Annotated in this window: 47 protein-coding genes and 3 tRNA genes; 30 read left to right on the top strand and 20 right to left on the bottom strand. The window is 64.7% G+C overall.

Going from position 1 to position 57671, the window contains the following annotated elements:
* Positions 1-68 precede the first annotated feature (68 nt).
* The 16 genes from asd (at position 69) to H0W40_RS02470 (ending at position 15964) form a co-directional block, all read left to right on the top strand.
* On the top strand, positions 69-1229 hold the full coding sequence (gene asd / locus H0W40_RS02545; protein WP_292442903.1) for an aspartate-semialdehyde dehydrogenase: 1161 nt from the start codon (positions 69-71) through the stop codon (positions 1227-1229).
* Between the two features lie 231 nt (positions 1230-1460).
* On the top strand, positions 1461-4076 hold the full coding sequence (locus H0W40_RS02540) for a FimV/HubP family polar landmark protein (RefSeq protein ID WP_292442882.1): 2616 nt from the start codon (positions 1461-1463) through the stop codon (positions 4074-4076).
* Positions 4077-4122: 46 nt separating this feature from the next.
* A complete protein-coding gene (gene truA / locus H0W40_RS02535; RefSeq protein ID WP_292442880.1) occupies positions 4123-4926 on the top strand; it encodes a tRNA pseudouridine(38-40) synthase TruA in 804 nt (267 codons plus the stop codon).
* Positions 4917-5585, top strand: coding sequence for a phosphoribosylanthranilate isomerase (locus H0W40_RS02530; RefSeq protein ID WP_292442877.1), 669 nt, complete (start codon positions 4917-4919; stop codon positions 5583-5585). Before truA ends, H0W40_RS02530 begins: the two co-directional genes overlap by 10 nt.
* Before the next feature lie 14 nt (positions 5586-5599).
* Complete coding sequence (gene trpB, locus H0W40_RS02525) at positions 5600-6865, top strand: tryptophan synthase subunit beta (protein ID WP_292442875.1); 1266 nt, start codon at positions 5600-5602, stop codon at positions 6863-6865.
* On the top strand, positions 6862-7671 hold the full coding sequence (gene trpA / locus H0W40_RS02520) for a tryptophan synthase subunit alpha (RefSeq protein WP_292442900.1): 810 nt from the start codon (positions 6862-6864) through the stop codon (positions 7669-7671). The genes trpB and trpA overlap by 4 nt, the downstream gene beginning before the upstream one ends.
* A gap of 4 nt (positions 7672-7675) precedes the next feature.
* A complete protein-coding gene (gene accD / locus H0W40_RS02515; RefSeq protein ID WP_292442873.1) occupies positions 7676-8548 on the top strand; it encodes an acetyl-CoA carboxylase, carboxyltransferase subunit beta in 873 nt (290 codons plus the stop codon).
* 103 nt (positions 8549-8651) lie between these two features.
* Positions 8652-9974 (top strand): bifunctional tetrahydrofolate synthase/dihydrofolate synthase, encoded by a 1323-nt coding sequence (gene folC, locus H0W40_RS02510; RefSeq protein ID WP_292442871.1) that lies wholly within the window; start codon positions 8652-8654, stop codon positions 9972-9974.
* 121 nt (positions 9975-10095) lie between these two features.
* Positions 10096-10854 carry an SPOR domain-containing protein gene (locus tag H0W40_RS02505; RefSeq protein ID WP_292442870.1) on the top strand — a complete coding sequence of 253 codons (759 nt, stop codon included), beginning with the start codon at positions 10096-10098 and terminating at the stop codon, positions 10852-10854.
* Positions 10855-10871: 17 nt separating this feature from the next.
* Positions 10872-11360 carry a CvpA family protein gene (locus H0W40_RS02500; protein ID WP_292442869.1) on the top strand — a complete coding sequence of 163 codons (489 nt, stop codon included), beginning with the start codon at positions 10872-10874 and terminating at the stop codon, positions 11358-11360.
* Positions 11361-11384: 24 nt separating this feature from the next.
* Entirely contained in the window at positions 11385-12911 is a 1527-nt protein-coding gene (gene purF / locus H0W40_RS02495; RefSeq protein WP_292442868.1) for an amidophosphoribosyltransferase, read from the top strand.
* A gap of 3 nt (positions 12912-12914) precedes the next feature.
* Complete coding sequence (locus tag H0W40_RS02490; protein ID WP_292442866.1) at positions 12915-14159, top strand: O-succinylhomoserine sulfhydrylase; 1245 nt, start codon at positions 12915-12917, stop codon at positions 14157-14159.
* Positions 14156-15559, top strand: coding sequence for a glutamate--tRNA ligase (gene gltX / locus H0W40_RS02485; RefSeq protein WP_292442864.1), 1404 nt, complete (start codon positions 14156-14158; stop codon positions 15557-15559). The genes H0W40_RS02490 and gltX overlap by 4 nt, the downstream gene beginning before the upstream one ends.
* A gap of 52 nt (positions 15560-15611) precedes the next feature.
* Positions 15612-15687, top strand: a tRNA-Ala gene (locus tag H0W40_RS02480).
* A gap of 32 nt (positions 15688-15719) precedes the next feature.
* Positions 15720-15795 (top strand) — tRNA-Glu (locus H0W40_RS02475).
* 92 nt (positions 15796-15887) lie between these two features.
* A tRNA-Asp gene (locus H0W40_RS02470) sits at positions 15888-15964 on the top strand.
* A 439-nt stretch (positions 15965-16403) separates the two neighbouring features.
* Here H0W40_RS02470 and H0W40_RS02465 read toward each other — a convergent pair.
* The 9 genes from H0W40_RS02465 to H0W40_RS02430 form a co-directional block, all read right to left on the bottom strand.
* On the bottom strand, positions 16404-16610 hold the full coding sequence (locus tag H0W40_RS02465; protein WP_292442862.1) for a hypothetical protein: 207 nt from the start codon (positions 16608-16610) through the stop codon (positions 16404-16406).
* A gap of 24 nt (positions 16611-16634) precedes the next feature.
* On the bottom strand, positions 16635-16790 hold the full coding sequence (locus H0W40_RS02460) for a hypothetical protein (RefSeq protein WP_292442860.1): 156 nt from the start codon (positions 16788-16790) through the stop codon (positions 16635-16637).
* Positions 16791-16872: 82 nt separating this feature from the next.
* Positions 16873-17487: an HNH endonuclease gene (locus H0W40_RS02455; protein ID WP_292442859.1), complete on the bottom strand. Its 615-nt coding sequence runs from the start codon at positions 17485-17487 to the stop codon at positions 16873-16875.
* A 555-nt stretch (positions 17488-18042) separates the two neighbouring features.
* Complete coding sequence (locus tag H0W40_RS02450) at positions 18043-19791, bottom strand: DEAD/DEAH box helicase family protein (RefSeq protein ID WP_292442857.1); 1749 nt, start codon at positions 19789-19791, stop codon at positions 18043-18045.
* Complete coding sequence (locus H0W40_RS02445) at positions 19788-20453, bottom strand: hypothetical protein (RefSeq protein WP_292442855.1); 666 nt, start codon at positions 20451-20453, stop codon at positions 19788-19790. Before H0W40_RS02445 ends, H0W40_RS02450 begins: the two co-directional genes overlap by 4 nt.
* 385 nt (positions 20454-20838) lie before the next feature.
* A complete protein-coding gene (locus H0W40_RS02440; RefSeq protein ID WP_292442854.1) occupies positions 20839-22266 on the bottom strand; it encodes a hypothetical protein in 1428 nt (475 codons plus the stop codon).
* Positions 22267-22446: 180 nt separating this feature from the next.
* Positions 22447-22743, bottom strand: a complete 297-nt coding sequence (locus tag H0W40_RS02435) for a hypothetical protein (protein ID WP_292442852.1) — start codon at positions 22741-22743, stop codon at positions 22447-22449.
* Entirely contained in the window at positions 22740-23363 is a 624-nt protein-coding gene (locus H0W40_RS19975; protein WP_367153717.1) for a hypothetical protein, read from the bottom strand. Before H0W40_RS19975 ends, H0W40_RS02435 begins: the two co-directional genes overlap by 4 nt.
* On the bottom strand, positions 23360-24208 hold the full coding sequence (locus H0W40_RS02430; RefSeq protein WP_292442850.1) for a pentapeptide repeat-containing protein: 849 nt from the start codon (positions 24206-24208) through the stop codon (positions 23360-23362). The genes H0W40_RS19975 and H0W40_RS02430 overlap by 4 nt, the downstream gene beginning before the upstream one ends.
* Positions 24209-24531: 323 nt before the next feature.
* Between H0W40_RS02430 and H0W40_RS02425 the strand changes: the two genes are divergently transcribed.
* From H0W40_RS02425 to H0W40_RS02405, 5 genes are all read left to right on the top strand, one after another.
* The gene (locus H0W40_RS02425; protein ID WP_292442848.1) at positions 24532-25215 is read left to right on the top strand and encodes a recombinase family protein; all 684 of its coding nucleotides are present in this window, start codon (positions 24532-24534) and stop codon (positions 25213-25215) included.
* Between the two features lie 457 nt (positions 25216-25672).
* Positions 25673-27508 carry a class I SAM-dependent DNA methyltransferase gene (locus tag H0W40_RS02420; protein WP_292442846.1) on the top strand — a complete coding sequence of 612 codons (1836 nt, stop codon included), beginning with the start codon at positions 25673-25675 and terminating at the stop codon, positions 27506-27508.
* An 89-nt stretch (positions 27509-27597) separates the two neighbouring features.
* Positions 27598-28851, top strand: coding sequence for a restriction endonuclease subunit S (locus tag H0W40_RS02415; protein ID WP_292442844.1), 1254 nt, complete (start codon positions 27598-27600; stop codon positions 28849-28851).
* Positions 28848-31976: a type I restriction endonuclease gene (locus H0W40_RS02410; RefSeq protein ID WP_292442841.1), complete on the top strand. Its 3129-nt coding sequence runs from the start codon at positions 28848-28850 to the stop codon at positions 31974-31976. Before H0W40_RS02415 ends, H0W40_RS02410 begins: the two co-directional genes overlap by 4 nt.
* 56 nt (positions 31977-32032) lie before the next feature.
* A complete protein-coding gene (locus H0W40_RS02405) occupies positions 32033-32794 on the top strand; it encodes a hypothetical protein (protein ID WP_292442838.1) in 762 nt (253 codons plus the stop codon).
* A gap of 34 nt (positions 32795-32828) precedes the next feature.
* Here the strand turns inward: H0W40_RS02405 and H0W40_RS02400 are convergent, their stop codons facing one another.
* Positions 32829-34064 carry a DUF6538 domain-containing protein gene (locus tag H0W40_RS02400; RefSeq protein WP_292442835.1) on the bottom strand — a complete coding sequence of 412 codons (1236 nt, stop codon included), beginning with the start codon at positions 34062-34064 and terminating at the stop codon, positions 32829-32831.
* A gap of 462 nt (positions 34065-34526) precedes the next feature.
* Between H0W40_RS02400 and H0W40_RS02395 the strand changes: the two genes are divergently transcribed.
* Positions 34527-35273, top strand: coding sequence for a long-chain N-acyl amino acid synthase (locus H0W40_RS02395; protein WP_292442832.1), 747 nt, complete (start codon positions 34527-34529; stop codon positions 35271-35273).
* Between the two features lie 66 nt (positions 35274-35339).
* Here H0W40_RS02395 and H0W40_RS02390 read toward each other — a convergent pair whose 3' ends face one another.
* Positions 35340-36140: a hypothetical protein gene (locus H0W40_RS02390; protein WP_292442829.1), complete on the bottom strand. Its 801-nt coding sequence runs from the start codon at positions 36138-36140 to the stop codon at positions 35340-35342.
* Between the two features lie 575 nt (positions 36141-36715).
* Between H0W40_RS02390 and H0W40_RS02385 the strand changes: the two genes are divergently transcribed.
* The 6 genes from H0W40_RS02385 (at position 36716) to H0W40_RS02360 (ending at position 44871) form a co-directional block, all read left to right on the top strand.
* Positions 36716-37354, top strand: a complete 639-nt coding sequence (locus tag H0W40_RS02385; protein WP_292442826.1) for a M15 family metallopeptidase — start codon at positions 36716-36718, stop codon at positions 37352-37354.
* 27 nt (positions 37355-37381) lie between these two features.
* Positions 37382-37648 (top strand): PAAR domain-containing protein, encoded by a 267-nt coding sequence (locus H0W40_RS02380; protein WP_292442823.1) that lies wholly within the window; start codon positions 37382-37384, stop codon positions 37646-37648.
* Between the two features lie 46 nt (positions 37649-37694).
* A complete protein-coding gene (locus H0W40_RS02375; protein ID WP_292442819.1) occupies positions 37695-39179 on the top strand; it encodes a hypothetical protein in 1485 nt (494 codons plus the stop codon).
* 79 nt (positions 39180-39258) lie between these two features.
* Complete coding sequence (gene tssM / locus H0W40_RS02370; protein WP_292442816.1) at positions 39259-43080, top strand: type VI secretion system membrane subunit TssM; 3822 nt, start codon at positions 39259-39261, stop codon at positions 43078-43080.
* A 16-nt stretch (positions 43081-43096) separates the two neighbouring features.
* Positions 43097-44083: a type VI secretion system-associated protein TagF gene (tagF, locus tag H0W40_RS02365; protein WP_292442813.1), complete on the top strand. Its 987-nt coding sequence runs from the start codon at positions 43097-43099 to the stop codon at positions 44081-44083.
* Positions 44084-44085: 2 nt separating this feature from the next.
* Complete coding sequence (locus H0W40_RS02360) at positions 44086-44871, top strand: OmpA family protein (RefSeq protein WP_292442810.1); 786 nt, start codon at positions 44086-44088, stop codon at positions 44869-44871.
* Positions 44872-44881: 10 nt separating this feature from the next.
* On the opposite strand, the gene tssA is transcribed toward H0W40_RS02360, so the two are convergent.
* The 5 genes from tssA to H0W40_RS02335 form a co-directional block, all read right to left on the bottom strand.
* Positions 44882-45937 carry a type VI secretion system protein TssA gene (gene tssA, locus H0W40_RS02355; RefSeq protein WP_292442807.1) on the bottom strand — a complete coding sequence of 352 codons (1056 nt, stop codon included), beginning with the start codon at positions 45935-45937 and terminating at the stop codon, positions 44882-44884.
* Between the two features lie 103 nt (positions 45938-46040).
* Positions 46041-49139, bottom strand: a complete 3099-nt coding sequence (locus H0W40_RS02350) for an efflux RND transporter permease subunit (protein WP_292442804.1) — start codon at positions 49137-49139, stop codon at positions 46041-46043.
* 26 nt (positions 49140-49165) lie between these two features.
* Positions 49166-50368, bottom strand: a complete 1203-nt coding sequence (locus H0W40_RS02345) for an efflux RND transporter periplasmic adaptor subunit (RefSeq protein ID WP_292442802.1) — start codon at positions 50366-50368, stop codon at positions 49166-49168.
* Positions 50369-50467: 99 nt separating this feature from the next.
* Positions 50468-50947, bottom strand: coding sequence for a ribonuclease HI (rnhA, locus tag H0W40_RS02340; RefSeq protein ID WP_292442800.1), 480 nt, complete (start codon positions 50945-50947; stop codon positions 50468-50470).
* Complete coding sequence (locus H0W40_RS02335; protein WP_292442797.1) at positions 50944-51792, bottom strand: class I SAM-dependent methyltransferase; 849 nt, start codon at positions 51790-51792, stop codon at positions 50944-50946. Before H0W40_RS02335 ends, rnhA begins: the two co-directional genes overlap by 4 nt.
* Here H0W40_RS02335 and gloB point away from each other — a divergent pair.
* The gene (gloB, locus tag H0W40_RS02330; protein ID WP_292442794.1) at positions 51791-52567 is read left to right on the top strand and encodes a hydroxyacylglutathione hydrolase; all 777 of its coding nucleotides are present in this window, start codon (positions 51791-51793) and stop codon (positions 52565-52567) included. The two genes, H0W40_RS02335 and gloB, sit on opposite strands and share 2 nt — an antisense overlap.
* On the top strand, positions 52564-54261 hold the full coding sequence (locus H0W40_RS02325) for a transglycosylase SLT domain-containing protein (protein ID WP_292442791.1): 1698 nt from the start codon (positions 52564-52566) through the stop codon (positions 54259-54261). Before gloB ends, H0W40_RS02325 begins: the two co-directional genes overlap by 4 nt.
* Before the next feature lie 115 nt (positions 54262-54376).
* Here the strand turns inward: H0W40_RS02325 and H0W40_RS02320 are convergent, their stop codons facing one another.
* From H0W40_RS02320 to dnaX, 4 genes are all read right to left on the bottom strand, one after another.
* The gene (locus H0W40_RS02320; RefSeq protein WP_292442788.1) at positions 54377-54775 is read right to left on the bottom strand and encodes an MAPEG family protein; all 399 of its coding nucleotides are present in this window, start codon (positions 54773-54775) and stop codon (positions 54377-54379) included.
* Positions 54776-54800: 25 nt separating this feature from the next.
* Positions 54801-55400, bottom strand: coding sequence for a recombination mediator RecR (gene recR / locus H0W40_RS02315; protein WP_292442785.1), 600 nt, complete (start codon positions 55398-55400; stop codon positions 54801-54803).
* A gap of 106 nt (positions 55401-55506) precedes the next feature.
* Positions 55507-55833, bottom strand: coding sequence for a YbaB/EbfC family nucleoid-associated protein (locus H0W40_RS02310; protein WP_292442782.1), 327 nt, complete (start codon positions 55831-55833; stop codon positions 55507-55509).
* A gap of 18 nt (positions 55834-55851) precedes the next feature.
* A partial coding sequence (dnaX, locus tag H0W40_RS02305) for a DNA polymerase III subunit gamma/tau (protein WP_292442779.1) occupies positions 55852-57671 on the bottom strand: 1820 nt, incomplete at its 5' end.

The raw sequence follows: 57671 nt of genomic DNA, 5'->3' as shown, positions 1-57671 counted from the left end.
GCGCCGCAGCTTCGTGATGCGCGGCGCGACCTCAGAATGACGATTGGCAGACAGAGCAGGTGAACGAGATGGCAACGACGGTGGTGGGTTTGGTGGGTTGGCGCGGCATGGTCGGCTCCGTGCTGCTCGAACGCATGCAGGCCGAGGGCGACTTCGATCTGATCGAGCCGCTGTTCTTCAGCACCAGCAATGCCGGTGGGCAGGCGCCGTCGATGGCGAAGAACGAAACGACGCTGCTCGATGCGTACGATATCGATGCGCTCAGGCGCTGCGATGTCGTGCTCACCGCTCAGGGCGGTGACTACACGGGCGAGGTGTTTCCCAAGCTCCGTGCCGCCGGCTGGAAAGGCCACTGGATCGACGCTGCCTCCACCTTGCGCATGCAGGACGACGCGATGATCGTGCTCGATCCGATCAATCTGCCGGTCATCAGGAACGCGCTGGCCAAGGGCGGGCGCAACTGGATCGGCGGCAATTGCACGGTGAGCTGCATGCTGATGGGCGTGGGCGCCTTGTTCAAGGCCGGTCTGGTCGAGTGGATGAGCTCGATGACCTACCAGGCCGCCTCCGGCGGCGGCGCGCAGCACATGCGCGAGCTGCTCACGCAGTTCGGCACGCTGAACGCTGAAGTGAAGGCGCTGCTCGACGACCCCAGGAGCTCCATCCTCGAGATCGACCGCAAGGTGATCGAGCTTCAGCGCAGCCTTGGGGGCGCGGCGACCGAGCACTTCGGCGTGCCGCTCGCCGGCTCCCTGATTCCCTGGATCGACAAGGATCTGGGGATCGGCAAGGAGTCCGGCGAGCCTGGCTGGGGCATGAGTCGCGAGGAATGGAAAGCCGGCGCTGAAACCAACAAGATTCTGGGCATCGGTCCGGGCTTCGACGAGCCGGCCATCCCGGTCGATGGTTTCTGCGTGAGAGTCGGTGCCATGCGCTGCCACAGTCAGGCGCTCACCTTCAAGCTCAAGAAGGACGTGCCGCTGGCCGATATCGAGGCACTGATCGCCAGCGACAACGACTGGGTCAAGCTCGTGGCGAACAACCGCGAGGCCACGCTCACCGAGCTGACGCCAGTGGCTGTCACCGGCACGCTCACGATCCCGGTCGGTCGGGTCCGCAAGCTGGCGATGGGCCCGGAGTACCTCGGTGCCTACACCATCGGAGATCAACTGCTGTGGGGCGCGGCAGAGCCGCTGCGCCGGATGCTGCGCATCCTGCTCGAGGCCTGACAGCTGCCGCCCAGCCGGTATGACTTCGTTGCAGGTTTGCAACGAAGCCGGTTTGAGCGAGCAGGCCTTCACGTCATCGGAATGTGACGCGACGCATGAGCTTGTCAGCGTATCTGCCTGATGTTATTGTCTTTTCAGTAAAAGTTGCAGTCGAAGCTCCGGCTCGCTTCAACCGCATCACGGGCGCACCGAGCATCGCCCTGACGCTCGAATCTTGCATTGGGGGACGCTTTGAAACAACCAACACCTCGCGCGCGGCGGGCCGTCGGCCGGTGGTCGCTCAACGCGGTTGCCGCAGCGACATTTGCCATCGCGGCCTGCCTGCCCCAGGATGCGGCGGCCCTCGCGATCGGGCGCCTGTCGGTGCAGTCGGCCCTCGGCGAGACTCTGCGGGCTGAGATCGATGTCGGCGCCATCACGCCTGAAGAGGCGTCGAGTCTGCGGGTGCGGATTGCGGCACCGGAGGCCTTCCGCGCCGCGGGCGTCGAGTTCAATCCTGCGCTGAGCAATGCCACCGTGGTGCTGCAGCGCCGGCCGGACGGCAAGCCCTACCTGCGCCTGACCAGCGATAGACCCGTGCAGGAACCCTTTGTCGATGTGATCCTGGAGTTGAACTGGTCCTCGGGCCGTCTCGTGCGCGAGTTCACGATGTTGTTCGATCCGCCGAGCAACCGCGCTGTGGCGACGGCCCCGGTGCCTGCGCCGGCCGTCATTTCGCCTGCCCCCCGGCCGGCCGCGCCGCCACCCAGCGCTGCTGCGGTCCCCCCGACACCGCCTCGCGCTGCTGCGCCGGCGGCCACGCCCGCTGCTGTTGAGGCCCCGTCCGCACCGCCCGCTGCAACGCGCACCGCACGGCCTTCGGTCGATGTGAATGAATATCGGGTGCGGCGAGGCGACACGCTTTACAAGATTGCCAACCGCACGCTGCGCCCCGGCGTTTCGCTCGACCAGATGCTGGTGTCGCTCTATCGCGGCAATTCCGACGCCTTCATCGACGACAACATGAATCTGCTCAAGGCGGGCGCATTGCTCACCGTTCCGACGGCCGAGCAGGCGCAGGCCACGTCGCTGGGAGAGGCGCGCCAGCTCATTCAGGCCCAATCGGCTGATTTCGATGCCTATCGGCAGAAGCTTGCAGGCGGCGTGGCCACAGCGCCGGCCACTGAGAGCGCACGCGCGGCCGCAGGCCGCGTCCAGGCCGAGGTGCAAGACCGCAAGGCCGACAGCGCCGCAACGCCGGACAAGCTCACCCTCACCCAAGGCGCCGTCAAGCCCGGTCAGCCCGCAGCCGAAGATCGGCTCGCCAAGAGCCGCGCAGCGCAGGACGAGGCGACGCGCGTAGCGGAACTGTCGAAGAACGTCGAAGAATTGCAGAAGCTGCGTGGCGCCGCCGCCGGTGGCGGCGCCGCAGCGGCTGCGGCCAGCGCGCCGGCCAAACCGGGCGGCGTGCAGGTGCCGATCGCTGCTCCTGGCATGCCGGTGCCTGCGAGCGCGGCGACTCCTTCGGTATCGAGCGCTGCGGCTTCAGAGACGACGCCTGCTGCGCCGAACGCGGCCGCCTCCATCGCTTCGCCAGCGTCCGACCCGGCCGAAACGATGGCCCCACCCGTCGCCGTCGCACAAGCGCCAGCCGCGGAGCCGGAGACTGCCGTGGCCTCCTCGCAGGCCGAAGCAGCATCCGCAGCGGCCAGTGCGCCGGCTGCGATGCCGGCCCCAGTCGAAGATGGCCCGGGCGTCATGGAGGGGCTGCTCGACAACCCGATGCTGCTGCCCGGTGCCGCCGTGCTGCTGGCCCTGTTGGCCGGGCTCGGCCTGTACCGGCTGCGTCAGGGCAAACGCGACAGCGGCGAGACGTCCTTCCTCGAAAGCCGCCTGCAGCCGGACTCGTTCTTCGGCGCCAGCGGCGGGCAGCGTGTCGACACGCGCGACGCCACCGGCGTGCCGTCGTCGATGAGCTATTCCTTGAGTCAGCTCGACGCGATCGGCGATGTCGATCCCGTCGCCGAGGCCGATGTGTACCTCGCCTACGGTCGCGATCTGCAGGCCGAAGAAATCCTCAAGGAAGCGATGCGCTCGAATCCGGAACGCATGGCGATTCGCCTGAAGCTGCTCGAGGTCTATGCGAAGCGCAGAGACACCAAGGGCTTCGAGCAGTTGGCAACTCAGCTCTATGCAATGACCGGTGGCGAAGGCGAAGACTGGGCGCGTGCGCAGGAGATCGGCCAAGGCATCGACAGCGAGAACCCGATCTATCAGCCGGGCGGTCGTCCGGTCGGTGCCCTGCCGAGCGGCGGCGCAATCGTCGAGCCTTTGGGCGCCAGCACGATGCCGCAATCGGTGCTGCCTTCGCCTTCGCGCTACGAAGCCCAACGCACCAACCTGCCGGAAGACGCCGGCATCGACCTCGATCTTGACGTTTCGGTGCCGGGCCGTTTCGACGATGAGCCGGTGTTTCCGCCCGAACGAACCCAGCCGCTTTCTGCCATGGAGGCGAGTTCGACCGCTCCCGCATCCGACCCGGCCATCGCCGGCAGCGCAAGCGCGAAGGTTGTCGAAGATCTGAACGAATTGGCTTTCGATCTGCCTCCGCTCACGCTCGACATGCCGTCGCAACCCGCGCCGCTCGCGGTCGAGGTTGCCGACGATGATCTGTCCGATGTCGCAACGCTCGACCTGCCTGGCGTGGCGACGCCTGACGATGCCCTGGCTCGCAAGCTCGAACTGGCGGAAGAGTTCCGCCAGATCGGCGACGTCGAAGGTGCACGCGACCTGCTTCAGGAGGTGATCGCGCAAACCGATGGCACGCTGAAAACGCGGGCCGAAGGGATGATGCGCGATCTTGCCTGAGCGGAGCGGTTCGGCGGTGCTGCCGCCAAAACTCGAAGAAGGGGCCATGCAGCGCGTGGCTCTCGGCCTGAGTTACCGGGGCAGCGCCTATCAAGGCTGGCAAAGCCAGCCGGGCGGTGCCACGGTACAAGACCGTGTCGAGGCGGCGCTGGCGAAGTTCGCGGATTTGGAGCTGCGGACCATCTGCGCAGGGCGAACCGACACCGGCGTTCACGCGCTCAATCAGGTGCTGCACTTCGATACCCGGGTCGAGCGCGATCCATCCTCGTGGGTGCGCGGCACGAACCGCTATCTGCCGCGCGACATCGCGGTCCAGTGGTGCCGCAAGGTCGAGGACGGCTTTCATGCGCGATACGTTGCCCGCGGCCGACGCTATGTGTACGTGCTGCTGGAGTCGCCGGTGCGACCAGCGCTGGAGACTGGCCTGGCGGGTTGGGTTTTTCGCCCGCTTGATGGCGACGCCATGCGAAACGCAGCGGCGGTCCTCATCGGCGAACACGATTTCAGCGCTTTTCGTTCGGCCGAGTGCCAGGCCGCGAGCCCCGTCAAGACAATGCGGCGCATCGAGATCCATCGCTGCGGCGCCTACTGGCGCTTCGAGTTCGACGCGAGTGCCTTCTTGCACCACATGGTGCGCAACCTGATGGGCTGTCTGGTCGCCGTGGGGCAGGGCGCTCGCACGCCGCAATGGCTGACCGAGGTGCTGGCCGCGCGCGACCGTCGCCTTGCGGCGCCGACCTTCGCTGCGCAAGGCCTTTATTTCGTGGGCCCGTACTACGATGCCGCACTGGGCCTGCCCGAAAGCACTCCTGCCTTCGACTGGTTGCCTCGCCCTGACGAATGTCGATGAAAACACCGCGCACCCGCATCAAGATCTGCGGGCTCACACGTGAAGCCGATGTCGACGCGGCCGTCGAAGCCGGCGCCGACGCAATCGGTCTGGTCTTCTACGCCGAGAGCCCGAGGTCGCTCGATGCCGAGCGCGCCGTCGCGCTGGCGCGCCGGTTGCCTCCGTTCGTCACGCCGGTGGGGCTTTTCGTCAATGCGACGCGAGCGCAAGTCGAGGCGGCTTGCACCGCGATACCGGCGCTGGTGCTGCAGTTTCACGGCGACGAAAGCCCGGACGATTGCGAGTTCGCGGGCCGGCCTTACCTGCGCGCGGCACGCATGGCGCCGGGTTTCGATTTGTTAGACTTTGCGTCGCAGTTTGCCAATGCCCAGGCGGTGCTGCTCGACGCGCATGTCGAAGGCTATGGGGGCGGTGGAAAGGTCTTCGATTGGTCACTCGTTCCGTCCGGCGTCACCCGTCCGCTCGTTTTGTCTGGTGGGTTGAATGCTGCCAACGTGACCGATGGAGTGCTCGCACTGCGGCCTTGGGCCGTTGACGTGAGCTCCGGCGTCGAGAGCGCAAAAGGCATCAAGGATGCCGAAGCGATCCGCCGGTTTTGCCAGGCTGTGCGAGGCGCCGACGCTCTTTTGTCGGCGCAGGCTGCGGCCGGCTTCCGCTGAACCCTTGATTCCCCATGTTGAACTACCAGCAACCCGATGCGAGCGGCCATTTCGGCCCCTATGGCGGCAGTTTCGTCGCCGAAACCCTGACCCATGCGGTCGAGGAGTTGAAGGAGGCTTACGAACGCTTTCGCGTCGATGCCGACTTCATCGACGAGTTCAGGTACGAACTGGCTCATTTTGTCGGCCGGCCCAGCCCCATCTATCACGCAGCGCGCATGAGCCGGGAGCTCGGCGGGGCGCAGATTCACTTGAAGCGCGAGGATCTCAACCACACCGGCGCGCACAAGATCAACAACACCATCGGTCAGGCGCTGCTCGCAAGGCGCATGGGCAAGCCGCGAGTGATTGCCGAAACCGGCGCCGGCCAGCATGGCGTCGCCACCGCGACGATCTGTGCGCGCTACGGCCTGGAATGCGTGGTCTACATGGGCAGCGAAGACATGCTGCGGCAATCGCCCAACGTCTATCGCATGCACCTGCTAGGTGCGAAGGTGGTGCCGGTCGAAAGCGGCAGCAAGACGCTGAAGGATGCGCTCAACGAGGCGCTGCGCGACTGGGTCACGAATGTGGAGAGCACCTTCTACATCATCGGCACGGTGGCCGGCCCGCACCCGTATCCGGCGATGGTGCGCGACTTCCAGAGCGTGATCGGCGAGGAATGCCTGACTCAGATGCCGGCCATGATCGGCCGTCAGCCCGATGCGGTGATCGCCTGTGTGGGCGGCGGCAGCAATGCGATGGGCATCTTTCACCCTTACATCCGGCATGCCGCAACCCGGCTGATCGGCGTGGAGGCTGCCGGGCGAGGGCTCGATTCGGGCAAGCATGCCGCCTCCCTGCTGCGCGGCTCACCCGGCGTGCTGCACGGCAACCGCACTTATCTGCTGCAGGATGCCAACGGCCAGGTCACCGAGACGCACTCGATCTCGGCCGGGCTCGACTACCCGGGCGTCGGCCCCGAGCATGCGCACCTCAAGGACATCGGCCGCGCCGAGTACGTCGGCATCACCGATGACGAGGCACTGGTGGCGTTTCACCGCCTGTGCCGCACCGAGGGCATCATTCCCGCGCTCGAATCGAGCCACGCGGTGGCCTATGCCATGAAGCTGGCGCCGACGCTTGCGCCAGACCAGCATTTGCTGGTCAACCTTTCAGGCCGCGGCGACAAGGACATCGGCACGGTGGCCGACCTGTCGGGCGCCGATTTCTATTGCCGGCCGTCGTGCCGCGGTCAGACGGTCAAGGGCGCGCAGGCGGTCGTCGAGGTGCAGCGATGAGCCGCATTCAAGCGACTTTCGAGACGCTCAAGGCGCAAGGACGCACTGCGCTCATTCCCTACATCACGGCCGGTGATCCGTACGCTGACGCGACGATCGACATCATGCTAGCCATGGCGCGCTGCGGTGCCGACGTCATCGAACTCGGCGTGCCATTCTCCGATCCGATGGCCGATGGCCCGGTGATTCAGAAGGCTTCCGAACGCGCGCTCGCCAACGGGATCGGCATGCCGCAGGTATTGCAGGCGGTGCGCGGTTTTCGGGATCGCGACGACGGCACGCCCGTCGTGTTGATGGGCTATGCCAACCCTATCGAGCGTTACGGCTTGGACCGCTTCGTGACCGACGCTAAAGCCGCCGGCGTCGACGGCGTGCTGGTAGTGGACTATCCGCCTGAAGAATGCGAAGGTTTCGCCGCGATGCTGCAGGGCGCCGGGCTCGACCCGATCTTCCTGCTCGCTCCGACCTCGACCGAACGGCGCATGAAAGAGGTGGGCCGCATCGCGAGGGGCTATGTCTACTATGTGTCGCTCAAGGGCGTGACCGGCGCCGGCCACCTGGATATCGACGCAGTGGCGCAGATGCTGCCACGCATACGCCAGCACGTAAGCGTGCCGGTTGGGGTGGGCTTCGGCATCCGCGACGCGGCAACTGCCAAGGCGCTGGGTGCGGTGGCCGACGCGGTGGTGATCGGTTCTCGCCTGGTGCAGCTGCTGGAAGTGCAGCCGCGCGAAGCCGTCGCCGCAGCCGCGGGCGGGTTCATCGCCACCATTCGTGCGGCGCTCGACGAACAAACCAAGGAGTGAGCAGATGAGCTGGCTCGAAAAACTGCTGCCGCCGAAGATTCAGCCGACCGATCCGTCCGAGCGCCGCTCGGTGCCGGAAGGTTTGTGGATCAAATGTCCGTCTTGCGAAACGGTGCTCTACAAGACCGACCTCGAGCAGAACTGCAACGTCTGTCCGAAGTGCAACCACCATCACCGCATCGGTGCGCGCCTTCGGCTCGACAGCTTTCTCGACCCCGAAGGCCGCTACGAGATCGCCCAGGAGGTGCTGCCGGTCGATCCGCTGAAATTCAAGGACAGCAAGAAGTACCCCGAACGCCTCAAGCAGGCGATGGAGGCCACGGGCGAGACCGACGCACTGGTGGTAATGGGCGGCGCGGTGCTTAGCATGCCCGTGGTGGTCGCGGCTTTCGAGTTCGAGTTCATGGGCGGCTCGATGGGCTCCGTGGTCGGCGAGCGCTTCGTGCGCGGCGTTGAGACCGCGATCGAGCAGAAGACGCCCTTCATCTGTTTCACCGCCACTGGCGGCGCGCGCATGCAGGAAGGTTTGCTGTCGCTCATGCAGATGGCCAAAACCAATGCCTCGCTGACCCGCCTCGCCAAAGCCAGGTTGCCCTACATCAGCGTGCTCACCGATCCGACCATGGGCGGCGTATCAGCCGGTTTTGCTTTCATGGGCGATGTGGTGATCGCGGAGCCAAGAGCGCTGATCGGCTTTGCCGGCCCGCGGGTTATCGAGAACACCGTGCGCGAAAAGCTGCCCGAAGGTTTTCAGCGCAGCGAGTTCCTCATCGGCAAGGGTGCGCTCGACATGATCGCCGACCGGCGCGAGCTGCGCGCCAGGATCTCGCGGCTGCTAGCCATGCTGCAGCGACAGAGCGCGGACGCAGTGGCCTGACGTTTCCTTCTCGGTACGGCCGGAGCGAGGTGAGGGCGGCTCGAGCCGCCCTTGTGCTTCCCCGGGCCGATTGCCGCGCCTTGCGCCGCCTAACATCGACTCCATGACGACACCGTCCAGCTTGCCCGAGTGGCTGGCCCACTGCGAGCGCCTGCATCCCGCCACCATCGATCTCACGCTCGAGCGAGTGCAGCGCGTGGGCGAGCGACTCGGTCTGCGTTTCAGCTGCCCGGTGTTCACCGTGGCCGGCACCAACGGCAAGGGTTCGACCTGCGCGATGCTCGAGGCGATCCTGATGCAGTCGGGCTGGCGGGTCGGGGTCTACACGTCGCCGCACCTGGTGCACTTCGAGGAGCGTTGCCGCATTGACGGTGCGATCGTCGAGGCCGCCGCACTGCTGCCGCATTTCGAGGCGGTCGAAGGGGCTCGCCAGGGCGAAACTTTGACCTATTTCGAGTTCACGACACTGGCGATCCTTCGGCACATGAGCCAGCTTGGGCTCGACGCGGTGGTGCTGGAGGTGGGTTTGGGCGGCCGGCTCGACGCGGTCAACGTGATCGACACCGATTGCGCGATCCTGACCAGCATCGACCTCGACCACATGGACTACCTCGGCCCGGATCGCGAGTCGATCGGGGCCGAGAAAGCCGGTATCTTGCGCACCGGTCGTCCGGCCATCGTCAGCGACCCGGTGCCGCCGCAAAGCGTGATCGATCGCGCCCGCGAGATCGGCGCCGACCTGTGGCGCTTCGGGCAGGACTTCAACTACAGCGGCGACAAGCAGCAGTGGGCGTGGGCCGGGCGCACTCGGCGCCACAACGGGCTGGCCTATCCGGCGCTGCGCGGCGCGAACCAGCTACTCAATGCCTCCGGCGTTCTGGCCGCACTGGAGGCCATGCGCCCGCGTCTGCCGGTGACGGCCCAGGCCGTGCGCAATGGATTGGCGATGGTCGAGTTGCCCGGGCGCTTCCAGATCGTTCCAGGCGAGCCGACCCTCGTGCTCGATGTCGCTCACAACCCGCACGCCGTGGCCACGCTGGCCGAGAACCTCGATCAGATGGGCTTTTATCCCGGGACGCACGTGGTGTTCGGCGCAATGAGGGACAAAGACATCGAAGCCATGATTGTGTGGATGCTGCCGCTCGTGGATGCCTGGCATTTCACCGACCTGCCGACGCCCCGCGGTGCAACGGCGCTTGAGCTCGAGGCGTTCTACGAGCAAGCGCTGCGGCGAAGGTCGGCGGGGGCAGCGCCGCTGCCACCGGGTGTGCAGGCGAGCCGTCATGACTCACCCCAAGCGGCCCTTCTCAAGGCCCTGGAGCAGACCGACCCCACAGGTAGAATTGTTGTCTTCGGATCGTTCTACACAGTAGGTGGCGTGCTTGAGCACGGGCTGGCACGTCGAGCAGCCAAGCACCTCGTTTGACGGCTGCTGGAGTCCTCCAAAACAGCCGCCGGCGCTTGCCCGCACTCATTCGCGAAAGTAGCCTAGTAGCAGGCCGCCGCAACGATCCACGCTTTCACGCTCCGAGAAGAGATTTTTCCGCATGGGCCTGCTGTCCTTTCTTCAACGCAAGGCTGCCATTGCGGCCGCTTCGGACCCCCTGTCGATCGATGCGGCCCGGCTTCGCGCACGGCGGCGCCTGATCGGCGCTGTGGTGCTGGTGGCAGTTGGCGTGGTCGGCTTTCCGCTGCTGTTCGATACCAGTCCTCGCCCGGTGTCGCCCGACATCGCAATGGAAATCCCGGAGCAACAGGCCGTCGCGGCCTCCGCTGTGGCCAAGCCGGCGCCTGACACAGCCGCTGCGCCGGCGGTGAGCAAGGAGGAGGTCATCGTTGATCGCGCTGCCGATACGGATCGCGAAATCGCCGCTTCGCCGGTCGCAACGCCGGCTCCCGTGGCGCCTGATCGCGTCGCCGAAAAGCCATCCGCTCCGCCAGCCGAGGCCGAGCCGGCGCGCAAACCGGCTCCGGCGGCGGCGCCTTCCAAGGGGAACGATGAGGCGGCCCGCGCGTTGGCCGCTCTTCAAGGCAAATCGACTGCCCCAGCAACGCCTGCCGCGCCGCGCGAGGACGTCGGCCGCTTCGTCGTCCAGGTCGGCGCATTCAGCGAGGCGACTTCGGCGCGTCGAGTGCGTCAGCGCGTGGAGAAGCTGGGCCTCAAGACTTATACGCAGGTCGTCGAGACGGCGGCGGGCAAGCGCATCCGGGTGCGCATTGGTCCTTACGGCGAGCGGGGCGAGGCGGATCGTGCCGCCGCCAAGCTGAAGCAGGCGGGTCTTCAGCCTGCCGTGCTGACCTTGTGAGCCCTGCATTCGCCGGCGTGAGCTGGATCGACTGGGCCTTTCTTTCCGTCGTGGTGCTGTCGGTCGTCGTCGGGGTGGTACGTGGTTTGATGTATGAAGTGATGTCGCTGCTGGGCTGGGTTTTGGCCTATGTGGCCGCACATGCGTTCGGTCGAGTGTTGGCGCCTGCCATTCCAGTCGGTTCGCCCGGCTCGGGACTCAACCTGGCGGTGTCGTTCGCGGCGGTCTTCATCGGCACGTTGATCGTATGGAATCTGTTGTCGTGGCTGCTGAAGAAACTGGTGCAGGCTTCGCCGCTGAACCCGCTGGACCGGGTGCTCGGCGCGGTCTTCGGCTTGCTGCGTGGTGGCCTGATCGGACTCGCGGTGGCGACGGCAGTGAACCTGACGCCGCTGGCCGAGTCTGCAACGTGGCGCGGTTCGCACAGCGCGGCCGGCTTGCGGGAAGTGTTGTCTGGTTTGCGGCCGCTGCTGCCGGACGAAGTGGCACGGCATCTGCCGGCCTGATGGATCGTTGAAGGGATCAATGGCATGTGTGGCATCGTCGGTGTGATCTCCAAGGCGCCGGTCAATCAATTGATCTACGACGCGCTGTTGCTGCTGCAGCACCGTGGCCAGGACGCGGCGGGCATCGTCACTGCCGGGCCAGATGCAAAGGGCACGAAGTTCTTTATGCACAAGGCGCGCGGCATGGTGCGCGATGTGTTCCGCACCCGCGATATGCGCGGCCTGCCCGGCACCGTCGGCTTGGGGCAGGTGCGCTACCCGACCGCGGGGAATGCCTACAACGAAGAGGAAGCGCAGCCGTTTTACGTCAATGCGCCGTTCGGCCTGGTGCTGGTGCACAACGGCAACCTGACCAACGCGCACGCGCTGCGAACGGAGCTGTTCGCGATCGACCGGCGCCACCTCAATACCGACAGCGATACCGAAGTGCTCCTCAACGTGGTGGCGCACGAACTGGAGCAGGCGGCACGGGACCGGCCGCTCACGCCGGGCGAGATTTTCAAAGCCGTCGGGGCGGTGCATCGGCGCATCAAGGGCTCCTACGCCGTGGTGTGCCTGATTGCCGGACATGGCGTGCTGGCGTTTCGCGATCCTTTCGGCATCAGGCCGCTGTGTCTGGGCGAGGTCGATGGTCCGCAGGGCAAGGGCGCCATGGTGGCCAGCGAATCGGTCGCGCTCGAGGGCACCGGCCATCGTTTCGTGCGCGACGTGGCACCCGGCGAGGCACTGTTCATCGACCTCGAAGGTCGTGTTCACGCGCAGCAGTGCGCGGCCAATCCGCAGCTCATGCCTTGCGTGTTCGAGTATGTCTATCTGGCCCGGCCCGACTCCGTGATCGACGGCATTTCGGTCTACCAGGCGCGCCTGAACATGGGCGAGACGCTGGCGCAGCGCCTGATCTCCACCATGCCGCCGAGCGAAATCGACGTGGTGATTCCGATCCCCGAATCGAGCCGACCCTCGGCCATGCAACTCGCGCAGAAGATCGGCAAGCCTTATCGCGAGGGTTTCGTGAAGAACCGCTATGTGGGGCGCACCTTCATCATGCCGGGGCAGGGCGAGCGCAAGAAGTCCGTGCGTCAAAAGCTCAATGCGATCGGCGCCGAATTCAAGGACCGTAACGTGCTGCTGGTCGACGATTCCATCGTGCGCGGCACCACCAGTCAGGAGATCGTGCAGATGGCCCGCGAGGCCGGTGCGCGCAAGGTTTTCCTTGCCTCGGCGGCGCCGCCGGTGCGCTATCCGAACGTGTACGGCATCGACATGCCGACCAAGGGAGAGTTGATCGCTCACGATCGCAGCATCGAAGAGATCCGCAGCTTTATCGGCGCTGACGCGTTGATCTACCAGGATATGGCGGCGATGAGAAAAGCAGTCGGCTCGCTGAACCCCCGCCTCGACGGTTTCGAGGCATCGTGTTTCGACGGCCACTACATCACCGGCGACGTGACCGCAGCCGACTTCGACGCGATTGCGCAGCAGCGCAGCCTGCAGCTCGAGGAAGACGGCGACTTCTCATCGCGGTTGGCGCTGCAACACGCGGAGGGCTGAACGATGGTCGAGCCCAAAAACCCCAAGCGGCTGCCACGGGTCGATTTGCCGGCCGATGCACGCCTGGACACGATCGCCGTGCGCGAGGGCCTGCCGGCCAGCCAGTACGGCGAGAACTCGGAGGCGCTTTTCCTGACCAGCAGCTTCGTGCACCCCGATGCCGCCACGGCCGCGGCGCGCTTCGCCGGCGAGGAGGAGGCGTTCGTCTACTCGCGCTTCACCAATCCGACGGTGATGATGATGGAGCGCCGCCTGGCGGCGATGGAGCGTACCGAGGCCTGCATCGCCACGTCGAGCGGCATGAGCGCGATCCTGCTGACGTGCCTGGGGCTGCTGAAGGCCGGCGACCACGTGGTCTGTTCGCAAAGCGTGTTCGGCTCGACGATCAAGCTGCTCGGCAGTGATCTGGCCAAGTTCGGCGTGCAGACCAGCTTCGTCTCGCAGACCGACGTGGCGGCGTGGCGCGCGGCGATGCAGCCGAACACCAGGCTGCTGTTCGCCGAGACGCCGAGCAATCCGCTCACCGAGGTGTGCGACATCGCGGCGCTGGCACAGATTGCGCACGACGCCGATGCCTTGTTGGCGGTCGACAACTGTTTCTGTTCGCCGGCGCTGCAGCAGCCGGTCAAGCTGGGTGCTGACTTGATCATTCACTCCGGCACCAAGTACCTCGACGGTCAGGGCCGTGTTCTGGCCGGGGCGGTGTGCGGGCTCGCCAGCCTAGTCGATGAAAAACTGGTACCGCTGATGCGGGGCGCCGGAATGTCCTTGTCGCCCTTCAATGCATGGGTGGTGCTCAAGGGGCTGGAAACGCTGTCGATCCGCATGGCAGCGCAGAGCGAACGCGCGCTGGCGCTGGCGCACTGGCTCGAGGCGCACGACACTGTGGAGCGTGTCTACCACCCAGGACTTGCCTCGCACCCGCAACACGCCTTGGCGATGGCGCAGCAAAACGGCTGCGGCGGTGCGGTCGTGTCGTTCATCGTGAAGGCCGAGGGCGCCGAGCTGGCACGCCGCAATGCTTTCCACACGATCGACAGCACCCGCATCTGCTCGATCACCGCCAACCTCGGGGACACCAAGAGCACCATTACCCATCCTGCCAGCACCTCGCACGGGCGTCTCACCGAGCCGCAGCGTCTGGCGGCGGGCATCACGCAGGGCCTGGTGCGCGTGGCCGTGGGCCTGGAAGACGTCGAAGACCTGAAGGCCGACCTGGCGCGCGGCCTCGATTCATTGAGACCATGACGATTTCCACCTCGAGGGTACGCACCCGTTTCGCGCCGTCACCCACCGGCTTCATCCACCTCGGCAACATCCGCTCGGCGCTGTATCCGTGGGCGTTCGCGCGCGCCAATGGCGGCGTGTTCGTGCTGCGCATCGAGGACACCGACACCGAACGTTCGTCGCAGGAGGCCGTCGATGCGATCCTGGAAGGGATGCGCTGGCTGGGCCTCGACCCGGACGAGGGCCCGTTCTACCAGATGCAGCGCATGGACCGCTACAAGCAGGTGCTCGCGCAGACGCTCGACGAGGGCTTGGCCTATCGCTGCTACATGAGCCAGACCGAACTCGATGCACTGCGCGAAAGGCAGACGGCCGCGAAGCTCAAGCCGCGCTACGACGGCACCTGGCGGCCCGAGTCGGGCAAGAGTTTGCCGATGGTGCCACCGGGCGTCGCGGCGGTGATTCGCTTCAAATCGCCGATCGGCGGGAGCGTGGCCTGGGACGACAAGGTCAAAGGCCGCATCGAGTTCAGCAACGACGAACTCGATGACCTGGTCATTGCCCGAGCCGACGGCACGCCGACCTACAACTTTTGCGTCGTCGTCGACGACATCGACATGGCGATCACGCACGTGATCCGCGGCGACGACCATGTGAACAACACGCCGCGCCAGATCCACATACTGCGCGCGCTCGGCCACGAGCCGCCTGTCTATGCTCACCTTCCGACCGTGCTCAATGAGCATGGCGAGAAGCTGAGCAAGCGCCACGGCGCCAAGCCGGTGACGCATTACCGCGATGAGGGCTACTTGCCCGAAGCGATGGTGAACTACCTGTCTCGATTGGGCTGGAGCCACGGCGACGACGAAATTTTCTCGCAGCAGCAGTTTGTCGAATGGTTCACCCTCGATCATCTCGGCAAGAGCGCAGCGCAGTTCGACGAAGCCAAGTTGCGCTGGGTTGGCGCCCAGCACATGAAGCTGACCGACGATGCGTTGCTCGCTCCGCTGGTAGCCGAGCAACTCGCGCGCCTCGGTCTCGAGGCGGTCAGCGACGAGCCGCTCGCGAACATGTGCGGCTTGTTCAAGGACCGGTGCGCCACGACAGTCGAGCTTGCGCAGTGGCTGGCCATGTATTTTGGCGAAGTGTCAGCGAGCGAAGAAGACCTTGCGGTGCATGTCACGGCGGCGGTCAGGCCGGCACTGACGGCGCTCGCCGTTCGGTTGGACGAAGCCTCCTGGGACGCGCCGGGCATTCAACAAGCCATCAAGGCCACGCTCACCGAACACAGCTTGAAGCTGCCCCAGCTTGCACCGGCCGTGCGCGTGCTGGTTTGCGGTCGCGCGCAGACCCCGTCGATCGATTCGGTGCTGTCGCTCTTCCCCCGTGCGACCGTCGTTGCGCGCTTGCGAGGCAACTGAAAATCCACTTATAATTTCCGCTTCGCTTTGAACAGCGCGGCCCGCTCAAGACGGGGGTATAGCTCAGCTGGGAGAGCGCTTGCATGGCATGCAAGAGGTCAGCGGTTCGATCCCGCTTACCTCCACCAACGGCGGCATTGTTCAACGGAGAAAGTTTGCAGTCCCCTTCGTCTAGAGGCCTAGGACACCACCCTTTCACGGTGATTACAGGGGTTCGAATCCCCTAGGGGACGCCAAAAATAGCCGTAGCGATCCAGCTGCGGTTCGACAAGCCGGTCAGGGCTTGCGCAGCGGATGTCAAGGGGCACGCTGTGGAACCTGCCGCCAAGGAGTGGTAGTTCAGTTGGTTAGAATACCGGCCTGTCACGCCGGGGGTCGCGGGTTCGAGTCCCGTCCACTCCGCCAGCTTTCAGATGGCCCTGAAATCGCAGTCGAATCAACGACTTACGGTTTCAGGGCCTTTCTCATTTACCCCACGCATTTACCCCACGCTGAGACGCGCAAAGAGATGCCTGGCAGGGTTCCGTTTTAGCAACTCCAGGCCATGGAGCTCCTCTTGAGCTGTGCGGGTTAGCCCGCTCGCCGAAAGACAATGCGGAGCGGGTGACTACCGTCGACGCGCCGCGGCAACCCGAGCCGTGGGCACGCCGCTTGCGCGAGGGGTTAGGCGTCACCCGCGATCCCTGCCCGCTGCAATTTCACTGGGCTTCGGAATGCGCAACGTTTCATCGGGAGTCACGGTTACCACTACTCGCGGACTTGGCCCATCTTCAGTGGTCACCGTCACAGCATCAGCGCCATCCATCCGGTGCCTCGGGAGGCGATTCGCAATTCGATCCCGTTTTCAAAGAACCCCGGACTTTAAGAAGTCCTTCAGCCTTGAGTGGGCCTCGGACTCGACCCATGCCTGTTTGAAGGTCTCGCCGAGCGTCTTGTCAACGACCCAATAGGCAAATCCGGCTGCAGCGCCGAACAGCAGCAGCGATCCTCGTCCGCCGTACTCGATGATCAGTGCTCTATCGCGGTCGAGCTCGAGGAACCGGTACCTCATTGCATCGCGTTCAATAGCCGTCCACTACTGGAAGTGCCCGAACAAGGCTTCGAGTTCATCTTTCTCCTCATCGTGCACCGCCCGCGCGAGTCGCTGAGTTATCGTGTGGACGAGTTCGGCAGGTACGCCCCTATCGGATCGAAAACGGACTTCAATGGCGATGTCAAGTTCTTCGTTCATGGCGGTTCTTTGCAAACTTGTTTGAAGGCTACTCAACGACGCCTAGTCTGTTCTCTGGCGACGGGTTGCGGGATAGCCGAGATCAGTGTGCGGCGTGACTTGAAGGCCCTCGGCGCAGCGGCCCCAAGCCAATCGGCCAAGGTCGTTGCCGCAGCGCATCCGTCGAAGGGCAAAAGTTCTTGTCTGCCGGTAGCGATAGGCGCTGCCCTTCCAGCGCGGCGTACTCGGACCCGATAAGTTCAGGTGCAAGGGTTACAGAGTATGTGTCAGGTGCGATCGTTATGAGCCCAAGATCAAACAGCGAATGAATGTCTGCACGTAGCAGGATGCCGTTTTGCACATGATTGGTGTGGTCGCCGAGATAGGGCACGATATGTGCCGCCTCGAGAATCGCACTGACGGCGCAGCCGCTTATCGCGCATCGACCTCGATAGGCTGCCATCAGCGCCTTCCGAAATGCTGGCTGCCCGCGGCGAACCGCGATCGCCCTGTTCGTGCGGCGCCGCGCATCTTCGAGGTTCGACGCATCCAAAGCGGTACCCGGCAATGAAACATCCAGCACCGCCTCAATGCGTTCCGCCGCGGTACCGTGCTGCCTTATCGTGAACTTGCCATCTCGATCTTCCACCACTTGGCCGAGGCCAAGAATCTTGTATCGGGGTTCTGGCTTCTCCTTCACCTGAATAACGACTCCCACTGGAACGCCTCTGGGAAAACCAATCCAGCGCGTCGCCGAACTAGCACGCCGACGGAACCAGAGACCACCTGACCAAGACGATCTACTTTGGCTGAGCGCGGCGACTGCCGAATGCGTTGGCAAGCTTGTCGAGGCGTTTCTGGGCTGCGATAAGCAATCTCAGCAGATGATTGCTCAACTTGCCGAGAGACTTGCGCGACCAAGGCAGTCGATTGCGGGAAGAGGCGTCATCGATTCATGAGTCAACGTCTGCGGCGTTTACATGAGATGGTCGCTGCAGATGAGTCTTGTACAGGTACCCAGCTCTTGCGAAAGTCATGTCATCGCCGCGGCAGGAACGTATTCCGTTTGCCCTGAATGCCCTCGCAAGTGTCGCCAGTGCCGTGAATCGATTGCTCTTGAGGTATAGGGCGTGCAGTTCCCGGGCCGCAGCGATGAATGCGATCAACAGTCAGACTCTGACTTCATGCTTAGCGCCAGCGGGTAGTCGAAAGCCGACCAAACAACTTCACCATTTCGACCAGAAGATCTCTTGGTCCGGATGGTGATGTTTGCTCATGTGGATATGAGATCCTCGACCACGAATCCTTCCTCCATGGTGAAGCCATAGTAGGCAGCATCCCTGCGGACAAACGATTGGCCAACCAACGCCCAGTCATCGCTCTCTTCGGAGGCTAGACCTACGGCTCTGGTCCAAGTGCTTGTTGCACAGGTTGGGTTCATTGCCGCCTTGATGGCCCGTGAAGACATCTTGGCCGTAGTCTCCGGCAACTCGTCGAGGCGCTTGGTAATCTGGTCCGCGAGCTGGACCTCCATCGTGTCCGGCATGGATGCCATGCTCATCCGCCTCAACGACCTCATGTCGCCGACTTGGCCCAGCCATTTTGAGCCCTCGAAGATCACGTGCAGCATCCACGCATCGACTTGTCCCGCGGTCAGGAAGACCTTGCGGTTGCTGGTCGGGTTGGCCTTGCGTATCGAACTCCGGCCCACCGCTTGATAGGTCGTGTGGATCCGATAGGCCATGTTGGTCTCAGTCCTGGTCAGACCTGTTCTGCTCATGATCCAGGCAGCCTCTTGCGGGGTAGGGTTGGTGACGGCCAACGCAGCCACGTTGTCGTGGTCCTGGAACTCGTTCAACCCATGGCTTGCCGCAGGGACCCGCTTGGCGTTCGAGGGAATCAGCGACGAACCAAGCTCATAGCCATAGCCGTTGTTGGTCTGTAGCAGGAAGGTCGAGTCCTTGAAGTACTCGGCGCTGAGGTTGACGAGCTGGTCGATAACCCGACTACCTTCCTCCCGTTCCCCTATGTCGCCCGTCTGCGTGTTCCGCTCCAGGTTGTATCGACTACTGCTGTCGTCGGCGTGCAGGAGATGGCCCACGGCGACCAGTGGCCCCTGTTCCGTGTGAATGTTTCTAAGCTTGGTCGTCGGAAACTCTGCGTGCGGAATGAAAGTGACGTCGAACAGCGTCGTCCACAACCGGTACAGCAGCGTGTGCTCGAACAACGCTGACATGAAGATCACTTCGTCAAAGCCAACGAACGGGTCCGGAGTCACGTAGCAGGCGAACAGCAGCACTGCCTCGGCGTCAGCCGATGTGACCTCAAGTTGCTTGTCGCTCGCCGCGGTCTTCGCCCGCTCCATCATCTGCTTGGCCTTGTCGGTCAGGACAAGCTCGCACCGGAGCGCGGAATTGGTGACGATGGCCGCGAGAGGCTGGAACGGCTTGTACTGCTCACCCGCGCCAACAGCGTTGCCCGAAGCCAGCTGTTCGACCCAGGACGATTCCCCCACTGCAGGCACCACGCGGTAGGCTGGTGGCGGACCAATGAAGAGCACGTCCTGGAAGTAGTCCCAGCCGGCTTCGGCTCGCTTGCCTAACTGAAACGGCACGAACTGGACCGGCGCGAACGCCTCGTCGAGGATCACGCGCCAATGCTGCGGCGCTTTTATTCGCGTGATGATGTTCAGGAACGTGACCGTGGTGACGATCACGACCAGCCCGTCATCGGGACCGGCATCATTGATTGTCAGTGTGGACTGTGCTGCCACGGGTAGGCCATCGCTGCCGGGCTTTTGGGAATGGATGAGTGCAACTTCCCGGGTTGACTCTGATTCCTCCATCGCTGCAATCAAGTGGTCCGCGGTCTGGCCGATCAGTCGGATCGTCGGGGCTACGTAGATGAAGTTCTGATTGCTGTTGTCCGGCCTCGCCATGTATTCAATGGCCGTCTTCGTCTTGCCGGATCCCACAGCCGTGCTAACGGCGTAGGCGGTTAATCTACGCGCCACCGGTGTCATTGAAGATCCTTCAAGGCCGCTGCAAGCTGACGGCGTTCCGCTTCACCGGTCGTCGCCTCCCTCATGTCGAGTTCCGCGAGCCGCAGCCCGGCGACCCCGAAGGCGGACTCCAGGGACGCCGCGAGGCACTCCATAGCTCTCGGTGGCGTGTCCCGGTACGTGCGCTTTAGGCGCCCGCTCTTGGCGTCTCGTGAAAGGCCCGCATTGGCGATGGCAAGCCCTCGAACCCTGCGGGCGACCTGGAACCGGAAGGCTTTGTCGGACTGGAATCGAGTCGGCCGATGGGCGTTCATGGCGAACAGCGCGAGCACGGTATCGATGACGGCATCCTTCGACGTCGAGTCCCTGAGCGTCAAGAGTTGCTCGGCTGTTTGGCGCTCGTGGGTTATGGCTGGCGTTCCCGCCGCGTAGCGGGCCATCGTGGCCTCGGCGTGGGCCGTCAGAGCCTCCCAGCGGCGCTCCAGCAGGGCCCAGGTAGGGTTGCCAGGGTTCTTCGCGCGGCGTTCTCTGATGCGCTCCTGGTAGGGCCGCAGTTCGTGGACGGTGACGCCCTTCTGCTCGGCGTGCCCGTGACGTCGAAGGGTTTGCTTGTGGGCGTCGCAGTGGGTGCTGAAGCCGGTCGCCTGTTGTCGGCATGAAGACACTGAACACTGTCGGCGCATCGAATCTCCAAGTCGGTAAGAAGCTGTACCCACCCCCACACGCGGACAGGCGAGGAAATCATTTCGCGCCCGTGCGTGGCTCTCTACTGCCCGTTGCACGAGCGACACACCGCGGCCGGATGGATCGGCAATATTCGGCATGCCAATGCCCTTCGCAAGGATGGGCCTCGGCGATCTGGTTTTGACCGGTCGCCTTGCCAAGCCGGCCGGCCGCCCCGCCTCGACCCTCTGCTGCCGCTTAGGCTGAAGCGGTCGACGTCAGCAGTGCAGCGAGAGTTGGCATTTACCGCGGTTCACTGGACAGGCCGACAGCAGCCACTCGGACACGGTCAAGGCTGCCGCCGATTCATGAGGAACTTACGTACTGCTTCTCCATTAGCCGCTGTCAGTCCATCTCAGTCTTTTCGCTCATGGGGGCATGTGTTGGTTCTGGAAGTGGCGGTGCGATGGCCGAAATGGCGGCAGACTCCTTTAGAAGAACCAAGTCAACGAAGCACCAGAAATTTGGACCAGAGATATTGTTATGGTCTTTGATGATCGTGCTTTCGCTAAGCTTAACTACCCAATATGGGGAAAATGGATGAGATCTACCTACAATATGATCGATCCTGAGTTGCTTGGGAATTCCGTCTTGTCCCAGTAAATTCCACTCACGCCTTTCGTCCTTTGTAGTCCAGCCTTCGCCTTTCAATCGCTCCTCCCCCTCCTGATTGTCTTTTGTCTCTTTACGCTGAACTGCCTCTCGCAGCCAACCCGGCGCAACTTTGCATTCGCGTTCTTCGCGACGATGTGTCATACCCAGCCAGTGGGTCTGATACGGCTCAAACTGGCCCATGGAAATCCTGTCGATTTCAGCTTGGTCGACTTGCAACGGGGACGTGCGTCGTCGATGTTGTGGCGGCTCGTAAATTCGATGCCTTTCAAACCGCGTACTGAACCAGCGACCTATGCGAAAAGCAGTTTTGACGGCTGAGTCACCCGGCGTCGCTGCGACGATGAGGCGTACTGGCTGCATTGGGTCAAATCCTTCACGTCGGGCGTGGGCTTGACTAGCATCGTAGAGAGGCGAGTATCGCATTGCCTCAATTGCCGGGTTAACCAAAACGACAAGATCACCGAACCCCCGAACGTCGCGTGGGCTGGTGCTTCCGTCCGACTGAATTAGGCGCTGTAGCAACGTCTGATGAACCGCGTTGTACAGAACTGATGCTCCAAAACTATGCCCAGTCAATACGAGAGCATTCCGATCGGTTTGGTTTTTCTTAATCGACTCCAACTCAAGAAGAAATCCGACAAGTGCGTTTCTGCCTACTTCTTCGCTTACGTTTTTTCGTTCCCAAAAGGTCAGGACGTTTAGGTATGGAATGGTTATGGAATCGCCTCGCCAGCCCACATATATACCAACAACGGACTTGTCGGGCAATCTGGCCTTGGCGTCGGCAAGTCGCCGCCTAAAACTGGCAACGTTTGTGTCGTGCAAGGCAGCACTATGATGCCATCCGTGCACATAGACGATCACATAAAGGTCCTTTCTATCTTTTAGGTAGTTGAGTACGGATCTTTGCTGACTTTTCTCCGGATGATTGTCGAGAAAGATGCCTTGGTCGTCTAGTTCGACAAAGCTAAGTACGTAGCCGTCCTTCGTTTGCACGAGCGAACTGGTTTCGCACTTCTCTTGCGATTCATTGCAGAACTTTTTCGTGTCAAAACGATAAGCAACTTCGGACGCGCAGCCAGCGACACACAGCAATGTGCCAACTTGCACCACCAAGAGCCAGAAAGGCAGCCGTCGCGGGAATTGAATGGAATTCATGCGGCTCCTAGGAAGACACGTCGGGGATCCGCCGCTTCGCTGTCAGGCGGAGTATTCGAGGACTTGGCCAACAGACTGCCCGCCGCGAACAACAAACCAGGACCCGCCGATCGCTCTCGGGGCTAGTGCTGACGGGCGCGGATGCAGGACGTGCAGTCGCCCTTCGCCCAAAGCGTCGCTCTATTCCCGAAGCTTGACGGCGTTTCCAATGAGACGGGTTAATTCCGCCACTTCGAGTGATCGGAGCTTGTACTCGTCGGTAATCTGCTCCTGACTCTTATTCGCTAAGAAGAAGAGCCTCGACGCTGCATCGACAAGCAACAGCGCCAAGGTAGATGTTGCTTCCACTCCGTTACGCCGCATCCAGCGTTCAAGCGCACCGCTCGACATGCCGAACAGTTCTTCGTTCCAAGGCGCTTCGTTCACGGCGACAAGAATGTCTCGTTGAGCTGCAATTCGATTGTTGAACTCGGTCATGGTCGAACCTCTGAGAGCAAGCTTGACATCCAGTCGGAGACGATCGGAGCAGCGCTCAATACGGTTGAAATGTCCGTAGGCGAAAGCGTACTGCCCAATCCTCTCGTGGACAAGACTCTGGCACGAGACAACACGTCGAAGACAGTCTTCTGCACGGCCAACGGCACATCAACTATCAGCGGTGAGTTTCGTGAGAAACACGGCTTACCCACATGCAGAGAATAGCACGTCGCGAAGTTGCGGGTCGCAAGAAACATACACGAGAGATTGAACGTCGCACTGTTCAGCGTCCGCAAAAGCTCACTCCTCGACTCGGCGAAAAGTCTGGCGAACTGGGCACAGTCGGCTGGCCCATTCACGTATTTTGAGGGAAGCCCAAGAGATGCAATGAAATCTTGGCCATCGGATGAGAATAGAAGCCTCGACTCTAAGTGTAGGTGCCAAGCGAACGGATTTCCGTGCCGCCACAGTTGCCGCAGCCGATCGTGCCGATAGACAGAAAAGGTCTCGGGATCAATGTCCTCGCTGGGAGACGAAACGCACGCAAGTAGATCAATGTCTGATGAACGATCAATCTCTCCTCTGCAGATCGAACCGAACGCGTAGAAGTGTGTAGTCATCGACGACCAAATCGCTTAACCAGCAGCGCAGTAAGCAGCGAGAGCGCGACCAATTTGGTGGCGACGATGATGGACGCGACGCCGATCGAATGGTGAGCGCGGACGACGGTTCCCAAGAAGATCCCTGGCGCCAGCTTCAGGCTATCCCAATAGTCGTAGAGAGTCACCTGAGCGGAGAGCGAGCCGGCATCGTAGATTGCAATGATGACCACCGCGATGACGATGCTTCGCAAGAGCTTGAAGATGCTCTCGCCGTTGCCCCAGACGAAGTGCAATATCCAGAATTCAATCCAATGAAGGAATTGCGCAACCCGCAGAAGACCTGGGTACTTCTTCCGGTGATATGGACTATCCGAATACCACGACTCCAACAGGTGCTCGGAGGTTGCCTCAAGCTCAAGAGTAATTGCCTTGTTCACCGCCTTGGCGTCGCCGATTTGCTGATAGTTCATCCGGAGGGAACGCGCAAATCGCATGCGGAGATTCTCCTGGCGCGGAGCTTCACTGCTGAGGATGTCATCGTCGATCTGGCAGCGCTCGAACGTCGCATAGTCGAATTTGCAGCCTGGGAAGTTCGACTGGTGCAGGTTCGAGCCGATGAATCGGCAACCGGTGAAGTCGCACGAGTCAAAGACGCAGCTACGCAAATAGCACCCGTCGATGACGCTGTGAGTGAAGGATACATTCCGAAACGTTATCGACTTCGCATTCAACCTGACAAAGACTTTCAGAGCGAACGCCTTTAGATCGTCGCTGACATGGGTCGGCACGTAGTAGTCGGTGATGGTTTCCCTGTTGCCAATCTTCAGATGAGCATACTCGGGCGGCGTGTTTTCAGGAACCACGGGTGGTGAGCTCACTGTTGCATCGGCGCTCGGCCGCCGGTTTTGGAACGTCGTATCGTAGCGCGGGTGTAACGCCGGTGTAGCAGTCCAGCATCGTTTCGATTTGTCCTCAAAGGCGGGCAGCGGCTCCCTCGTGTTAGCTGGTTACCGCCTTTAGGCGATGTGCACGGTAGGTGTAGAGCCAACAATCGTTCGAAAGCGCCGTCCGCCCCGTTTTCGCTCTCCGATGATGCGGCTTGCCGGCCGTGAGATCGGATGGCTTGATCAGGTGACTACATACGTACTACAGTCCGGGAATGCTGTCACTGCCCGCAAGGCCCGCGATGTCCGCCATCTCCAGACCCCCGCTGTTCATTTCCTATCGGAGGGTGTCGACAGCAGAACAGGGGAAGTCCGGCCTCGGCCTCGAAGCCCAAGCGGCTGCCATTTCCCATGCCGTGGCTGCCCGTGGTGGCCAGCTACTGGCCGACTTCGAGGAGGTGCAGACTGGCAAGGGCTCCGATGCACTCGACCGCCGGCCGATCCTCGCCGAAGCCATGAGGACCGCGAAAGGCAGGAAGGCAACGCTCATCGTGTCCCGCCTTGATCGCTTGTCCCGCAACCTGCACTTCGTGTCGGGCCTCATCGACCGAGGTGTAGACCTTGCGGTAGCCGACATGCCCAAGGCGGACAAGCGAATGCTGCAGGTGTTCGCCATGGTTGGGGAATGGGAGAGGGACGCCATCGCCTCCCGCATCAGCGCAGCCTTGCAGGCCAAGAAGGCCCGGGGCGAGAAGGTCGGCAACCCTGAATCCTTGCAGCCGCGCAACGGTGCCCGAGCTTCCGAGGCTGCGACCTTCGCGGCCAAGCTGGCCCCCACACTGAAGGCGTACAAGGCGCAGGGGCTTACCCAACGGCAACAGGTGGATCAACTGAACAGCGTGGGTATCCAGACCGCCAAGGGCGGACCGTGGTCGCTGATCCAGCTTCAACGGGTGCTTGGACGCTGCCCGTCCGCCGCAGCCTGACGGTCACCTGTTGGAGTGCATCCATTCGAGGTCACCCGTTGGCGGGCACGCATCGGGCCGGAATGAGCACCCCCGGCCGGCGCGACTTCTGGGGAATCGAGTGGTGTACCGGGGGGGAATGCCGAACGCGTCCCTCCGTCATACCCGCTCGGATTTTTCTGGCAAATGTTCGTTCGCCCCGCTGCCTCACCAAGGCCTCTCCCGGCCCCGTGGCTGGCCTATAGATGACCGGATGATGTGGCGTGGCCTGAAGCATCTGGCAAACCTGTAGGGCTGTTTTCCGAGTAACTCTGCACGGCACGGACCGCCAGATGGGGATAGGGCGAGGGCGGCCGGAGCACGGTGGGAAGCCGAGATCGACGCATCGCGTTACCCCCTCGGATTCTTCGCCCAAAATCGCTGAACACCTGGAACGGGCAGCCGAGCCCGCCGGTCACTGGCGAACACGACAAGTCCAATGAACCAGCAATCCCTCTCGTCCCTCATCTGGTCCGTCGCCGACCTCCTTCGCGGTGACCTCAAGCAGAGCGAGTACGGCCGCGTCATCCTTCCGTTCACCGTGTTGCGCCGCCTGGACTGTGTGCTCGCGCCTACCAAGGAAGCAGCGTTGAACGAGCACGCGGCCAAGCAGACCGCTAGCATCGCCTTCGAGCCCTTCGTCAAGCGCAAGACGGGCCTGGACTTCTACAACGTCTCGTCGCTGGACATGGGCAAGCTCATGGGCGACCAGGACAACATCCGCGCCAACCTGGACAGCTACATCCAGGGCTTCGCGCCAGACGTGCGGTCGATCTTCGAGCACTTCGACTTCGCGGCCACGGTCGAGCGGCTGCACAAGGCCAAGCTGCTGTACCTGGTGACCGAGAAGTTCGCCGCCATCAAGTTGCACCCGTCCGAAGTGGACAACGTGCAGATGGGTCTGGTGTTCGAGGAACTGATCCGCAAGTTCGCCGAGCTGTCCAACGAGACGGCCGGTGAACACTTCACCCCACGCGAGGTGATCCGCCTGATGGTGAACCTGCTGTTCATCGAGGACAACGACGCGCTCACCAAGCCCGGCGTGGTGCGAACCATGTACGACCCGACGGCCGGGACCGGCGGCATGCTCAGCGTGGCGGGCGAGTACCTGTTCGAGCTGAATCCCAAGGCCCGATTGACACTGTATGGCCAAGAGTTGAACCCCGAGTCGCACGCGATCTGCAAGGCCGACATGCTGATCCGTGGCCAGGACATCAGCAACATCGTGCTGGGCAACACCCTCGGCGATGACGGGCTGCTGGGCAAGTTGTTCGACTACATGTTGTCCAACCCGCCCTTCGGCGTGGAGTGGAAGAAGATCGAGAAGGCGATCCGCGAGGAGTACGAGAAGCAGGGCTACAACGGCCGCTTCGGGCCGGGACTGCCGCGAGTGTCGGACGGTTCGCTGCTGTTCCTGCTGCACCTACTGAGCAAGATGCGACCGGCAGCGCAGGGCGGCAGCCGCATCGGCATCGTGCTCAACGGGTCGCCGCTGTTCACTGGTGGTGCAGGCTCGGGCGAGTCGGAAATCCGCCGCCACGTGCTGGAGAACGACTTGGTCGAGGCCATCGTCGCGCTGCCGACCGACATGTTCTACAACACCGGCATCAGCACCTACGTCTGGGTGCTGAGCAACCGCAAGCCCGACGACCGCAAGGGCTTCGTGCAACTGATCGACGGCTCCAGCTTCTGGCAGAAGATGCGCAAGAGCCTGGGCTCGAAGCGCAAGGAGATGAGCGACGAGCACATCGCCACAGTGACCAAGCTGTTCGGCGACTTCATGGAGGCGAGCCTGGTCACGGTGCTCGATGACAGGGGGAAGGAGACCGGCAACCAGGTGCAGGTGGACGGCGAGACGCTGCCAAAGGCGCCGGCCGGCGGCAAGGTGAAAAGGGTGCCGATCTCACGCATCTTCCGCAACGAGGAATTCGGCTACCGCACCATCACCGTCGAGCGACCGTTGCGCGACGAGAACGGCAAGCCAATGCTGGGCGAGAGGGGCAAGCTCAGGGGCAAGCTGCAACCCGACAGCAGCCAGCGCGACACCGAGAACGTGCCGCTATCGGAGGACGTGGAGGTGTACTTCAAGCGCGAGGTGCTGCCGCACGCCCCCGACGCCTGGATGGACCAAGAGAAAACCAAGGTCGGCTACGAGATACCGTTCAACCGGCACTTCTATGTGTTCGAGCCACCGCGTGAGCTGGCCGAGATCGACGCCGACCTGAAGAAGGTTACCGACCGCATCAAGGCGATGATCGAGGGGCTGTCGGCATGAGCTTTCCGAAGTACCCGGGATACAGGGATTCGGGGGTGCCGTGGGTTCCAGTGGTCCCCGCCCATTGGCGTACCGGCGGCCTCCGCTGGTTGGCCAAACGTTTCTCCGGCGGCACACCCGACAAGAACACCCAGGAGTACTGGCACGACGGGACCATTCCGTGGCTGAACTCGGGAGCCGTCAATCAAGCGTTGATCACTGAGCCCTCGACGTTCATTTCAGAGTCGGGATTCGCCTACAGCAGTGCCAAGTGGATTCCGGCCGGTGCCCTGGTTATGGCCCTCGCGGGGCAAGGCAAGACCAAAGGCATGGCCGCACAACTGGCGATATCGTCAACGTGCAACCAGTCGATGGCTGCCATCGTGCCGGCGGCCGAGATGCAGCCAAGGTTTCTACTCTGGTGGCTTCAGTCGAACTACCAGAACATCCGCAACATGGCGGGCGGTGACATGCGGGATGGGTTGAATCTCGATCTCCTTGGCGAGATTCCATGCCCCATCCCGCGGTTAGACGAGCAAACTGCCATCTCCACCTTCCTCGACCGCGAGACGTCCAAGATCGACGCCCTGGTCAAAGAGCAGAAGCGCCTGATCGAGTTGTTGAAGGAGAAGCGCCAGGCGGTGATCTCGCAGGCCGTCACGAAGGGGCTGGACCCGGACGTGCCGATGAAGGATTCGGGGGTGGAGTGGCTGGGGGAGGTGCCAGCGCATTGGGACGTCTGGCGAGTCAAGGACGCCGCCAGATTGGAGAGCGGCCACACGCCATCCAAGCAAGTGCCAGAGTATTGGGAGGACTGCGACATTCCTTGGGTATCGCTCAATGACTCCAAGCAACTCGCGGTCGTCGACTACATATCTGAGACAGCGGTCTGCATCAATGAACTCGGTCTCGCCAACTCGTCTGCCCGGATGCTCCCGACCGGTGCTGTCGTGTTCACCCGCGACGCAACGATTGGTCTAGCGGCAATTACAAGCAGGCCTATGGCGGTATCGCAGCACCTCATCGCTTGGTGCCCGGGTGAGCGTATCAATGCGCTCTACTTGCTTCGGGTCTTCAATGTCATGAAGGACTTTCTCGATGCGGCAACATTCGGAGCAACCATCAAGACCATTGGAATGGCCGATGTGAAGAATCTGGTCACGCCGCTGCCGCAGGTTTCCGAACAGCGCGAAATTGCTGCATTCATAGGCGTACGAAAGTCCGAGTTTGACGCGCTGATCTCTGAGGCCGAGTCTGCAACGGCGCTTCTCGGTGAGCGCCGCGCCGCCCTGATCTCCGCCGCCGTCACCGGCAAGATCGACGTGCGCAGCCTGATACCCCAGCCCGAGGCGGCGACCGCATGAGCATCCACAAGGAAATCCACCTCGAAGACGAAATCTGTGCGGACCTGATTGCCGCAGGTTGGCTCTACGAGGCAGGCGACAGCGCCCGCTACGACCGGGCTCAAGCGCTGTTCGTCGATGACGTGGTGGCATGGGTCAAGGCCAGCCAGCCCAAGACCTGGGACGCCATCGAGAAGAGCCACTGGGCATCAGCCACCAAAGTAGTTGGCGAGCGATTGCGCAAGGCGCTCGACAGCCAAGGCACGCTGACCGTGCTTCGCCAGGGCTTCGACATGATCGGCCTGAAGCACCCGACCAGCATGTGCCAGTTCAGGCCGGCGCTGGGCATGAACGCCGACCTACAGGCGAAGTACGCTGCCAACCGGCTGCGCGTAGTGCGGCAAGTGCACTACTCGCTGCACCACGAGAACAGCATCGACCTGGTGCTGTTCGTCAACGGCATCCCGGTGGCCACGGCCGAACTGAAGAGTCACTACACGCAGGGCGCCCAGGACGCGGTCTACCAGTACAAGACCGACCGCGAGCCACTGTTCAAGCCCAAGAACGCGCCCGAGCCGCTGCTGGCCTTCCCAGGCGGGGCGCTGGTGCACTTTGCGGTGAGCAATGCCGCCGCCGAGATGACGACGCGGTTGGCCGGCCTGGACACCACCTTCCTGCCCTTCAACCAGGGCAACGCGGGCGGTGCCGGCAACCCGCCGAAGGAGGGCATTGCCACCGACTACCTGTGGAAGGAGGTGTGGCAGCGCGACAGCTTCCTGCAGATCCTGGGCCGCTACCTGGTGCCAGTGAAGAACGCCAAGAAGCAGTTGGTGGGCTGGATTTTCCCGCGCTACCACCAACTCATGGTGACACGCAAGCTGGTGGCTGCGGTGACTCAGGAAGGCCCGGGCGGCAAATACCTGGTGCAGCATTCGGCCGGCTCGGGCAAGACCAACTCCATCGCCTGGACGGCGCACTTCCTGGCCGACCTGCACGACGCCAGGGACCACAAGGTTTTCGACACCGTCATCGTCATCTCCGACCGCACGGTGCTGGACACGCAGTTGCGCGAGGCCATCGAATCGTTCGAGCGCACCAAGGGTGTGGTGGCCGTGGTCACGGGCGAAGGGGCAAGCAAGAGCAAGGAACTGGCCGAAGCACTGGCGGCGGGCAAGAAGATTGTGGTGTGCACGATCCAGACCTTCCCCTTCGCGCTGGAAGAGGTGCGCAAGCTGGCGTCCACCAAGGGCAAGCGATTCGCGGTGATTGCCGACGAAGCACATTCGTCGCAGACCAACGAGACAGCCGCGAAGCTGAAGCTGGTGCTCAGCGCCGCCGAGCTGGCCGAGCTGCAGGATGGCGGCGAGGTGACGGCCGAAGACGTGCTGGCCGCGCAGATGGCGGCCAAGGCGGGTGGCGAAGAGGACACGGGCATCACCTACGTGGCCTTCACCGCCACGCCGAAGGACAAGACGCTGCAGCTTTTCGGCTCGCGGCCCGACCCGACGCGCAAGCCTGCGGCCGACAACGTGCCGGCGCCGTTCCACGTCTACTCGATGCGCCAGGCCATCGAGGAAGGCTTCATCCTCGACGTGCTGAAGACTTACACCTCGTACAAGGTGGCGTTCTCGCTGGCACACAAGGGGCAGCAGATCGACTCCAAGGAGGTCGATAGGTCCGAGGCCATGAAGGGGATCATGGGCTGGGTGCGCCTGCACGAGTACAACATCGCGCAGCGGGTGCAGGTGGTGGTGGAGCACTACCGCAAGCATGTGGCCGGTCTGCTGGCCGGGCAGGCCCGGGCGATGGTGGTGACCGGCAGCCGCAAGGAAGCGGTGCGCTGGCAGATCGCCACGCGCAAGTACATCGCCGACCATGGCTACCCGATGGACGCGCTGGTGGCCTTCTCGGGCGAAGTGATTGACCTGGAAAGCGGGCCCGACCCGTTCACCGAACACAGCAAGGAACTGAACCCCAGGCTGGGCGGGCAGGACATCCGCTCGGCATTCAAGAGCGGCGATTATCAGTTGCTGCTGGTGGCCAACAAATTCCAGACCGGCTTCGACGAGCCGCTGCTGTGCGCGATGTACGTGGACAAGCGGCTGGGCGGCATCCAGGCGGTGCAAACGCTCTCGCGGCTGAACCGCTTCTTCCCGGGCAAGGACCAGACCTACGTGGTCGATTTCGTCAACGACCCGGCCGACATCCTGGCGGCCTTCAAGCCGTACTACGAGACTGCCGAGCTGTCGGGCGTGACCGACCCATACATCGTCAACGAACTGAAGGCGAAGCTGGACGGGCAGGCCCTGTACGACACGTACGAGGTGGACCGCGTGGTCAACGTGGCGATCAAGGGCACGAAGGCCAAGCAGTCGGACCTGGACGCGGGAATCATGCCAGTGGCGAGCCGCCTGCTGACGGCCTACGCGCAGGCCAAGAAGGAGCGGGAAGCGGCCGGCAACGACGCGAAGGCAGCCAAGGACGCCAAGGATCGCATGGATGCGCTGGTGCTGTTCAAGGCGGACATCGGTGCCTACGTGCGCATCTACGGCTTCCTGTCGCAAATCTTCGACTACGGCAACACTGACATCGAGAAGCGGTCGATCTTCTTCCGGCTTCTGCAACCGCTCCTGACCTTCGGGCGCGAGCGCGAGGGCGTGGACCTGTCGGCCCTGAAGCTGACGGCCTACACAATCAAGAGCCTTGGCGACCCCAAGCTGATCGTCGGCGCGGGCGAGGGAGTCAAGATCGACCCGACCGACGAAGGCGGCACGGGCCAGGTGCAGGACAAGACCAAGATCGCGTTGTCCGAGTTGATCGCCAAGGTGAACGACCTGTTCGAGGGCGACCTGACCCCGGGCGACAAGCTGGTCTACGTCAACGACGTGATCAAGGGCAAGCTGATGGAATCGGAGAAGCTGGCCGAGCAGGCGATGAACAACACCAAGGAGCAGTTCGCCGCATCACCCGACTTGGCCAGCGAGATCATGAATGCGGTGATGGACGCGCTGTCGGCACACACGGCCATGAGCAAGCAGGCGCTGGAGTCGGAGAAGTTGCGCGGGGACATGAAGGACGTGCTGCTTGGGGCGGGCAAGCTGTGGGAAGGGCTGCGCGAGAAGGCGCAGTCTGCTGTCGGCAAGTGACGGGGTACGCTGAATGAAGCAACACTGCACCCACACATCGGATAGAGGCGTCGCACATGCCGCTTGAAGAAAAGGCCGTTGTCGTGATGACCGGGGCATTCCGCCGAATGGAAGGATCGGTAACCTCCCCGCAGAGAGTCGCTCACAAGGGTTCTTTCGTCTGGCGGTATGCAAACAGAGGCATCCACGAGGCAATCGTCCAGAAACTGGCTCGCAATGTCAGCGGACTCAACGCGGTATTTGTCCTGCTGCAAGCAGGCTATGTGCAGGAGGTCGGTGTCCTGCTCCGCACCCTGGATGAAATCCAAGAGGACATAATGTTTCTCGCCATAGCGGAGACAAACGGCGCTCGATCTGAGCGGCACGAGAGGTACCTAAAGGCTTTCTACTCGGATTTAGTGTTCTCGCGTCATGAGGGCTCCCTCGAAATCCAGAAGCCAGACTTGGTTCCCCGAAAGAAGATTCGCGCTCATACGATGAACGTCCTCGGGAAGGGCGTAAAAGCATCCCAGGCCCTGGTTGCTGGCGAAGCGGTCGGAACCGCGTATTCGGGTTACGTACACGCCAACTCTGAATGCATCATGGACATGTACGGGGGCGAGAATCTGTCCTTCCATGTCGAGGGGATGATGGGCACGCCGCGCATTGCCGCCTGCGCCCGAGGCGCCGAGAACTACATCTATCGCGGCCTCACGGCTACGATTGCGGCCGCCAAAGCGTTCGGTGATGCTCAGCATGTGGAGGTGTTGTACAGGTTTCTGGCCGAGTACGAAGCGGCCAATGGCCACCCTTCTCCAAAAGTGCAGAGTTCAGTTTGACGAATCGTTCAGCCGACGCTGCTCTCCTGGGGCATCAAGGCTTGTCCAACTGGCTCGGATAGGTCACCTTGCTGATAGCCCTCAGCTTCTGGGCCATGCTCGACCCGGCCGAATACAGGCCATAGCTCATGGTCGCCTTCTCGTGTCCCAGGATGTCCGCAGCTACGCCTTCGGGCACCCCTGCCTGCTCCAGCATGGTCGCCACGGTCTTGCGGATCGAGTGGAAGACATGGCCAGGGCCGAAGCTTATGGACTCCTTCAGTCGGCCGAACCTCTTGGACAACGGATCAGATCGAACCCCGTACTTGCTGGCCGAGGTCGAGGGGATCAGGAACCCATCAGCAGAGTTACTCTGAAGGCGCTTCACCAGGGCCTTCAGCTTCGGGTGAATGGGGACCTGCCTCTCGCCCGCGTCGGTCTTGTCATCGAACAGGAATACGCCATCCTTCGAGGTCTCAAGGGTGAGGGCGCACAGCGACTCGATCCGGGCCCCGGTGTAGGCGCCCAGTGCGATTAGGTCGGCCAGCGGTTGATCGTCTGCCGCGACGTCATAGACCTGGGCCAGTTCGTCGGCCGTGAATGCCTGCCGGTCCTGGGTGTTGCTCTTGGCGACCTTCCCGGCCAGCTTGAAGGAGCCGTCGAAGGGGTCGGGGGCGATCATCGTCACAGTCCCCGACATGCGCAGGTACGCCCACAGTGACCGGCAGCCTTCCCCGATGCGGGCCATCGTGGCCTTGGTCGCGCCGCCCTGCATGAGCTTGTCAGTCCATGCCTTCACTGCCTGGGGCTCCAGGGCCTCCAGGTTCACGAAGTGGTCAGTCATGCGCAGCACGTCGCGGTGCCTCTGGTCGATGGTCTTTAGCGACACCCGAAGGCTTTCCTTCCAGGCTGCCACCAGAGGGGCGAGGGGAGTGGTCTGTCCGGTGGCATGCTTCCATCGTGCCGAAGCCTGCTCACGGTCCGCGATCTTCGACACGGCCTTCTCGATCACGTCTTCAATGGCAATCGCTTCGGCCTCGCTGTTGGCCGTCATGTGACCCTGCCGCAGGTTGTCCCAGAAGGTTGCCTTCGGATCGGGCAGCTTGCCTCGCGCCTTCTCGGTCTCCGCCTTCCATCCGGGCACCAGCAGGCCAGCCCGAAGGATGGCTTCTCGCTTGTCGGCGGTCTTGGTGGACTGGCTGAATCGCCGCTTGCCGATGATGTGTCGAACGTCGTCGGGGACCGACAGCACGGCATACCAAAGATTGCGGCGCAGCTCGATGTGGCTCATTCGGGGCTCCTTGTTGGAACGCTGAATTTACCCCACATATTTACCCCACGCTGGGGCCATTTCGTGACTGTCTACCTAGGTAGAGTGCCTGATTTTGGTTTCGGTGACGAGTGTCCCGTCCACTCCGCCAGTAATCAAGGGGTTAGTACCTGAAGGTGCTAACCCCTTTCGTCTGGGCGCTCCCTTGATGAAGGGCGAAGTGTCCATCGCGTGATGATCGAGTGCATGCACTGCGGATTCCGGAACTCCGGAACGGCCTTGACACCAGTTGATGGTGCCGTTCATCACTCGTTTTTGTAAGCATTCGCAATTCCGTCCTTTGCGGAATTTCGTTTGGCGACAAGGTCTTACGAAGGTTCAACACGGATTTTTACTGGAGAGGGGTTCGAAGACGTTAAGTGTCGATACACATCGTCGAGAGTTGCGACTGCACACTCCGGATCGCAACTCCGAGAGCGCCTCTTGACCGCCATAGCCAACCCAATCATCGCGGAGTCCTATCTACATCCGCGAGCCTTCGTCGGTGGTGAGCCGTCCCGCGATGAGGACACTTCGCGCCATTTCAAAATCAGGGCCGCCGATGATCACGGGCAGAGGAGCTCCACCAATATTCTGATCAAGCGCCGGTATGAATGGCGCGGCTATCAGAATGTTGCTCTTCCTACGGAACAGGCAGGACACCGGATCACGCTCTGTGCCACCGAGGAAGACGAGGTCATCGGCACCATTACCGTCGGACTAGATGGCGCAGATGGGCTATATGCAGAGGACGCGTTCTGCTCGGAGGTACAAGCCCTCCGAAAAAACGGAATACGGATCTGCGAATTCACCAAGCTTGCCATGGGAGCAACGGCAGGCTCCAAGCATGTACTGGCTTCTTTGTTTCATGTCGCCTATACGATTGCGCATCGCATAAGAGGCTTCGACATGTTGCTCATGGAGGTGAACCCGCGTCACGTTGCGTATTACCGGCGCATGCTCGGATGTCAGATTCTCGGTGCCGAGCGGCTCAACCGCCGTGTCAGTGCGCCGGCCGTGCTGCTGTCTTTGGATCTCAACTACACGCGCGAGCAGATTCGCCGCTTAGGTGGGCGCCCTGAGCAAGCTGCTTGCGAGAAGTCTTTGTATCCATTCGCGTTTTCCGAACCTGAGGAAGCGGGCATCATCGATCGGTTGAACCGGTCGGTGTGGCCAGGAAAGCCTTCCTGAGCGGATAGCGGTACTCGCGGTGGCCGTCGAAACGCAGGTTTGACTCGGCGAGGGCCAAAACGGAGCTCAGCTCTTCTTTTTGGGAGCCAGTCGCGCCGGGCAGGCTTCGGCTTTGCCCCAGTAGCCTTGGCAAATGCGCTGCCGGCATTCGAGAGCCTGCGCGGTGCTCTTGCCACTGTGCAACTCGCAGCGTCTCACTACTTGCGCAAGCGTCACCGAGTGAGGCGAGGCATGCGGATCACCTTGACCTTCGCTCGAAACGTGCTCGAGCAAAGCGGAAAGCAGCAGTACGTCAGCATCCGGTCGGTTGCCGACCGGATTCGGTGTTTGCGAATTGGCGCGGGTGAGCGTGGCCGATGCGGAAGTTGAGGCGATACGGCGCACTGGCGCGGCAGGCTCGGCTCTCTGCACGCGCTTCGGTTCGGCTACATTGCCGGTCGCCGAAGGCCGAGGGAAAGCCTTGACCTTTTGCCCGGTTTGAAACCCCGAGGCCTGCACCGCGGCAGTCGTCAAGGGCGGCGCCGCAAGCGCGGTCGCACTTGCTGGCGTCTCGGCAGAGGCGACCGCTGCTGTGTGCTGCGCGGACGCCTTCTCGGGTAGCGCTTCGATGCGTGCGGCCGTCACGGCGACCGGCGCCGCACTTGCGTATGCAGCCGTCCGGCGCTTCTCGATGCCCGGCGGGCTCGCAAATACGCCCTCGTGGCCCCGGTCGAGCAACAGCGACGGGTTCGCCTCGCGCTGCTGACTCCACCACCAGCTTGCGGCAAGCGCCGCCACGGACAGCACGGTCGCAAGGAGCCAGCCGGAACCCCGGCGGGCGGACCGGCGTGCGCTCGGCCTGACGACGGATTCCAACTCGTCGAGCATCCGCAGGGCGTCGCTGTTCGTGGCGCCGCGTGGCGCTGCAAGATCTTCGGTCAAGCTCGGCCGGGCGGTGCGGCCCGACGGCGAAAGTGCCTCGGCGTGGTCATCTGTGGGAGAAGGCAAGGAGGGCTCCAGGCATCGTCGTTGTCGCGCACGAGGTGCACGCGGCTCGTTCACCAGCCCACACGCGCGGACAAGCGAGGCAAAATTTTAGGGTTCGCTTTCGATCACGAGTCGTTTCGGTGCGTCACCTTAAAGAGGGATGCCTGTGCGATGGACACGTCGGCATACTCCGCCGTCCTTTGGTCTGCCGAACGTGCACTGAACGCATGATTTTCGCTGTCGTTCTGTACTTCACGCTTGCCACCGCGGCACTTGCATTCCTGCTGTTGCCTGGACCGCGCGCTCAAGCGCTCGGATGGACGCAGCGGATCATCCGCAACGGCGCAGCGGTTCGCCGCTCTATCGCCGCACGGGGGCACCGCAGCGCCAACCGCATGCTGCGTGCGCTGAGCAAGCAATCGACGCAAGCGTGCGAGGGGTTGGCGCCTTACCGCCGCTGGATGCCAGCCGCAGTTGTGCTGCTGATCGTTGCGCCCCTGCTGCCACTGGTCCTGGCTTTGCGCGGTTTTCTACAACTCGACGGCTACGACCACCGCGTGAGCCGCGAAGTCAATCAACACATCGCCGTTCTCCTCGAAGGTGAACAGCTCGTGCCGCCGCCCCTGTTGCCGCCGGCGTGGTTCGCCACCCGCGAAGTCGAGCATGCACGACCGCTCATCCACGGCGCCAGCCGACAGTGGGAGCTCATGAATTCCGAGTTTCGGCAGCGATTGCTCGTCGTTTTCAAGTTGATGCGAGATAAGCATGGCATCGAAATGGTGCTGCTTGAGGGGTATCGGAGTCCGCAAAGGCAGCAGCAGCTTGCCGGGCTGGGGCCGCAAACGACGCGCGCCGGTGCGTTCGAGAGCTGGCACCAGTACGGCCTCGCCGCAGACTGCGCTTTCGTGCGCAACGGCCGCATCGTCATCTCCGAGCAAGACCCCTGGGCCGCGGACGCATACGCACGGTATGGCGAGGCGGCGCGTTCGGTCGGTCTGGTGTGGGGCGGGGGGTGGCGCAGCCTCAAGGACTACGGCCATGTCGAGTTGCCACTCGCGGGCGTCATGACGCGGCGCTTGAGCTCTGATCAACCGGCGACAGCACATGCCCACTGATTCATCGATCTGTCGTCGGGAGGCGCTGTGAGCAGACCGTTCATCGTGGTGGGAGACAAGACCGATCACGGCGGCGAGGTGATACAGGGTTCCGCCAGCACCGACGCAGCCGGCAAGCCCATGGCTCGCGTGGGTGACCAGGTCACCTGTCCGAAGAAGGGCCATGGCGGCACGACCGTGATTGCCAGCGGGGATCCCAGCTGCATGATCGACGGCCGGCCCGCGGCGCGTCACGGCGACAAGACGGCTTGCGGGGCCACATTGCTGTCCTCTCAGATCGCGACGACCGACTGATGCGTCCTTCGCCGCTACCGCCGTTGCGCACTATGCCCGTCGTCTCATGAGCAGTCTGTTCAAGGGCGTGGCTCTTTTCGTTGCCCTTACCTGCGGCGTCTGGATTGCGGTGCTGTGGCGCTGGGAAGTCACGGCGCGCGACATGAGCCTGAGCGACTTCGTTATCTACCTCGGCGTCCTGCCGCTCACGGTGTTCGCTCTTGTGCTGCTGCTGCGACGGGCTTCGCGTGGCGCGTTGCAGCGCCAAGCGGCTGCGGCTGCCGCCGGGCTCTCGGCCGTGCCCGCTGCGCGCACTACCGGGACAGACGACGATACGCAGCGCCATGCCACCGTGCAACTGCTTGCCGCGTCGCTCATGTGCGCGGCCGGTACGTCGGCTGCCGAGCTGCTGGCCGCAGCAAAAGACGGCGCTCCGCGACCCGCGCTCGACCCCGAGCTGCGCGACGACGACGGACTGCCGGTGTTCACCGCACGCATCGCTGTCCTGGATCCCGCTTCTCTTGCGCCACCGCTGGCATCGCTGATGGAGGCCGCGCGTGCCCGGCATGCCGAGTGGGCCGGCGTGGTGCCGCAAGAACACGTGCAGCGCGCTCTCGCAGCGCTGCAGGAGCCTTTGTCGCAAGCCGTCATGGCACTGGCGCCCTGGGCCGCTCGCTTTGCCACGCCAGCAGGTGGAGCGCCCGGGTGCCGTGTGCGCGTGCTGATCGGCTTGCCGGCAGACTGGACGCCGTTCGAGCAGGCGCTCGGTCATGCTTTCGCCACCGCGGTGGTCGCCACGGCAGAGCCTTCGGCGATCCCGGCGGCGTGCTTGGAGGTGACCTCGGGCACTGACACCGGCGAGGAGCTGCTGCTGCAGGCCGACCGTCTGCTCCGAGCACTGGCACGCGAGCAGCTCAGCGAACCACTGATCGTGGCCGCCTGCTACAGCGCGATCGGCGAGGACGCGGTTGATGCAATGGAGCGCGGCGGCTCGTTGTTCTCGAGCGCGAAGCGGCCCAAGGGGCGCATTCCCGGAGAAGCCGCAGCCGCACTCGTGCTGGCAGGCGCCGACTGGCCAGCAGCGGACACCGAGGGGTCGGTGCCGCACCTGTACCGGCCGACCGTGCTGCGCCGAGGCAAGTCGGTCGATGCGCCGGGCCGCATCGGCAGCGATCTCGTCTCGCAGGCGATAAGCCAGGCGCTCTCGGCCAGCGGCCTTCCCAGCGAGGCGATCTGCTCGCTGGCCTGTGACGCCGATCAGCACACGGCACGCGGTGCCGAGCTTCACGGTGGCGCGCACGGCCTGCTGCCGCACCTGGACAGCGGCGAAGACATCCACCTTGCCGGCACCGTCACTGGCGCGGTTGACGCAGTGAGTGCGCTGCTGATCGTGGCTTGTGCTGCCGAGTGCGCCACGGCGGGCGGCCAGCCTTGCCTCGCGGTCACCGTCGGCGACCCCTTCACTCGCATGGCGCTCGTCGTCCTGCCGGACCGACCGCTGGAGCCGGGAGGTGCGACCCCGGCCGCTGCCCCGGCCCCCGCAACCAAGTGAAAGAACGCCACCTACGCGCTGCAACGCGGCCGACAGCACGCCGAGCCCGTCGCCGCATTGCCTTGCCGGACAAGCTTTTATGAATCGATTCCGAACCTTCCTGATGGATACGCGAGTGCTGAGCGTGTTCGGCATGGCCGCACTCGCCACATTCCTGTTCGTAGGCGCCGACACGCTGCAGATCGCGCTGGCTTACGCGGGTATCGCGGTTGGGTTGGTGCTGCTGATCTGGTTCACGGTTTGGGTCGCGCGCAAGCTGCTCGCGCGACGGGCGGCGCGGCGTTTCGAGCAAGCGATCGATGAACAGACCGACAAGGTGCGCTTGGCCTCGCCGCCCACCGACAAGGCCGACCTCGATGCGCTTCGCGCACGCATGCGCGAAGCCGTCAAAACGATCAAGACCTCGCGCCTGGGCCTGAGCACCGGCGGCGCGGCGCTGTACGAGCTGCCCTGGTACATCGTGATCGGCAATCCGGCGGCGGGCAAGAGCACGGCCGTCGTCAAGTCGGGGCTCACCTTTCCGTTCGCGGACAAGGCCGGCAGCGTGGTGCAAGGCATTGGCGGCACGCGCAATTGCGACTGGTTCTTCACCAGCGAAGGCATCCTGCTCGACACCGCCGGCCGCTATTCGGTGCACGAGGAAGACCGCTCCGAATGGCTCGGCTTCCTGGGCCTGATGAAGCGGCACCGCCCCAAGGCGCCGATCAACGGCATCCTGATCGCAGCGAGCGTGGCCGAGCTGTCGCAGGCGCGTCCCGAAGCGGCAATTCAGTTGGCGAAAAACCTGCGCCAGCGGGTGCAAGAACTGACCGAGACGCTCGAAGTCTTCGCGCCGGTCTACCTTGTATTCACAAAAGCCGATCTCATTGCCGGCTTCACCGAGTTCTTCGAGGACCGCGACCGTGCCGAACGTGAACGGGTATGGGGCGCAACGCTGCCCTACGACCCTCTCGCGAAAACCGACGCCGTGGCGCTGTTCGACCGGCATTTCGACGAGCTGTTCGACGGGCTAAGGGAAGTGTCGGTCGCGCGCATGTCGCTGCACCGTGGCCAGTCGCTGCCACCCGGGGTGCTCACCTTCCCACTCGAGTTCGCCGCCGTGAAGCCGGCGCTGCGCGCCTTCGTCGCGACGCTGTTCGAAGACAACCCCTACCAGTTTCCGCCCGTCTTTCGCGGCTTCTACTTCACCAGTGCACTGCAAGAGGGAGTGGCGAGCAGCCGCGCCAGCGAGCACGTGGCGCGGCAGTTTGCGCTCAACGACCGCCCGGAACACACGGTGGCGATGGTGGTCGCCGACAACGGTTTTTTCCTGAAGGACCTGTTTTCGCGCGTGATCTTCGCCGACCGCAACCTCGTCAGGCAGTACACGAGCCGCGTCAAGCTGCGCGCGCGGGCGCTGACTTTCGGCGCCGCCGTCGTGGCACTCGCGCTGGGTCTGGGGGGTTGGAGCTGGGCCTACCTCGGCAACCGGCAACTTACCGTGAACGTTCAGGCAGACCTCGACAAGGCGATCCTGCTGCAGCGAGAGCGCTACGACCTCGCCTCGCGCATCGAGGCGCTCGAAGTGCTGCAAGACCGCATCGAGCAACTCGACCGTTACCGTACGGACCGGCCGCTGGCGATCGGCCTGGGCCTGTATCAGGGCAGGGCGATCGAAGCCAAACTGCGGGCGGAGTACTTCGCCGGCGTCGAGCAGATCATGGTGCAGCCGGTCGCCCAGGCACTCGAAGCTTTTCTCGGCGAGGTGAACCGCGATTCGGCCGGTCTGCAGCCAATGACGCGCGCCCCCGAGTCGGCGGCAACGCCGCTGGCTTCACAGGCGGCAGCACCTGCGGTGGGCCTGTTTACCGAGGCTTCGCCGCGTAGCGCCGAAGACGCCTACAACGCGCTCAAGACGTACCTCATGCTCGGCGACCGCCCGCGCATGGAGGCCGGCCACCTGACCGATCAGATCACCCGCTTCTGGCGCGGCTGGCTAGAAGCGAACCGCGGCGCCATGCCTCGCGAGCAAATGATCCGCAGCGCCGAACGCATGATCGGCTTCACCATCGCCAACCTCCAGGATCCCGCCTTCCCGGTGCTGGCCAACAACCTGAGTCTGATCGATCAGACGCGCGAGAACCTCCAGCGCGTGGTGCGCGGCATGGCAGCACGCGAGCGCGTCTATGCCGACGTGAAGGCGCGTGCTTCGACCCGTTTTCCACAGGTGACCGTGGCGCGCATCGTGGGCGACCTCGACCGCGAGGTGATTGCCGGCAGCTATGCCATCCCCGGCACTTTCACCCGGGAAGCCTGGGACGGCTACATCGAACAGGCCTTCAAGGAAGCTGCGACAAAAGAGCTGCAAAGCGCCGACTGGGTGCTCAAAACCGCGGCGCGCGACGACCTCACGCTCGAAGGCAGCCCGGAGCAGATCCGCAAGGCGCTCACGGATCTGTACAAGGCCGAATACGTGCGCGAGTGGCAGCGCTTCATGCAGGGCGTTTCGGTCGCCGAGTTCGGCACGTTCCAGACCGCGGTGCTCCGCATGAACCGGCTCGGCGATCCGGTGCAGTCGCCGATCAGGAAGGTGATGCAGACGCTGTTCGACCAGACCTCGTGGGACAACCCGTCGATCCTGAACGAGCGTCTGGCCATTGCGCAACGCGGCATCCTGGGCTGGTTCAAGCAGACCATCCTGCGCCAGGCGCCTTCGCGCGTGGACGTTAGCCTGAACGTCGGCGCGGACAAGGCCGAGATCAAGGCAGGCCCGATCGGTCGCGAGTTCGCGGTGCTGGCCCGGCTGATGATGACGCGCGACAACAGCCCGACGCAGATGGCCGGTTACCTGGAAATGCTCTCCAGGGTGCGCACGAAATTCAACCAGATCAAGACCCAGGGCGACCCCGGCCCCGCGGCGCGGCAGTTGATGGCGGCGACGCTCGCCTCGTCGGGCTCCGAACTCGCCGAGGCGCTGAAGTACGTGGACGAACAGATGCTGGTGGGCATGACCGACAGCGCTCGCGCCACCTTGCGCCCGCTGCTCGTGCGCCCTTTGATCCAGGCCTTTGGCGTGATCGTCGAGCCGGCCGAAACCGAGATCAACCGGGTTTGGGCCGCACAGGTGCGGGAGCCGTTCCAGCGCATGCTGATGGCGAAGTACCCGTTCGACCCCGCGTCCAGAATCGAGGCCGCCCCTGCAGAAATCGCCAAGGTGTTCGGCCCTGACGGCGCTGTCGCGAAGTTCACCAACGAAACCCTGACACCGCTGGTGGTGCGGCGCGGCGACACCCTCGCGGCGCGCACCTGGGCCGATGCAGGCATCCGGCTGCGGCCTCGGTTCTCGGCTGGATTCGCCGGCTGGGTTGCGCCGCTGGAGGGCGGCGCGGCACCGGCCGGTGGACCCAACGGCGCCGCCGCAACTCCCGGCAGCGCCTCGCAGACCGTGTTCCAGATCCTGCCGCAAGGCTCGCCGGGACTGACGGAGTACACGATCGAGATCGATGGTCAGAAGCTGCGTTATCGAAATGCCGCACCGGCCTGGCAACGCTTCGTCTGGCCGAACGAGGGCGGCACGCCGGGCGCGCGCATCACCGCTGTCACTCATGACGGCGCCACGGTGAACTTTCTGGACGAGCCGGGTCGCTTCGCACTGACCAAGATGTTCGAGTCCGCCGAGCGCCGGGTGCTGGCAGATAACCTGTACGAGCTTTCCTGGGTCGAAGGCAAGAACGTGGTGACGGCGCACCTGCGCATCGTCAGCCAGCCCGGCGTGCCGGCGCCCACCGACGCAGAGGGAGCGGGAGATGCCCCGGCAGTCTCGGCGAGCTTGCGCGGTGCCCGGCTCCCCAACCTCGTCGTCGGTGTCGATCCGCCGCCAGGGGGCGCCGCGGTGCAGATCGCGCCGCAAGCGACACGATGAAGGCGGAGCACTTCGCATGACGCATCCCGTGAGTGTTCCGCTCGCCTACTTCGGCAAACTGCCGTCGCGAGGCGATTTCGTGCGCAGCGCCCACCAGGGCGGCCTGATCCAGACGCTGGACCGTTGGTTGAGCCAGGGCGTCGAGCTGATGTCGAGCCAGCCTCGCTGGAAGGAGGTCTACGACCGCGGCCCGAAGACGCATTTCGCTTTCCTTTCCGTGCACAGCCCCCGGGCCATCGCCGGCCACCTCGCGGCAAGTGCGGACGCTTCCGGACGCCGCTTCCCCTTCGTTGTGGCGGGCGCCTTCGAGGTCGCCGCACCGCTGGATTTCATTGCACGCGCCCCCATGGCGCTCACGCGGCTGTGGGCGCGCTTCGAACAAGCGACGCACAGCGTGTGCGCCGCGGACGATGCCGCTCCGCTGTTGGGCGAACTGGCACTGACGGCCTTCGAACTCGACACATCTCCCGCCGCCTACGAGGCCAGCGTGCAGGATTTCGCCGAGCTCCAATCGGTCGGCTCGCTGGAGGCGATGTTGCGTCAGGCCGGCCATGCGATCGATGTGCGCCAAGTGCTGCTCGCACTCGGTCTGCTGCTGCAGCCGGTTCTTGCGGGCGGCGGAAAGACGCTCAAGAAAGGCCTGTGCCTTCCTCTGCCGACCGATCCGCTGTACCGCCCGCTCGTCGCGAGTTTCTGGCTGCAGCTGGTGACGCCCTTTCTTGCGCGTGGCGACTTCGAAGTGGCCCTGTTTCTGCCGCAGCGCTCGGGCGTCTCGCCCACGCTGGCCATCGGCTTGAGCGGCGACTCGGCCGCACACCTGCGCGCGGTGCTAGATCCCGACGCCGGCGACGAAGCCTTCCTCGACCCGACACCGGCCGACTGGGTTGAAGAGCACGCGCACCAGGACTACGCGGTCAAGAAGCTCTCGAGCTATCTGCAGCAGCCGCAGCTGTCTTTGCGTCAAGCGACCATGACATTTCGCGAAGCGTTTCTCGGAGGATGACCATGATCGCAATCGCACAAGCGCTGCGCTGGCTGCTGCCGCTTTCGCTCGCCATCGCAGGCGGCCTCGCCGGCGCCGCGGGAACGACGCCGGCGCCCGGCAAGGTGGTGGTTTCCGGCACGGTGCCTGACGAAGCGACGCGCCAGGCGGTGCTGACGCGCGCGCGTGAAGTGTTCGGCGTCGACCGCGTGGTCGATCAGCTCGGCGTCGGCACCCTTGTCGCACCGCCGAATTGGACCGCCTACGTGCAGCGCATCATCTCGCCCGATCTGAAGCAGGTCAGTCGGGGGGAAATCAGCATCCGTGGCAATGTGATCGACCTCAAGGGGGAGGTCGGCAACGAAGCCGTTCGACAACAAATCGTCAGTGACATTGCCACGAGGGTCAACACCACCTACACGGTGCGCAGCGGGCTGCGCGTTGGCGCCGCGGGACAAGACCAGGTGGATCTCGCGCTAGGCAACCGGACCATCGAATTCGAAACCGGCAACTCCGCGCTCACGCCAGCGGGGCGGGAGGTGCTCGAGCTGCTGGCACCGGTGTTGCAGCGGTTAGCGGGGCGCAGCTTCGAGGTCACCGGACACACCGACGCTCAAGGCTCGCGGCCGCAGAACATCGCGTTGTCCGCAGCACGCGCCGACACGGTGAAGGGCTACCTCGTCGGCAAGGGCATTGCGGCCGACAGCATCGTGACCTCGGGCGCCGGCCCCGACCGGCCCATCGCCGACAACGACACGCCCGACGGGCGCGCACGAAACCGGCGCATCGAACTGCGCGTCGTGCAATAGCGCCCGACGCTCACTCTGCGGCGACGGGCGGCGGCACGCCGAGCAGTTCTTCCACCTGCAACAGCGCGCCCTGATCCTTGAGCACTGCACGCAGCCAGGCGTGCAAGGGCATGTCGCCCCACTGCGCGGCACGGTCGGCCAGATAGGCCACGGGACTGTGCGGCTCGGTGCGGCGGAAGAAATCGGCCACCATGCGCAGTTGCTGCAGTGCCTCGGCACGCGTGCGCAAGGGCGCAGTCGAGGGCGCCTCGCCCGCCGCCGCTCGCCCGGTGCTGAGCACTTCGGCGGAAGGCAACGCCGGGTTGGCCGGCGCGCCCAGAGGATCGGCCTCCCGAGCGAGGCGCTCGACGGCATGTGCAGCGTCCGCGAGCGCACTGCGGGCGCCCGCGAACCCGGGGCTGTCGTCGCCCAGACGCTCATCGACCAGTCGCTGCAGCTGCTCGAGCGCCTGCTGAGCGCGCTGCACTTCCGCCAGGTTGTCGACGAAGAAGCCACGCGGCGTCTTGCGGCGCACCGCGGCGATGTCGTCGAGTGTGATCCGGCCATGGGTAGCAGGCGCTTCGCCTGCCGGATCGACGCTGCGAGACAGCGCCTGCGCCGACGCCATGTCGCCCAGCGAATAGGCGTGCGTGCCATCGCGCAACACCGGCAGCCGCGGCGCAAGCGACTCGACCTGCGCGAGGAGCCATCGCAGGCTGCCGCCGCGTTGCTCGGCGTCGCCGTCCTCGATGCGAGGGTGCAAATCGTCCCAGAAGCCTTCGCACAACAGCCGGTACAGCGTCAGGCCATCGGCCAGGCCGGCGTAGCCGACGAGGCGAGCGCGTGCGTCGGTGAGCCAGGCTGCGACGCGCAGGTCCTTGGTGCGCTGGCTCAGCAACTGCTCGCACTGCGCGAGCACGCCGGTCCAGTCGGCCGACTTCAATGCCGTGACCCACTCGCCCTGATCGAGCGTCGGGTCGTCGGCACGGCGCATCTCCTGGATCGCATCGAACTCGGTCGAGAACGACAGATCGTCTCCGCAGGGCGATGGTCCGGAAACCGCCGCGAGCAATACGTCGAAATTCATGGAGGGAACAGGGCGCCGGCCAAGCTGGGAAGCCGCAGATTCTAGAAGGGGCACCCGCTTGCGAGTACCCCGCATTCGCACCGCTTCAGCGGGCTCGCCGAGCTCACGCCGCTGCCGCGTCGGGCCTCTCCACGACCGTCGGCGTTTCGATCGGCCCCGGCGCCGACTTGCGCGCAAAGAGTGTGTACACCGTGGGGACCACGAAGATGGTGAGCAGGGTGCCCAGGCTCATGCCGCCGACGATGACCCAGCCGATCTGCTGGCGGCTCTCGGCCCCGGCTCCGCTGGCGAGCGCCAGCGGCACCGCGCCCAGCACCATCGCGCCGGTGGTCATGAGGATGGGTCGCAGCCGCAGGCTGGCCGCTTCGGTCACCGCGTCGATCGTGCTCTTGCCCTGCTGACGTAACTGGTTGGAGAACTCGACGATCAGGATGCCGTGCTTGGTGATCAGCCCCACGAGGGTGATGAGCCCGATCTGCGAATACACGTTGAGCGTGCCGCCGGCCAGCTTCAAGGCCAGCAATGCGCCCACCATCGACAGTGGCACCGCCAGCAGGATCACGAAGGGATCGACGAAGCTTTCGAACTGCGCAGCCAGCACGAGAAAGATGAACAGCAGGGCCAGCACGAACACCAGTCCGAGCGCGCCGCTGGAGGTGCGGAACTCCCGCGAGATGCCGTTCAGCTCGGTCGAATAGCCGGGCTCGAGCACCTGGGCCGCCGTGGCATCCATGAACTCCAGCGCCTCGCCGAGCGCATAACCGGGCGCCAGGTTGGCGGTGATGCTGACCGAGCGGCGCTGATTGAAGTGGTTCAGCTCGCGCGGAGCCACGCTGGTTTCCACCTTCACCAGCGCGGCCAGCGGGATCATGGCTGCGTTGCCGGCTGCATCGGCGCGGCCGCGCACGAACAGTTTTTCGATGTCGGCCGGCACCGTGCGGCCGCTGAGGTCGGTCTGCACGATCACGTCGTACTGCTCGGCATTGCGCTTGTAGCGGGTCACGTTGCGCCCGCCCAGCATGGTCTCGATGGTGCGTGCCACGGCGTCCACCGACACGCCGGCGTCGGCCGCGCGGTCGCGGTCCACCGAGATGTAGATTTCGGGCTTGTTGAGGCGCAGGTCGATGTCGGGCTGCACGATGCCGGGGTTCTTGCCCATCTCGGCCAGCATGCGCTGCGCCACGGCGGCAAGGTTCTCGTAGCTGTCGGAGGTGAGGATCACGAAGCTGATCGGCCGCTCCCGGAAGCCGCCACCCAGCGAGGGCGGCGTGACCGGAAAAGCGCTCACGCCGGGCAGCGCAATGAAGTCGGGCGCCAGGCCGCCCAGCACATCGAAGATGCTGCGCTCGCGCTCGGCCCAGTCGATGGTGCGGATGATCGCGATGCCCTGCGCCACTGTCGGATTGCCGGCGATGACGAAGGCACGATCCACATCCGGGTCCTGCAGGGCGAGGCGTTCGATCTCCCGCAGGTAGCGCGTGGTGTACTCGAGCGTGGCGCCGTCGGGCGAGCTCACGTTCGTGAAGATCGTGCCGCGGTCTTCCATCGGCGCCAACTCGCTCTTCATGCTGCCAAACAGCCACACCGCCGTGCCGGCGGAAGCGGCCATCACCGCGATCACCACCCAGCGGTGCAGCAGCGTCCAGCGCAGCACGCGCGTGTAGCCGTGGGTCAGGCCGTCGAGCGCGCGCTCCATGAAGCGGTCGAAGCGGCCCGGCTTGGGGTTGTGGCGCAGCAGCTTGCTGCACATCATGGGGCTCAGCGTGAGTGCGACGAAGCCGGAGACGATCACCGCGCCCGCCAGCGTGAGCGCGAACTCGGCGAAGAGCCGCCCGGTGCGCCCGGGCGTGAAGGCGAGCGGCGCAAACACGGCTGCCAGCGTGAGCGTCATCGCCACCACCGCGAAGCCGATCTCACGCACGCCCTTCAGCGCGGCCTGGAACGGCTCCAGCCCCTCCTCGATGTGCCGGTAGATGTTTTCCAGCACGACGATCGAGTCATCGACGACCAGGCCGATCGCCAGCACCAGCGCCAGCAAGGTCAGCGTGTTGATGCTGAAGCCCGCCAGCGAGATGAGGATGAAGGCGCCGATCAGGCTCACCGGGATGGTGACCAGCGGAATGATCGAGGCGCGCAAGGTCCGCAGGAACACGAACACGACCAGTGCCACCAACGCGACGGCCTCGGCGATGGTGGTGTACACCGAGGCGATCGAACGCTCGATGAAGATGGAGTTGTCGTTGGCGACCTGCACCGTCAGGCCCTCGGGCAGGTCCTCCTGAATCTGAGGCACCGCGGCGCGCACGGCGGCGGCCAGCTCGAGCGGGTTCGCGGTGGCATTGCGGATCACGCCGAGCGAAACCGCCGGCTGCCCGTTGAAGCGCACGCTGCTGCGCTCCTGCGCCGCCGCCTCCTCGATGCGCGCCACATCGCGCAGGCGCACGGTGTGGCCGCTCGCGGCCTGCTTGATGGCGATGTCGGCGAACTGCGCCGGCCGGTTGAGGTCGGTGCGTGCGGTGACCGTGAACTCGCGTTGCTGGCTCTCGATGCGGCCGGCCGGCACCTCGAGGTTCTGGCCGCGGATCGCGTCTTCGACATCCTGCACCGTCAGCCGGTAGGCGGCCAGCCGGTCGGGATCGAGCCACACGCGCATGGAATAGGTGCGGTCGCCGTTGATGCGCACGTCGGCCACGCCGGGCACGGTCTGCAGGCGAGGGCGCACCAGGCGCGTGAGCACGTCGGTCACGTCGAGCGGCGAGAGCGTGTCGCCGCTGAACGTGAGCCAGATGGTCGGCGAGGCGTCGGCCTCCACCTTGGTGATCACCGGCTCCTCCACTTCGTCCGGCAGCCGGCCGCGAACGCGCGAGGCGCGGTCGCGCACGTCGGCCGCAGCGTTGTCGGGGTTCTTCTCGAGCTTGAAGCGCACCGTGATTTGGCTCTGTTCGGAGCGCGAGATCGAGGTGATGATGTCCACCCCATCGATGCCGGCGATGGAGTCTTCGAGGATCTTGGTGACCTGCGACTCGATCACTTCCGACGAAGCCCCGACCAGGCGCGTGGCCACCGTGACCACCGGCTCGTCGATGTTGGGGTACTCGCGCACCTGCAGGCCCTGGTAGGACACCAGGCCGACGAGCACCAGCAGCAACGACATCACGGTCGCGAAAACCGGCCGGCGCACGGCGACTTCGGCAAGCTGCATGAAGCCCGTCTCCTGCAGCAGTGGGGTCAGTCGGCGCGGTGGGCCAGGGCCTTGCCCTTGCCGCCCACGGAGCCCCCGGACGCACCGGAGGCACGCACCGCTGGCGGCTCGGCGGCACGGCCCGCAGGACCACCCAGCTCGACGACCTGCAACTGCAGCCCGTCGCCGCGCATCAGCCGCGACTGGCCGGCGGTGACGATGCGCTCACCGGCTCGCAGGCCGCCCAAGATCTCCACCTCGCCGTTGCGGCGGATGCCGGTGCGCACCTCGATGCGCTGCGACAGCGGCCCGTCGGGCCCGTCCACCACCTTGAACAGCAGCTCCTTGCCGGCCTGCGGCACGACCGCCTCTTCGGGCACCAGCACGGCGCCGGGGCGCTCTGCGAGCTGCACCTTTACACGCGCGAACATGCCCGGGCGCAGCGTGGCGTCGCGGTTGGGAATGAGGCCGCGCGCCAGCAGCGCCCGGCCGTCGAGGCTGATCTGCGGCTCCAGCGCCTCCACCACCGCGTCGAACCGCCGGCCGGGCAGCGAGTCGATGGAGACCTCCACCTTTTTCTTCACCTCGAGTTGCGACGTGAAACGCTCGGGCAGGCTGAAGTCGACATACACGCTGGAGGTGTCCTGCAGGCTCACGAGGTCGGCGCCGTCCTGCACCACGTCGCCTACATTGACTGCGCGAATGCCGGTCTGGCCATCGAAGGGAGCCACGATGCGCAAGCGCGCGAGCTCGGCGCGGGCCAGCGCCACCTGCGCCTCGGCCACGTTGAGGTTGGCCTGCGCCTGATCGACCACGCTTTGCGTCACGAAGTTCTGCGCCACCAGCTCCTGATTGCGCGTGAGCGTAGTGCGGGCGATGTCGGCTTGGGCCTGCGACTCGAGCAGGCGGGCCCGCTGCAGCGCATCGTCCATCTGCACCAGCAATTGGCCGGTCTTCACGCGCTGGCCGTCGGCGAAGCCGAGCTTGACGATGCGCCCGCTCACCTCGGGCCGCATCATCACGCCCTGACGCGCACGCAGGCTGCCAACCGCGCTGGTGTCGTCGCTCACGTCCCGCGCCACTGCACGTGCCACCTCCACCGGCACCGGGCCGGTGGTCCCCGCCTTGGGGTGAGCGACCGCTGCCGACGCCGGCGGCGTGCGCGCTGCGCTGTGGTTCTGCGCCCACCAGGCCACAGCCGACACGGCGAGCAAGCCCACGCCGGCCAGCGTGACGGTAAGTTTCTTCATGCGCAGATTGTCGGCAAATACCGAGAATCTATGCGGTCTTGGGATTCGGTAGCCCAAGCGGCCGCGATGCCTGGTCGCGGCACTGGGAGAAACATTGCTTCACAAAGCGCGTGCGCCGGGCGCGAAGTCCGCGCAGCCGCGGTTGGCCAGGGCGTCCGCGCGCTCGTTGCCTGGATCGCCGGCGTGTCCCTTAACCCAGTGCCAATCGATGCGGTGCAGCGCGGCCAAGGCGTCCAGGCGCCGCCAGAGATCGGCGTTCTTCACCGGCTTCTTGTCGGCCGTGAGCCAGCCGCGCTTCTTCCAGTTGTGGATCCATTCAGTGATGCCCTGGCGCACGTACTGGCTGTCCGTGTAGACAGCAACCGTGCAGCTGCGCTTGAGCGAGGCCAGCGCTTCGATCACCGCGGTGAGCTCCATGCGGTTGTTGGTGGTCACCGCTTCGCCGCCGAACAGCTCTTTCTCGTGGCCATCGGCGCGCAGCCATGCGCCCCAGCCGCCGGGGCCGGGGTTGCCCTTGCAGGCGCCGTCGGTGTAGATCGTGACCGCGGGCCGGGCGATGCCGGGATCGGGCAGGTTCATCGGCTGGGTTTTTCCTTGTTGTGGTGCGTGTGGCTGACAACGGCTGGCGCCGTGCGCGGCTTGCGCACGGGTTTGCGGGCCGGGCCGATGACGCGCATGCCGCGCACGCGTTTCACCGCGCTGAGCACATAGACCGCGCCGAACACCGGCCACCAACGGTCGCCGGCTTTTTCCATCCAGTCATAGCGCTCGAGCCAGCGCTGCGTGCGCAGCGCCGGGCGGTAGCAGCCGAAACCGCCGCGCTCCACCTCGAAACTCAGCAGGCGCAGCCAGTCACGTAGCCGCCGGTGGCCGATGAAGTCGCCCGCGCGCGGCAGGAACAGGCCGCTGCCGTCACCCTCGCCGCTGGCGCGCGCCGCCCAGCGGCCGGCCCACTGGCGCAGGCCCCACAGGCTAGCCGGGTTAAAACCGACGATGACCACGCGGCCCTCCGGCACCAGCACGCGCTCGACCTCGCGAAGGGTCTGGTGCGGATCGCGCGCGAACTCCAAGGTGTGCGGCAGCACCACCAGGTCCAGGCTTTGCGCCGCGAAAGGCAGTGCGTCGAAGTCGCAACACAAGGCCGCCTGCGCGACGCGCGGCGGCACTATCTCACCTGGCGCTGCTCCAGGCTCGCCCGCCGGCGCGGCGTCTTGTGCAGAATGCGCTTGCAGTGCCAACCAACGGTGAGGCATGCGGTTGGCTTGCAGCACGTCGAGTTCACGCAGGCCGAGCTGCAGCGCGTGAAAGCCGAACACGTCGGCCACATGCGCGTCGATGCGCGAACGTTCCCACTCCAGCAGATAGCGCCCCGGCGGCGTCTGCAGCCACCAAGGCAACTCCAATATCGAAGGGTCTCGCGCCATGAACCTGATTGCTCTTCCCGCTTTTACCGACAACTACATCTGGCTGCTTCACGATGGCTCGGAGGCGATCGTCGTCGATCCGGGGGAAGCGGCACCGGTCGTGCGCGCCCTCGACGAGCACGGCTTGAAGCTCGGCGCGATTGTAGTGACCCACCATCATGACGATCACGTCGGCGGCGTGGACGCGCTGCGTGATCGGCTGGTGCCGCAAGGCGTCGTCTGGGGTCCCGCCGGCGGGCGCATTCCGCAACCGTACACACCGCTCGAGGACGGTGACGCCGTCGAGCTGTTCAGCACCAGCTTTTCGGTGATTTTCGTGCCCGGCCACACGCGCGACCACATCGCCTTCTTCGGCCAGCCGGCCGGCGAAGCGCCGCTGCTCTTTTGCGGCGATACGCTATTTTCCGGCGGCTGCGGGCGCCTGTTCGAAGGAACGCCTGCGCAAATGCACGAATCACTCAGCAAGCTCGCCGCGCTGCCCGGCGAGACACGCGTGTGCTGCGGTCACGAGTACACCCTTTCGAACCTGAAATTCGCGCATGCGGTGGAACCCGACAACACCGCGGTGATCGACTACACGCGCCGGTGCCAGGCACTGCGCGAACGCGATCTGCCCACCTTGCCGAGCACGATCGCCGTCGAGCAGCAGGTCAATCCCTTTTTGCGTGTCGAAGAAGAGCAGGTGCAGGCCAGTGTCCGCACCCGCAACAGCGGCGCGCGCGATGCAGTCAGCGTGCTTGCCGCGCTGAGAGAGTGGAAGAACGAATACCAATGACTGATCAAGCTCCCGCGCAGCGGCGCGCGCTGTTCGCTGAACCTCAACAGCGCCTCGCTTCTCACGCCTTGTCGTTTTGCGGCATCTCGACCTGGCCCCTGCTCGCCCGCACCGCCGCGTTCACGGCCTTGACGCTCACCTTGGGCGCCTGCGCTACCGGGCCGGCATCCCAGGAGCCTCCTACTGAGCCGATCCCGGTGGCCGCGGCGCCGGCCGCTTCGGCAGCCTCTGCAACGATCGAGATCGCTTCGCCGGCTGCGGCGGCCAGCGAAGCCGGTGCCGAGATCGCCTCGCCGGCCAGCCCCGAACCTGAAGAGACCGGCGATGCCGTTGGCCCGCCGACCGATCCGCTGCGCCCAGAGGAGCCAGTCAACCTGGCTGAAGAAGCCGCGCGCCGCGACCTCTGGGTGCGCGTGCGCCAGGGCTTCGCCATCCCCGACCTCGACACCGATCTGGTTCGCGGCCGCGAGCGTTATTACGCCAGCCGGCCCGACTACGTCCAGCGCATGACCGAGCGCTCGAACCTCTACCTGTTCCACATCGTCGAGGAAGTCGAGCGCCGCGGCCTGCCGACTGAGCTTGCGTTGCTGCCCTTCATCGAAAGCGCGTTCAACCCGCAGGCGCTGTCGAGCGCCAAGGCCTCGGGCATCTGGCAGTTCATGCCCAAGACCGGCAAGCACTACGACTTGGCGCAGAACTTCTTTCGCGACGAACGCCGGGACGTGCTCGCCTCGACCCGCGCCGCGCTCGACTACCTGCAGATGCTCCACGCACGCTTCGGCGACTGGCACCTCGCACTGGCCGCCTACAACTGGGGCGAAGGCAGCGTCGGTCGCGCCATCGCGAAGAACCGCAGGGCCGGAAAGCCGACCGACTACCTGAGCCTCAAGATGCCGGCCGAGACCCGGCTCTACGTGCCCAAACTGCAGGCGGTGAAGAACATCGTGGCGCAGCCTGAAGTTTTCGGCCTCGAGTTGCCCCCGATCGAGAACCACCCCTACTTCCTGAGCGTGCCGATCCAGCGCGACATGGATGTCGAGCTGGTAGCAGAGCTGGCCGGGCTGCCGATCGAGGAGTTCCACGCGCTGAACCCCTCGCTCAAGCAGCCGGTGATCCTGGCCGCCGGCACGCCGCAGGTGCTGCTGCCCTACGACAACGCGAATGCTTTCGTGCGGACGCTGCCCGACCATGTCGGTCCGTTGGCGAGCTGGACCGCCTGGGTCGTGCCGCGCACCATGAAGACCGCCGACGCCGCCAAGCAGCTCGGCATGAGCGAGGCGACGCTGCGCGAGATCAACCGCATTCCGCCGCGCATGCAGGTGCGCGCCGGCTCGACCCTGCTGGTGCCGCGGAACGGCAAGCGCGACGCCGACGTGAGCGAAAGAGTGGCCGACAACGCCACCATCCTGCTTTCTCCCGAATCGCGACCCGGCGGGCGGCGTACCACCGTCAAGGCTCGCACGAACGAGAGCGTCACCGTCTTCGCCCAGCGCCTGGGGATCAGCGCGGCCAGCGTGGCGAAATGGAACGACATCTCGACCCGCGCAACGTTCAAGAACGGCCAACGAGTCATCGTGGAACTGCCGGCCAACTGGGGCAAGTCCACGGGCAGCACCGTGCGCAAGACCGCCGGCAAACGAAGCACGCGGCCGGCGGCGGCAACCAAGGGCCGTGTCGCCCGGCCGAGCCGCTGACTGTGTTGGCCCGGAGCTCGGTGCGGCAGGCCCGAACGGCAAGGCCGGCAGCGGTCTTGCAAGACTCTCCGGGTCTTGGTTTGGGCCAGCCGCTAGTGCCGGATTCGTCGACCCCTCAATAGCTTGCAGCGAACAGGATCGCGATATTGACCGCCAGCGCCAGTGCCCACACCACAGAGCGCGCCAGGGCGCGATCAGCGAGGTAGCAGCCGACATAGCCCAGCCGCAGTGCAACCCAGGCCAGCGCCAGCGCCTCGAGCCGTGTCGTCGGCGCATCGAGCGCCAGCGCGATGGCCACGGCGCCAATGAACAAGGGCAGGGCTTCGAAGCAATTGGCCTGCGCCGCATTGGCGCGAGCCCGGTATCCCCCTTGGCGCGCCAGCCAGTCACGCGGCAGATGGTTGTCGTAGCCGCCGTCCGTGCGTGGCGTAGAGAAACGCCCGGCCTTGGCGATGCCGGCGCAGGCAACGGGCATCAGGGCAGCGGCCAGCACGCACAGCAGCAGGATCGTCATCGCACGGTCGCTTTTATCAACGCGCTCAGCGCCGCTCGCTCAACGCATGGGCAATGGTGCCGAGGTCCACGTATTCGAGCTCGCTGCCCGCCGGCACGCCACGCGCCAGGCGCGTGACGGTCACGCCGCGGCCCTTGAGCGCCTGCGCGATGGCATGCGCCGTGGCTTCGCCCTCGGCGGTGAAATTGGTGGCGACGATCAGCTCCCGCACTTCGCCGCCTTGGCCGCTTCCGACGCGATGGATCAGCTCCCGTAGACCGATGTCGTTCACGCCGATGCCGTCCAGCGGCGAGAGCCGCCCCATCAGCACGAAATAAAGCCCGCGGTAACTGCCGCTGCGCTCGATCGCGGCCTGGTCGGCCGGCGTCTCCACCACGCACAGGAGCGCTCGCTCGCGCGAGGGGTCCAGGCAGGTGCTGCACACCTCGGCTTCGGTGAAGGTGTGACAGCGCTCGCAGTGGCGCACCGTCTCGACCGCCTGGTCGAGCGAGCGTGCGATCTGGCGCGCGCCCGCGCGGTCGTGTTGCAGCAGGTGGTAGGCCATGCGCTGCGCCGACTTAACGCCGACGCCCGGCAGGCGGCGCAGTGCCTCGGTCAGAACGTCGAGCGCCGAAGCGGCGGCCACGCCTACCCCGGTTTTCCCCCGCACAAGCGGGAGAGGGAGCAAGACAGTTCAACCACCACCACGCCGCCGCGACGGACGAGAGCGGCTTGAGCGATCGACGCAGTCATCAGAACGGCAGTTTCATGCCCGGCGGCAAGGGCATGCCGGCGGTGAGCTTGCCCATCTTTTCTTCGCTGGTCACGGCCGCACGGCGCACCGCGTCGTTGAAGGCGGCGGCGACCAGGTCTTCGAGCATGTCCTTGTCGTCGGTGAGCAGGCTCGGGTCGATGGTGACGCGCTTGACGTCGTGCTTGCAGCTCATCTGCACCTTCACGAGACCGGCGCCCGACTGGCCCTCGACCTCGATGGTGGCCAGCTCGTCCTGCGCGCGCTTGAGGTTGTCCTGCATCGCCTGCGCCTGTTTCATCAGGCCGGCCAGTTGTCCTTTGAGCATGGGTTTCTCCGTGAAAAGCTAAACGGGTTTGATCGATCCCGGCACGATGCGGGCGGTCTTGAACTGCGCCATGACGTCGAGCACGAGCGGGTCGTTGCGGATCAGGGCTTCGGCCTCGCGCTGGCGTTGCTCGCGCGCGGCGGCGTCACGCCGAGCGGGCGTGTCGCCCACCGGACCGGCCTCGACGTCGAGTTCCAACGGATGGCCGAGCGCCGCCGCAAGCGCGCCCTGCAGGCGTTCGGCGTGCGCCGGGTTGCGCAGCGGCTCGCGCTCGACGCGCAGCCTGATGCGGGATTCGTCGGCGTCGATGGCGGTGCATTCCGATTGCAGCGCCAGCTCGCGCACCATGGCCGCGATGGCACCGGCTGCCAGCAGTTGTGCGACCAGCGCGGCCCAGCGGTCGCCGAGCGGGTTGCAGGGGACCGTGGCCGATGGCGAAGGCGCCACGGCTTCTTCAACGACAGCAGCTTGTAGTGCCGGAGATGCTTGCATCGCGTCGTCATCGCGGCCAGCGCGCGGCACCGCCGGCTGCCGGGGCACCGGCTCGGCGACGCGCTGCACGGCGCTCGGAGCCGCCCGCGCCAGGACCGCCCGCTCGGCGGCGTAGGCGTCGATCGGAATGTCTTCCCACGGCGGCATGCCGGAGGCGGCGCTGCGCGGTGCGAGGTTCAAGGGCGCCGGCTCGGGTGTGGTGCGCGCCGCACTGCCGTTCACGGCAACTGGCGCCACCGACACGCTGGACGCCGATGGCGTGCGCGCGAGCGGCAGCGCAGCCGCGGCCGGCCGGGTCAGTGATCCACTCGCTTTGGCGAGAGGCTGAGCTGGCATGGCAGGTGGGCGAGGCGTGCTCGTCGGTGCTGCAGAGGAGGCCACCGCAGGTGCAGGGCCTGCTGCCGTCTCGGTGCCCGAAGCCTGGCGCGGCACCACCGCGGGCCGCGCTGCGCCAGCCGGCCGAAAGGCCAGCATGCGCAGCAGCACCATCACCAGCCCGCTGTATTCATCGGGCGCGAGCGGCAACTCGGCGCGGCCGTGCAGCGCAATGCTGTAGAGCACCTGCGTTTCGTCGGCCGGCAGCAGGCCGGCGAGCCGCGCGATCTGCTCGGAATCGGGATCGTCGCGGTCGAGCGCGTCAGGCACGACGTGCAGCACCGCCATCTGCTGGAGAAGGCTTGCCATTTCCTCGAGCGCACCCTCGGCCGCCAAGCCCTCGGCTCGCAGCGTGTCGACCGCGGCCACGACGGCCGCGCCATCCGCGCTGGCCAGCGCATCGAGCAGCGCCAGCACATGGCTGCGCCCGACCGTGCCCAGCATCTGCCTTACGCCCGCCTCGGCCAGGCTGCCGCCGCCGAAGGCGATGGCCTGGTCGGTGAGCGAGAGCGCGTCGCGCATGGACCCGCGTGCCGCGCGCGCGATCAGGCGCAGCGCGGCCGGCTCGGCGTCCACCGCCTCGGCGGCCAGCACCAGCTCCAGCCGGCCGAGCACCGTCTCGGGCGCCATCGGCCGCAGGTTGAACTGCAGGCAACGCGAGAGCACGGTGGGCAGCACTTTCTCGGGATCGGTGGTGGCCAGCACGAACTTCAAGTAGTCGGGCGGCTCCTCCAGCGTCTTGAGCAGTGCGTTGAAGGAGTCCTTGGTGAGCTGGTGCACTTCGTCGATCATGAAGACCTTGAAGCGGCCCACCGCCGGCTTGTAGGCCGCGCGCTCGAGCAGATCGCGGATCTCGTCGATGCCGCGGTTGGAGGCGGCGTCCATCTCCACGTAATCGATGAAGCGATCAGCGTCGATTTCGGTGCAGGCGCGGCACACGCCGCAAGGCTCGGGCGTGATGCCGCCGGCAT

Origin of the sequence: Methylibium sp. (assembly GCF_013817345.1) — a bacterium.
Lineage (GTDB): Bacteria > Pseudomonadota > Gammaproteobacteria > Burkholderiales > Burkholderiaceae_C > Methylibium.
The sequence above is the reverse complement of the archived record's forward strand: the minus strand, read 5'-3'. Positions and strand labels throughout refer to the sequence as shown.

What these genes read in the sequence shown, in the direction of transcription:
- accD (WP_292442873.1), top strand. Translation starts at nt 7,676, where the DNA reads ATGAGCTGGCTCGAAAAACTGCTGCCGCCGAAGATTCAGCCGACCGAT.
- H0W40_RS02425 (WP_292442848.1), top strand. Translation starts at nt 24,532, where the DNA reads ATGTCCGCCATCTCCAGACCCCCGCTGTTCATTTCCTATCGGAGGGTG.
- H0W40_RS02335 (WP_292442797.1), bottom strand. Translation starts at nt 51,792, where the DNA reads ATGGCGCGAGACCCTTCGATATTGGAGTTGCCTTGGTGGCTGCAGACG.
- H0W40_RS02445 (WP_292442855.1), bottom strand. Translation starts at nt 20,453, where the DNA reads ATGCGCCGACAGTGTTCAGTGTCTTCATGCCGACAACAGGCGACCGGC.
- rnhA (WP_292442800.1), bottom strand. Translation starts at nt 50,947, where the DNA reads ATGAACCTGCCCGATCCCGGCATCGCCCGGCCCGCGGTCACGATCTAC.
- purF (WP_292442868.1), top strand. Translation starts at nt 11,385, where the DNA reads ATGTGTGGCATCGTCGGTGTGATCTCCAAGGCGCCGGTCAATCAATTG.
- H0W40_RS02490 (WP_292442866.1), top strand. Translation starts at nt 12,915, where the DNA reads ATGGTCGAGCCCAAAAACCCCAAGCGGCTGCCACGGGTCGATTTGCCG.
- folC (WP_292442871.1), top strand. Translation starts at nt 8,652, where the DNA reads ATGACGACACCGTCCAGCTTGCCCGAGTGGCTGGCCCACTGCGAGCGC.
- H0W40_RS02375 (WP_292442819.1), top strand. Translation starts at nt 37,695, where the DNA reads ATGAGCAGTCTGTTCAAGGGCGTGGCTCTTTTCGTTGCCCTTACCTGC.
- H0W40_RS02450 (WP_292442857.1), bottom strand. Translation starts at nt 19,791, where the DNA reads ATGACACCGGTGGCGCGTAGATTAACCGCCTACGCCGTTAGCACGGCT.
- tssA (WP_292442807.1), bottom strand. Translation starts at nt 45,937, where the DNA reads ATGAATTTCGACGTATTGCTCGCGGCGGTTTCCGGACCATCGCCCTGC.
- H0W40_RS02320 (WP_292442788.1), bottom strand. Translation starts at nt 54,775, where the DNA reads ATGACGATCCTGCTGCTGTGCGTGCTGGCCGCTGCCCTGATGCCCGTT.
- H0W40_RS02465 (WP_292442862.1), bottom strand. Translation starts at nt 16,610, where the DNA reads ATGAGGTACCGGTTCCTCGAGCTCGACCGCGATAGAGCACTGATCATC.
- tagF (WP_292442813.1), top strand. Translation starts at nt 43,097, where the DNA reads ATGACGCATCCCGTGAGTGTTCCGCTCGCCTACTTCGGCAAACTGCCG.
- trpB (WP_292442875.1), top strand. Translation starts at nt 5,600, where the DNA reads ATGTTGAACTACCAGCAACCCGATGCGAGCGGCCATTTCGGCCCCTAT.
- H0W40_RS02440 (WP_292442854.1), bottom strand. Translation starts at nt 22,266, where the DNA reads ATGAATTCCATTCAATTCCCGCGACGGCTGCCTTTCTGGCTCTTGGTG.
- H0W40_RS02460 (WP_292442860.1), bottom strand. Translation starts at nt 16,790, where the DNA reads ATGAACGAAGAACTTGACATCGCCATTGAAGTCCGTTTTCGATCCGAT.
- H0W40_RS02350 (WP_292442804.1), bottom strand. Translation starts at nt 49,139, where the DNA reads ATGCAGCTTGCCGAAGTCGCCGTGCGCCGGCCGGTTTTCGCGACCGTG.
- gltX (WP_292442864.1), top strand. Translation starts at nt 14,156, where the DNA reads ATGACGATTTCCACCTCGAGGGTACGCACCCGTTTCGCGCCGTCACCC.
- H0W40_RS19975 (WP_367153717.1), bottom strand. Translation starts at nt 23,363, where the DNA reads ATGACTACACACTTCTACGCGTTCGGTTCGATCTGCAGAGGAGAGATT.
- H0W40_RS02530 (WP_292442877.1), top strand. Translation starts at nt 4,917, where the DNA reads ATGTCGATGAAAACACCGCGCACCCGCATCAAGATCTGCGGGCTCACA.
- H0W40_RS02420 (WP_292442846.1), top strand. Translation starts at nt 25,673, where the DNA reads ATGAACCAGCAATCCCTCTCGTCCCTCATCTGGTCCGTCGCCGACCTC.
- H0W40_RS02345 (WP_292442802.1), bottom strand. Translation starts at nt 50,368, where the DNA reads ATGAAGAAACTTACCGTCACGCTGGCCGGCGTGGGCTTGCTCGCCGTG.
- gloB (WP_292442794.1), top strand. Translation starts at nt 51,791, where the DNA reads ATGAACCTGATTGCTCTTCCCGCTTTTACCGACAACTACATCTGGCTG.
- H0W40_RS02410 (WP_292442841.1), top strand. Translation starts at nt 28,848, where the DNA reads ATGAGCATCCACAAGGAAATCCACCTCGAAGACGAAATCTGTGCGGAC.
- tssM (WP_292442816.1), top strand. Translation starts at nt 39,259, where the DNA reads ATGAATCGATTCCGAACCTTCCTGATGGATACGCGAGTGCTGAGCGTG.
- H0W40_RS02505 (WP_292442870.1), top strand. Translation starts at nt 10,096, where the DNA reads ATGGGCCTGCTGTCCTTTCTTCAACGCAAGGCTGCCATTGCGGCCGCT.
- H0W40_RS02435 (WP_292442852.1), bottom strand. Translation starts at nt 22,743, where the DNA reads ATGACCGAGTTCAACAATCGAATTGCAGCTCAACGAGACATTCTTGTC.
- H0W40_RS02325 (WP_292442791.1), top strand. Translation starts at nt 52,564, where the DNA reads ATGACTGATCAAGCTCCCGCGCAGCGGCGCGCGCTGTTCGCTGAACCT.
- H0W40_RS02405 (WP_292442838.1), top strand. Translation starts at nt 32,033, where the DNA reads ATGCCGCTTGAAGAAAAGGCCGTTGTCGTGATGACCGGGGCATTCCGC.
- truA (WP_292442880.1), top strand. Translation starts at nt 4,123, where the DNA reads ATGCAGCGCGTGGCTCTCGGCCTGAGTTACCGGGGCAGCGCCTATCAA.
- trpA (WP_292442900.1), top strand. Translation starts at nt 6,862, where the DNA reads ATGAGCCGCATTCAAGCGACTTTCGAGACGCTCAAGGCGCAAGGACGC.
- asd (WP_292442903.1), top strand. Translation starts at nt 69, where the DNA reads ATGGCAACGACGGTGGTGGGTTTGGTGGGTTGGCGCGGCATGGTCGGC.
- H0W40_RS02400 (WP_292442835.1), bottom strand. Translation starts at nt 34,064, where the DNA reads ATGAGCCACATCGAGCTGCGCCGCAATCTTTGGTATGCCGTGCTGTCG.
- H0W40_RS02390 (WP_292442829.1), bottom strand. Translation starts at nt 36,140, where the DNA reads ATGCTCGACGAGTTGGAATCCGTCGTCAGGCCGAGCGCACGCCGGTCC.
- H0W40_RS02360 (WP_292442810.1), top strand. Translation starts at nt 44,086, where the DNA reads ATGATCGCAATCGCACAAGCGCTGCGCTGGCTGCTGCCGCTTTCGCTC.
- H0W40_RS02310 (WP_292442782.1), bottom strand. Translation starts at nt 55,833, where the DNA reads ATGCTCAAAGGACAACTGGCCGGCCTGATGAAACAGGCGCAGGCGATG.